The following is a 57,671-nucleotide window of genomic DNA, read 5'->3' as shown; positions in this document are numbered from 1 at the left end:
AGAGGTCGGGTAACCCCTTAGGATAACTACCGGAAACATGTCGGGACGAGCCCTGGCCCGCGTCCTGCTAAGCATGCAGGGCAGAGCGCCTGTGACGGCTTCCCCCCCCCGCCGTCGAATAGGCGCTCTGTTTTTTTGTGCTCTGCTCACGGGGCGCGCCGAGGGGCTCCGCCCAGCGTCGATGCGAGCAGGCGGATCGCGCCGGGCAGCTCTTCGAAAAGCTTCCCGTGTCTACATCGGCGGACCGCGCGGCGGGGCCCAAGCGGCCAGGGCGCACGAGGCGGGAGACGGCCGGGGCCGCCCGGAGCGGCGATGTCCCAGGCGGCAGGAGCGCGCCGTGCCTCGCCGCCTTCCGCCGCGTGGCTGGAGCTGCTAACTCCCCGGGCGCCAGGGGGGCGGCTCTTCCATCTCCCGGCGGCGCATCGACGACATCCGCGTGAGATCCTCCAGCGCACTCCTCGCCTTCGCGATCGCCGCCGCCGCCAGCGCCCACGCGGGCGAGGCGCACCCCCAGCCCGCCCCGGCGACGGTCGCCGCGCCGCTGGACAAGCCGCAGACGCCCGCCGCGCCGACCGAGGCGCCCGCCGCGCCGGCCTCCTCACCCGCGTCGGCCGACTCGCCCGCCGCGCCTGCCGGGATCGAGGTGACCGTCGAGGGCAACCGCGCCCCGCCGGGCTCCGTCTCGCTCTCCCGGCGCGACATCCGCGAGCTGCCCGGCGCGCTCGGAGATCCCTACCGCGCCATCGAGATCCAGCCCGGCGTGACCTCCATCGCGAGCGGCATGCCGTACTACTACATCCGCGGCGCGCCGCCGGGGAACATCGGCTACTTCTTCAACGGCATCCAGGTCCCGCTCCTCTTCCACGTGGGCGCCGGCCCCAGCGTCATCCCGGCCTCGATGGTCCAGCGCGTCGAGATGCACCTCGGCCCCTATCCCGCGGACATCGGGCGGCTCGCCGGCGCGGCGATCGAGGCCGAGAGCGCGCCGCCGTCCGACGTCTGGCGCGGGGAGGGGAGCCTCCGGTTCATCGACCTCGGCGGCGTCGTCGAGGGGCCGGTGGACCGGGACACGCACGTCCTCGTGGGAGGCCACTACGCCGCCGGCGCGGCGCTCACCTCGGCGCTCGTGCCGAGCGTCGACGTGGGCTACGCCGACTACCAGGGACGGGTGACCTACCGGCTCGGCCCGGAGGAGCGCTTCACCGTCTTCGCCTTCGGCGCGTACGACTACCTCGCCAGCATCGACGAGGGCGGCGGCGCCAAGGCGACCAACGTCCTGCTCGACAGCGACTTCCACCGCCTGGACCTGCGCTACGACCGCGAGGACGCCTCGGGCGCGCGCGTCCGGGCGGCGCTCACCCTCGGGCTCGACCAGTCGCGCGGCGTCGGCGTCGAGATCGCGCAGGCCTGGAAGCTCAACGCGCGGATGAGCCTGGCCCGGCCCATCCTCGGCGGGCGCGCGCTCCTGCGGGCCGGGGCCGACGCGGCGGTCGACCGCTACCAGGTGACCCCGCGCCCGAGCCCGCCGACGGCCGGCGAGCCCGCCGAGGGCGCGGACGACGAGCCCGCCGAGGGCACGGAGCAGCTCGACGAGAGCTTCCCCGAGCTCTTCCGCAGCCGGCTCGATCTCGCGCTGGGCGCGTGGGCCGACGCGCTGCTCGTGCTCGACGAGCGCTCGACCCTCACGCCCGGCGTGCGCGTGGATCACTACACGTCGCTCGGCCGCACCGCCGTCGCCGTGGACCCGAGGATCGTCGGCCGCTTCGGCGTCGGCGACCACGTGCGGCTCATCCCGGCCTTCGGCGTCGCCTCGCAGCTGCCCGGCCTCGCCCCGCTGCCGGCGCTCCAGATCGGCGGCATCCCGGGGGGCCTGCAGCGCAGCCTGCAGTCGAGCTTCGGCGTCGAGGCCAACGTGGGTCCGGTCAATTTCAGCGCGACGGCGTTCCGGCAGGTGACCTTCGGGCTGAGCGATCCGATCGGCACCGGGCGCGGCACGAACCTCAGCACGGAGCGCTTCCTCACGCGGAGCCTCGGCGACACCTACGGCCTGGAGCTCGGCGCGCGCGGGGCGCTGCGCCGCGACATGTTCTTCCTGGCGTCGTACACGCTGTCGCGCTCCACGCGCACGCGCGGCAAGGCGACGATCCCCTCGGCCTACGACCGGACGCACGTCGCGCACGTCGCGCTGCTCTACGACCTCGGCAAGGGGTGGCGCGCCGGGATCCGCCACGTCTTCTACACCGGCTTTCCCGCCGACGAGGCCACCCCGGGCCGCCCCCCGCGCGAGCACCCGGATCGGATCCAGCCGTTCTACCGGCTCGACATGCGCCTGTCGAAGCGCTGGGCGCTGGGCGCGCGGAGCTACCTCGGCCTCGTGCTCGACGTGCAGAACGCGACGCTCGCCAAGGAGGTGTTCGACGTGAGCTGCGACGACAGCGGGTGCACGCCGCAGACGATCGGGCCGGTCACGATGCCGGGGATCGCGATCGAGGGCGGGTTCTGAGGAGAAGGCGCCTCGGGGGAGCGCGAGGGGCGCGGCGGCGACCACGCCGGCTCCAGCCGGCGCCGGCGGTCGCCCGGGCCGCGAGCGCCCAGCCGCGGCTCACCGGTGGAGCAGGTCGAAGAGCTGCTCCAGCATGATGTAGGTCAGGCCCCAGACGACCCGCTCGTCCACGCGCAGGCACGGGAGCTGGAGGACGTTCCCCTCGTGCGTGTACGCGTAGCTCGAGGTGCGCTCGCCGCGCGCGAGCGGTCCGAGCGGCGTCCAGAGCGCCTCGGCCACCTCGTCGCTCAGGGTGAGATCCGGCGTGGAGCGCAGCGCGAAGACGAACGGGGCGATGATCATCCCGACGCGCCGCCCGCGGACGACCGCCGGGATGTCGGGCAGGCGCGCGAGCAGGGTGCCGTGCGCCGCGAGGTCGATCCCCACCTCCTCGTGCGTCTCGCGGATCGCGGTGGCGAGCAGGCTCCCGTCGCGCTCCTCGCGCCGGCCGCCCGGAAGGGCCATGTGCCCTGACCAGGGATCGCCCGGGTGCTCGGCGCGGCGGATCAGGAGGAGCTCGGCCTCGCCGGGCTCCGGGCTCCCGGCGGGCTCGAGCGCCGTGCCCAGAGGCCCCGCCGGCGCCCGCAGGATCGCGGCGACCGCGGCCTGACGCTCCTGCGTGAGCGCGTCGAGCGCGGCCTCGCGCCCTTCGAGGCGGGCCATGATGGCGGCGAGGTCGTAGGAGGGGAGCACGGCGGCGAGGATAGCATAGTGTCTACCGGTACTTAGAGATCGCGCGCGGCGGCAGGGGGCTCCGGGCGCGAGGCGGCGCGGCGGCGGACCTGGACGCGAGGCGCGCAGGCCGCACGCCGGGCCGCAACCACGGCGCCCGGGCCCCGCCGGCGTGCGATCGCCGTCAGGGAGCCGCCGCGGCGAAGCTGTCCCACATGTCGCAGAGCTCCTTCTTCAGCCCGGCCTCCTGGGAGCTGGTCATGTCGAGGACGATGTTCTCGTCCGTCTCCGGCTCGTACCTCGGCCATTCGACCGCATCCTCGCCGTTCGGGTCTCCGGTCTCCGCGTGGCGCGACCAGTACCCCATGATCGCCTGCGAGAGCTCGAGCTCGTCCTCGGTGAGCGGCTCCGACACGAGCAGCCCCGGGTTGCCGAACACGTACCGGATCTCGGCCGAATGGAAGGCGCCGAGCTCGCCGAGCAGCGAGCTCTCGGGCGCGTGGGTGAAATGATAAAGATACGTCGCCGCGCCGCCGCTCGCGATGGCGCGCGCCGCGCGCCGCGTCGGACACACGAACATCGAATCGCCCAGCGCCGCGGTCGCCGCCGCCTGCGCCGAGCCGTACGTGTCGCTCGGGTAATTCGCCACCACCTCTTCGCCGTGGCCGGGGGCGAGCCCGTCCGCGAACGTCACGAACTCGGCCTCGTCGGCGACCGTCGCGGCCTCGCCCCAGAGCGTGACGAAGAGCGAGCCCTCGTCGGCGTTGCTGCCGATGATCGTCGGCAGCTTCTCGAAGCTCCCGGCTTCGAGGAGCTTGCTCGGCACGTCGGGGAGGTTCCAGCCGTCGATGACCGGGAACCAGGTCGGGCCGGCGCCCACGAGGAAGGCTTCGCCCGGCGGGAGCGCGCTCATGACCTCCTCGGCCGGCTTGCCGCGCAGGCACTCGAGGACCGAGGGCGCGTCGGCGCAGCCCAGCGCCTCGACGAGCTCCTGCCCCTGCGCCGTGGCCGTGGCCTCGTCCGCGGCGGAGTCGCACGGCCCGCTCTCGATGATGGCGCGATGGAACAGGCCTTTGCTCGGCGGCGACACCAGGTGCATGCAGACGCTGATGCCGCCCGCCGACTCGCCGAACAGGGTGACCTTGCCCGGATCGCCGCCGAAGGCGCCGATGTTGGCCTTGACCCACTCGAGCGCGGCGCGCTGGTCCTCGAGGCCGTACGCGCCCGTCGCGGGGTGATCGGGATCCTCCGACTTGAGCTCCGGGAGGGCGAGGAACCCGAGCGGGCCGAGGCGGTAGTTGAGGGTGACCACCACCGAGCCGGTCGTCTCGGAGAGGAGCCGGCCGTCGTAATCGGCCTCCGCGCTGCTCCCCATCTCGAAGCCGCCGCCGTGAATCCAGACGAGGACGGGCAAGGACGAGGACGCCGGGCGCTCGGGCGTCCAGACGTTCAAGGTGAGGCAGTCCTCTCCCGAGCTCTCGTTGAAGCCGGGCGTGAGCAGGTTGAGCTGCGAGCAGGGGATGCCCACCTCCACCGCGCTGCGCGGCTCGGTCCACGGCTCGTGCGGCGCGGGCGGTCTCCAGCGCAGCTCGCCGACCGGCGGCGCGGCGTACGGGATGCCGAGGAAGGTGCGCGTCGCACCGACGACCGCGCCCTCCACCGGACCCGCCTCCGTCTCGATGAGCAGGGGCGCCGGCTCGCCGCCAGCACCGCCGGAGCCGCCAGCGCCGCCGGAGCCGCCAGCGCCGCCGGAGCCACCCGGGGCGGGCTCACTCGAGCTGCAGGCAGCAGCGAGCAGGCCTAGGAGAATGGTGTGCGACAGTGAAAGTCGAATGGGCATGGTCGTCTCCGTCGAGAGCAAGTCGAGAGTGCGGGACCGTGGGTAAAGAGGAGAGCACAGCGCCGAGGGAGAGCGGCGGACACGGCGACCGCGCTGGAGATGATGGAGTTCTTCGCCCGATTCCGCGAGCTCTACAAGTCGCCATCGTCGTCGAGCGAGGGCCGGGCGCGGGCCCGCCGTCAGCCGCCCTGCCGGCGGGCCGCGGCGACGCGCGCGACGAGCCGCTTCACCTCGGCCGCGTCCACCGGTTTGGTCAGGTGGTGGTCGAACCCCGCCTCGCGGGCCTGCCGCCGATCCTCCTCCGTGCCCCAGCCGGTGAGCGCCACGAGGAAGAGACCGGTCAGGTCGGGCTCGGCCCGGAGCCGCCGGGCCACGTCGTAGCCGTTCATGCCCGGCAAGCCGATGTCCAGGAACACGACGTCGGCGCCGAGCTCCCGGGTTGCGGTCAGCGCGTCGGGGCCGGTGTGGACCGCCCGGGTCTCGTGCCCCGATAGCCGGAGGAGCAGGGCCAGGCTCTCCGCCCCGTCGACGCTGTCGTCCACGACGAGGACGCGGAGGGCGGCCGGGGGGGCGCCGTGCGCAGGGCCGGCGGACGATGGCCTCGGCGCGGCCTCCTCGGCGGCGGCGAGGGGGAGGCGGATCGTGAACGTCGAGCCGCGGCCGGCGCCGTCGCTCTCGGCGTGGATCGAGCCGCCGTGCAGCTCGACCAGGCGCTTCACGAGGGTGAGCCCGATCCCGAGGCCGCCCTGGGCCCGGTCGATCGAGCGGCCAACCTGGGTGAACATGTCGAACACGTTCGACAGCATGTCGGCCGGGATCCCAACCCCGTTGTCCGCGACCCGGACGACCACCGCGGCCCCGTCGCGCTGGGCGGCGAGCCGGATGCTGCCGCCGGCCGGGGTGTACTTGGCCGCGTTGTTGAGGAGGTTCGCGAACACCTGGGCGAGCCGGGTCGGGTCGGCGTCCAGCAGGAGAGAGGCCGGCGGGAGCCGGACCGCGAGCTCGTGCGCCGCCGCCTCGATCAGCGGGCGGCTCGTCTCCAGGGCGCTGTTCAGGACGGCCCGGAGATCGATGCGCTCCTTCCGCAGCTCCACCTTGCCGCGGGTGATCCGGGAAACGTCGAGCAGGTCGTCGACCATGCGGACCATGTGCCCGATCTGCCGGTCCATCATGTCCAGGATTTTGCGGGCCTGGTCCGCGCTGCCGGCGACCTTGAGGATCTCGAGGCCCGTCCGGATGGGGGCGAGCGGATTCCGCAGCTCGTGGGCGAGCGTGGCGAGGAACTCGTCCTTCCGCCGGTCCTGGTCGCGGAGCTTGTCGTAGAGCCGGGCGTTTTCGATGGCGACGGACGCGATGTGCGCGAGCTGGACGAGGATCGCCTCGTCGCTCTCGGTGAAATCCCCGTCGTGCTTGTCGGAGAGGTGGATGAGGCCGAGGTTCTCCCCGCTCCGCCCGATGAACGGCGCGACAAGCCAGCCCCGCATCGGCGGGAGCTCAACCTGGGTGAGGGGCGGCGACGGGGGCTCAACCTGGGTGGGCGGGAGCTCAACCTGGGTGGGGGGCGGCGGGGGCTCAACCTGGGTCGGGGGCTCAACCTGGGTGGGCGGGAGCTCAACCTGGGTCGGGGGCAGCGGGGGCTCAACCTGGGTGGGCGGGAGCTCAACCTGGGTCGGGGGAGGCTGCCCCAGCTCAACCTGGGTGAGCCGCACGGGACGGTTCGTGCGGCAGACCACCGCGTAGACGCCGTCCTCCACGGACGGAACCGCCGGGCCACGCCAGCCGTCGTACTTCCCGGACGTGGCCACCGGGTTGACCGCCTGCGACTCGTCGACCCCAGCGTTCAGCCGGGTCACCGCCAGGCGCGCCCCGATGATCCGCCGGGCCTCCTCGGTGATCCCCTGGAGCACGCTGCCCAGGGACCCGGACGCGTGGATGGTCAGCGCAGCGTCCGCCACCTGCTTGAGGAGCCGGCCCTGCTCCCGCTCCAGCTCGAGCAGCCGCGCGACCCGCTCCTCGTCGAGCTTGCGGGCGGTGACGTCGACCGTCACCCCGTCGAACCGCCGGGGGGTGCCGTCCGGCGCATAGGCCGTCCCGCCCAGCGCCCGGACCCACTTGAACGCCCCCGTGGCCGGATCGACCGTCCGATAATCCATGTCGTAGGGGATCCGCTCGCGGATCGACGCCTCGATGGCCCGTCGGGTCGGCTTCCGGTCGTCCGGGTGCAGCCGCTCGTAGAACGTGCCGATGGTCACCCGCGCGTCCGGCGGCAGCCAGAAGTGCTCCTTCACCCGGTCGTCCCAGATCAGCTCGTCGAACGGCAGATCGCAGTACCAGAACCCGAGACCCGACAGCCGGACCGCATAGTCGAGCCGCTCGTCCCGCTCCCGCACGCCCCGGGCCGCCCGCGCCCGCTCGATGGCCTCCCAGCAGCGGCCGACCACCAGCCGCACCAGCCCGACCTCATCGGGCGTCCAGCGCCGCGGCACCTTCTGGTGGACCGCCATCGCCGCCGTGAACCGGCCGGACTTGTGCAACGGCACGCAGATGACCGCCTGGATCTCCGTCGCCCGGTACGCCGCGAGGTCGCCTCCGGCCCTCGGGTCCGCGTCGACGTCGTCGATGACGTACGGCTCGTTCGCGAGCATGAGCCGCACCACCTCGGGGCCGAAATCGGCGACCGGCCACCGGCCCACGATGCTCCGGACCCCCCGCGTGTGATCGCCCGTGATGACGAACACGCGCTCGTCCTCGACCTCCGCGTAAGCGCACCGGTCCACGCCGAGGTGCTCCGCGAGCAGGCGCGCCGTCACGGCCATGACCTCGCCGGGATCGACGAGCGGCTGGGTGGCCGCGGCCAGCTCGGCCAGGAACCGATGCCGGCCCTCGCTCTCCCGCAGCGCGTCGCTGGCCCGCCTCGCCTCCCGCGCCTGGGCCAGCGCATGCACGGCCGTGGCGGCGAACCGCGATAGGCTGGAGACGAGCCGCGCGTCCTCGGCGTCGAACTTCCGCTCGTCGGAGTGCGCCACGACCCAGACCGTGCCGATCGGCGCGCCGCCCGCGTGGAACGGGACGGTCAGCGCCTCGACGATCGCCGGATCCATGGCGGCGCCGGCCGCGAAGTGGCGGGCAGGGGGCGAGAACGAGAAGAGGAGCGCCGCGTTGCAATCGAGGACGGCGCCGCAAGGGCTCGGGCGCCGGGGCATCGTCCCACCGATGTGGTGCGCAAACGCCCCGGCGAGGGCGACCCACCGGAACACCTCGCGGCCGTCCTCCACCTCGAGCACGCTGACGCCCGCCGAGTCGGCCCGGCAGAGCTCGAGCAGCAGCGACACGAGCTTCGGGAGGACGTCCTCCAGCGACCCGGCCATCGCCTCGGCGAGGGCGATCAGGGCCCGGTTCTCGGCCGCATGATCGGGCAGCCGGGACGGGCGGAGGGAGAGCGCCTCGGCGGCCAGCATCTCGTCGATGCGGACCCCCGGAGGCGGGAGCACGGCGGTGCCGTCGCAGTGCGGAGCGCTCATCGGCAGGGACGCTCCACCCGAGCCGAGCCGTGCGGGGGCAGGGCGGGGACGCCGAGCGCCTCGGACGCCGGACCGACCGTCATGGCGTCCCGAAAATCGAGCAAGCTCGGCTTTGAATGCTGCATGCGTTCGGCGGAGCTTGCTAAGGCGACGGGCAGGCCACCGCAAGCCGTCGGCCGCGCGCCCGGCGCGCCGGGGCGTCCCCCGCGGCGCACGGGCGGGTCACCCGGGCTGGCGCGCCGCCCTCGGCGCCGGGAGCGCCCTCGGCCGGGGAGCGCGCGTCATCCTTGCTTGCTGCGGCTCGACACGCGCGGAGCGTAGTCCGATCGCCGGAGGGGCGTCCACGCCGAGGCGAGCGCACCGAGCGGCTCGCTCCTCTCGCCGGGGGCGGTAGGAGCGCATCTCGCACGGCTGTCTCCGCCGGTCCTGGGCATGCCCTCGGTCCCGCTGTCGAGGGGGTGCCACGCGCGCGCCAGCATGACTCTGGTCAGCATGACTCTGGAGGACGGCGCGCCGCGCCTGTTTCCAGGACGTATCCGGAGGTCCGTTTGCCGGAAGCGTCGAAGAAACCATCCGGACCCGACCGGATCACATCGGGACCAGCTCGGGACCGAGCGGCCCAGCGCGACGAACTCAGCAGCTCCCGGCGTTCGGCTCGCTCGGCCGGGCATTCTGATTCGGCGCTCACCCTGATAGGATGATCGCGGACCATGCTCGAGATCCTGCGCAATGCGCACTACACCGTGACGATCGATCCGGCGGCGCAGCTCGCGCGGGTGACGCGGAGCGCGGCGCCGTCCGAGTCTGCCGCCATGTTCGAGGAGCGGTGGATGGAGGTGAGCCGCGCGCTGGACCGCGCCGGCCGCAGCGGGCTGTGCCTGCTCGTCGACCTGCGCGCGGCGGCGGGGCGGAACGACCCGCAGTTCGAGGCGGCGATGCAGCGGCTGCGGCCAGCCGTGATGGGCGGCTTCCGCCGCGTCGCCGTCCTCGTGCGGACGACCGCGGGGGCGCTTCAGATTCAACGCCATGTCCGGGAAGACGGCATCGACCGGATGATCGGCAGCGACGAGGCCCAGCTGCTCGATTACCTCCGTGAGGGACGGCCGCGCTGCCGCTGACGCGGATCGCGCCCGACACCGCCCCATCGGCGTGCGCCGCGGCGCCGCTCGTGATCTTCATCGACGCGTCCTCCGTTCGGTCGTTTGCATCGCGTGTCCCCCCTCCGGTGAAGCGGCCACGATCCGAGGTCGCAGCCCGGCGCCGCCGCAGCGCGAACGGCGGTCACCCACGCTCCCTCGCAGCCCGGCCCCCCGACCGTGCCGCAGCACGCCCTCTGCAGTGCGCGCGCATTACGAGGGCGGCTCACCTTTTTTGACCGGCCGGAGACGATCTTCGTAACTGATTGAAAACGAACCGCTTTCCCGGGCCAGCCGCCGCGCCGCCCGGCGAGGCGCCGCGCTCCGGGGAGGTGGTCAGTCGAAGACTGGGACGGAACTCCTCTGTTCGGCGCCGAGGGCCATGTCCTTATCAGGGTTGTACAACCCTCGTACTTCGGTTTTCCCGTTTGTCGCGCGATTCGCTTGTCAGCTTGCGAATCCGCCGTATAGTCAATCCGAGTCGCGTCCCCGCCATCCGCCATGGAGTCACGCGGGGTGTTGCAGCGCTCGTGTCGATCCGCCGGATCGGGGCACTCACCATCTCAGCTCCGCTCCGGCGACGCCCTGGACGGCGTTTGCCGCGCAAGGGGGGCCGGTCGCGAGGGGATGGAAGGAAAGCCGGGTACGGCTGGCGCCGGACGGGCAGGCGAGTCGGCGGGACCGGCGGTCCACGCGTTTGGGGGGGAGAGGGGTATGGAGACACAGGTCGCTCACGATATCGAGGATCGCGCTCGCAGGGACTCGCGGGCTCTTCAGCGGCTCGCCATCGCGCACGTGGTGAGCAGCTTCCAGACCGGCGGCGCCGAGCAGGTGGTCGTCGATCTCGCGGCGTCCCAGCGCGCCGCGGGCCACGACGTGCTGGCGGTCGCGATCGCCGAGGATCCGGACGGGCCGCGCGCGGAGCAGCTCCGGCGGCGCGGGGTCGAGGTGCGCCTCGTGCCGAAGGGCCCGGGGTTCGACAGGACGCTGACCGCCCGCCTCGCCGCGCTGTTCGCGACGAAGGGCGTCTCGCTCGTCCACGCGCACAACCACCTGTCGCTCATCTACGCGGCGCCCGCCGGGTGGCTGCACCGGGTCCCGGTCATCCACACGAAGCACGGCGTGTCCCAGGACATGGAAGGACGAAGGTGGCTGCGCAGCGCCGCGTCCGCGTTCGTCGACGCCCACGTCGCGGTGTCGTACCCGACCGCCGCGGCCGTCCTCGGCCGGCGCGAGGTCGACCGGCCGAAGCTGCATGTCGTGGCGAACGGCATCGATCTATCGCGGTTCGCGCCGGATCCGGCGGCGAGGGCCCGGGTGAGGGCCGAGCTCGCGATCCCGCAGGACGCCCTGGTCGTCGGGAGCGTGGGGCGCCTCTCTCCCGTGAAGAACCACGCGCTCCTCGTGCGCGCCGCCGCGAGGGCGCTGCCCCGGAGCGGGCGGCTCCTCCTCGTCGGCGACGGCCCCGAGCGCGGGCGGCTCGTCGCCCTCGCGCGCGAGCTCGGCGTGTCCGATCGCGCGCTGTTCGCCGGGGAGCGCCACGACGTGCCGGCGCTCCTCGCCGCGCTCGACGTGTTCGCGCTGCCGTCCCTGTCCGAGGGCCTGCCGCTCGCGCTCCTCGAGGCCATGGCCGCGGGGCTGCCGACCGTCGCGACCGACGTGGGCGGCGTGCCCACCGCGCTCGTCGACGGTGAGACGGGCTTCCTCGTGCCCTCCGGCGAGGTCGCGCCCCTCGCCGCGAGGCTCGCGGAGCTCCTGGCCGATCCCGCGCTCGCCGCGCGGATGGGCCGGCGCGGCCGCGCGATCGCCCTCCGGCGCTACTCCGCCGCCCGGATGGCCGAGCGCTACATGGATCTCTACGCGCTGCTGCTCGCGCGGCACACGCCGCGCGCCGCCGCCGTCCGCCCGAGCTCCCTGCTCGCCTGGATCTGGGGCGCGAGCCAGCGGCCGCGCCAGATCACCGCCGCTCCGGGCCGCGGCGACGGCCGGGCTTCCGGCGATCACCCGCCGCCGGCCGCGCTGGCGAGCTGAGCGGACGACGGCGCGCCGCTGTCATCGATCGTTTTTTCGTAAGGCTCTCGAGGGGGGAGGACTCATGTCGAACGTGGTGAAATGGCTCTCGGATCTCCTGGCCGCGCCGTGGGCGACGCGGCCGTTCACGCGGGTGATGCGCGGGCGCGTGACCATCATCGTCATGCACCGGCTCGCGGACCCGGCTCGCGGCATCACGGGCGTCGATCCGCGCGATCTCCGGCGCGCGCTGGAGTTCCTGAGGAAGGAGCGGTATCCGATCGTGTCGCTCGAGCGGGTCTTCCGGAGCCTCTCGGGCGAGGCGGCGCCCATCGACCGGGCGGTCGCCTTCACGATGGATGACGGCACGAGCGACCAGGCGACGGTCGCCGCGCCGATCTTCGCGGAGTTCGATTGCCCGGCGACCATCTTCGTCGTGACCGGCTATCTGGACGGCGAGCTGTGGTGCTGGTGGCACCGCGTGGAGCACGTGTTCGAGTCGACGCGGCGCCGCGAGCTCAGCGTCATGGTCGCCGGCGTCCGCCACGTCATTCGCCTGGACGAGGGCGTCCCGCGGGCGCACCTCGCGCGGCGCTTCATGGAGCACTGCAAGCGCGTCCCCGAGATCGAGAAGCTCCGCGCCGTCGAGCGGCTCGCCGCCGCCGCCGAGGTCGAGCTCCCGGCGCGCCCGCCCGAGCGTTACGCGCCGATGTCGTGGGACGACGTCCGCGCGTGCGAGGCGCGCGGCATCACGTTCGGCCCGCACACGGTCACCCATCCGGTGCTCTCCAGGACGAGCGACGCGCAGTCGAAGCGCGAGATCGTCGTGTCCTGGGCGCGCCTGTGCGCCGAGGCCAGGCGCCCGGTCCCCATCTTCTGTTATCCGAACGGGCATGTGGGGACGGACTTCGGTCCTCGCGAGTTCGCCACGCTGCGCCGGTTCGGCTTCCTGGGTGCCGTGACCAACTGGCCTTGCGACCACGCGACCGTCGCGGGATTCCAGAGCTCGCCGGACGCGCCGTACTCGGTGCCCCGGGTCGATTTCGGCGCGGATCACCGGAGCTTCATCCGCTCGGTGTCGGGCGTCTTGCGGACGAAGCAGCTGCTGAAGCGGCACGTCGCCCAGCGGGGCGCGGCCGCGCCGGCCGATGCGGGCCTCTCGCCCGAAGGCCCCCAGGACGAAAACCGCGGCCCGTCGACCTCGCTGTTCGAGTGACCATGGATCGACAAGACATCGGCGCCATCCGCTTCTCCCCCGAGCGTCCCCCGGCGCTCGTGCTGGGGGACATCACCCTGGTCCGGCCGCTCGGGATGGCCGGAATCCCGGTCATCGCGGCGACGAAGGATCGGTCCGACGCGGTCCTCTGCTCGCGCCACGTGCGCGCCGCCTGCGTCGTGCCCGGCTTCGACGAGGCGAGCCGGGACGCGTCCGCGTCCGTCTTGCTGGGCCTCGGGGAGCGGCTCCACGCGGCGCTCGGGCGCAAGATCCCCCTGTTCTACGGCACGGACCCGCAGCTCGAGCTCGTCTACCGCCACCGGGCGGCGCTCGCGCGGCACTTCCTCTTTCTCCTCAACGAGGAGGACGTGCGCTGGTCGCTGCTCGACAAGGAGGGGTTTTACGGCCTCTGCGAGGCGAGGGGCGTCCTCGCGCCGCGCACGCTGCGGCCCGGCGGCGATCTCGCGCGCCTGCGCGAGCCGCTGCTCGTGAAGCCGCGCCGCAAGTCCGCCTGGGCCGAGATCCAGCGCGACCTCCTCGGCGGCGCGGGGAAGGCGCGCCGCTTCAACACGCGCGCCGAGCTGCTCGCGCACCCGCACTTCGAGCGCCTCAAGCGCGACCTCATCGTCCAGGAGCACATCCCGGGCGGCGTGGTCGATCTCGTGTCGTTCCACGGGTTCGCCGACGAGCGGCGGGAGCTGCTCGCGTGGTTCTGCGGGCGCAAGCTCCGCACCTACCCGGGCTTCGCCGGCGAGAGCGCGCTCATCGAGGTCACGGACGACGAGGCGGTCGCCGCGGCCGGGCGCGAGGTCGCGGGGAAGCTCGGGCTCAAGGGGCCGTTCAAGATCGACCTCGTGCGCGACGCGAGGAACGGCGCGCTCTACACGCTCGAGGTCAACGCCCGGTACACCCTCTGGAACCACGTGGGCGCCGCGGCGGGCGTCAACCTGCCGCGCGTCGCGTACGACTACCTGGTCGAGGGCCGCCGCCCGGCCGAGGCGCCGCGCGCCGCCGCGGGCTACCGCTGGCTCGACGTCTACCGCGTCTACCGCGCGTTCCGGGAGCAGCGCGGCGGCGCGTCCCTCGCGACCTGGCTCGGCTCGGTCGCGGGGGCGCCCACCGTCTACGACGCCTTCGCCTGGGACGACCCGAGGCCCTTCGCGCGATGGGCCAGCACATTCCTCACACGAAAGGTGGCTCGCCATGCTCTACGGGATCATCTCGGACGTTCACGGTAACCTCGAGGCCCTCTCGGCCGTGCAGGCGTTCCTCGCGGAGCGGGGCGTGGAGCACCTGCTCTGCCTGGGGGACATCGTCGGGTACAACGCCGACTCGGACGCGTGCGTGCGCCTGCTCGCGCGGCCGCCGGTCCTCGCGATCGCGGGCAACCACGATCTCGTCGCGATCGGGCGGATCGACGTCGAGCGCTGCGGCGCGAAGGCCGCCTTCGCGCTCCGGCGCACGCGCGCCGCGCTCTCGGCGGACAGCAAGCGGGCGCTCGCCCTCTTGCCCAGGCGGCGCCTCATCGAGGGGGAGATCGTCCTCATTCACGGCGGCGTCGTCGATACGTGCGAATACATGACGAGCCCCGCGCACATCGAGGAGAACGCGCAGATCCTCGGCGAGCGCGAGCCCAGCGGGCGCATCTGCCTGTTCGGGCACACCCACGTCCAGGCGCTCTACGAGGTCGAGGCGGGCGTCGCGACGCTGCGGTCGGCCTGCGAGCGCGTCTCGCTGGACCGCGCGCGGGGCAGGCGCTTCTTCATCAACCCCGGCTCGGTCGACGCGGCCCGGAGGAGCGCGAAGCTCGCCGAGTTCGCCATCTTCGACTCGTCGCGACAGGAGATCTGGTTTCACCGGGTCCCTTACGATCACGAGCGCGCCGAGCGGCGCGCCGCCGAGGAGGGGTATCGAATGACGTGGCTGGACAAGCACCTCGGCGCGGCGCGGGGGGCGATCGCCCAGCTGCGGCCGCGGTTTCGCTGAGGGGCGGCGATGCCGCCGCGCCGCGCGAGGGGGGCCGGGCGGCGCGGGGGGCAGGGGAGGAGGGGTGTTCGATGGGGAGGTATTCGATGGGGAGGGGAAGATGCTGCGGTTTCACCTGGTGACCGAGGTCGCCGAGCTCGCCGCGATGCGGGGGGCGTGGGAAGATCTGATGGGGCGGAGCGACATGGGCGAGCCGATGCTCGCGCCGGACTGGATGCTCGCCTGGTGGCGGGTGTTCGGGGCGCAGGGCCGCTCGCTGCGCGCCGCGCTGTTCTTCGACGGGCCCCGCCTGGTCGGCCTCGCGCCGCTGCTCGAGCGCCGCTGCCGGCACAGGAGCGGCATCCCGTTCCGCCGGCTGGAGCTCCTCGCCTCGGGCGAGGACCAGGCCGACGAGATCTGCTCCTGCAACCTCGGCGTCATCGCCGAGCGGGGCGCCGAGGCCGACGTCGCGCACGCGCTCGCCGACGCGCTCACGGGCGCGGCGCTGGGCGCCTGGGACGAGCTCGTCCTGCCGGCCATGCGCACCGACGGCGCGCTCCCCGTGGTCCTCTCGCGCGCGCTCCGGAAACACGGCATCGACGCGCGGATCGAGGTCACGGACGCCTCTCCCTACATCCCGCTGCCGTCCAGCTGGGAGGCGTACCTGCGCGCGCTCTCCGCGTCGCGCCGCTACCTCGTGCGCCGCTCGATGCGCGATCTCGAGGCGTGGGCGGGCGGCGCGCTGACGCTCGAGCGGGCGAGGACGTCGGCTGAGCTCGCCGGGGCGCGGGAGATCCTGCTCCGCCTGCACGCCGAGCGCTGGTCGGCCGACGGGCGCGCGGGCGTCTTCGCCTCGCCGCGCTTCCGCGCGTTCCACGACGAGGTGATGCCCGCGATGCTCGAGCGCGGCGCCCTCGACCTCGCGTGGCTCTCGGCGCGCGGCGAGCCCGTCGCGGCGCTCTACAACCTCGTCTGGAACAACAAGATCTACTTCTACCAGTGCGGGCGCAGGGTCGACCTGCCGAAGGGGCTCCGTCCCGGGATCGTGGTCCACGCCTACGCCATCCGCGCCGCGATCGAGGCGGGGCGGCGCGAGTACGATTTTCTGGACAGCCCCTGCCAGTACAAGCTGGCCCTGTCGCTTTCGGCGCGGCCGCTCGTCGAGCTCCGGGCCGCGCGGCCCTCGGTGAACGACAGCGCCCGCCGCGCCGCGGAGCTCGCCGCGCACGAGCTCCGCGTGATGAAGCGGCGCGTGCTCGCCACGTGGCGCGCCGCCGCCCGCTCGCTCGGCCGCGACCCGGCCGATCCGCCGGCGCCCCCGCGCGGCGAGCCGGCGAGCGCCGCGGCCGACGGCGCCGCCCCAGCCGACGGCGCGAGCCCGCGGCCCGCGGCGCGGGAGCGCGCCGCCTCGCCATGAGCCGTTCGCCGGGCGCGGGGATGCTCAGGCCTCCCCGCGGTGCTCCGCGGGGCGTGAGGCGCCTCTAGGCGCGGCTCAGAGGCCGACCGTGGCGCGGAAGAACTGGCCCTCTCCCTCGATGGCGTAGCCCCCCGAGGCGAACGGGACGAAGATCGAGCCGCCCTGGCGGAGGGGCTGGGCGGCGCCGCGCGCGTCGACCAGCGACGCCTGTCCCCGGGTGCACAGCACGATCTCGGGGCCGCGCCGGTCGTCGGTCCGCCACGACGACGCGGCGTCGAGCTCGATGCGCGAGAGCCGGAACTCCGGCGCGGGGGTGTCGTAGATGGACTCCGCGTCGGCCCGGCGCGGCGCGACGGGCGCGACGCGCCACGGGGAGAAGTCGAGGACGCGCAGGAGCTCGCCGACGTTCACGTGCTTCGGCGTGAGCCCGCCGCGCAGCACGTTGTCGGAGCTCGCCATGATCTCGATCCCGACCCCCTGCACGTAGGCGTGCAGCCGGCGCGGCGGCAGGTACAGCGCCTCGCCCGGCTCGAGGTGCACGTCGTTCAGCAGGAGCGCGATCACGACGCCGACGTCGCCCGGGTAGAGCTCGTGCAGGCGCAGCGCCCAGCCCGCGGCGCGCGCGAGCCGCCCGCCCGCCTCGGCGCGGGCGCGGCACGCCTCGACCACGGCGGACACGAGCTCCCGCCGCGCCGCCGGCCCGAGCGCGAGCAGGCCCTCGACGAGCCGCGCGACCGCGGCCGCGTCGACGGGCCCGTCGCCGCGCGGGACGAGCGCGTCGCCCGGGCCGCCGGCGAGGAGCGCGAACACCTCCGCCAGGGCCTCGGCCGGTCGGAAGCCGCAGAGCGCGTCGAACGGGGTGAGCGCGCAGATGAGCTCGGGCTTGTGGTGCGGGTCGCGGTAGGTGCGCTCGGGCGCGTCGACCGGGATGCCGGCCGCGTTCTCCGCGTCGAACCCGCGCCGCGCCTGCGCCTCGTCCGGGTGCGCCTGCAGCGACAGCGGCTGGTCGGCCGCGAGCACCTTGAGCAGATACGGGAGCCGCGCGCCGAAGCGATCGCGCGTCGGCCCGCCCAGGAACGCGTCCGCGTGCCTGGGGATGGCGTCGATGAGGCGCTCGCGGGCTCCGTCGAGCGCGATGGTCGAGGAGGCCGCCGGGTGGGCGCCCATCCAGAGCTCGGCCTGAGGCTTGTCGGAGGGGCCCTGTCCGAGCAGCGCCGCGATGGCCTCCCGCGAGCCCCAGGCATACTCCTGAACACGGTTCTCGAGCGCGAACATGGATAGCTCCTGCGGGCGGCACCCTACCGGATGGCCCCGGGGAAGTCAGCCCTTGAGCGCGTGGGCGATGCCGCTCTCCAGCGTCGACCGCGTGACAAGGCCGCTGAGATCGGCGCCGAGCTCGACCAGGGTCTCTGCGATCTTCGGCTGGATGCCTGTCACGATCACGGTCGCGCCGAGCATCCCGACCGCCTGGGCCGTCTTGACCAGCGCGTTCGCGACGTCGGCGTCGACGGCGGGCACGCCCGTGATGTCGAGGATCACCCGTCTGGCTTCGTGGGCGACGATGCCGCCGAGCAGCACCTCGAGGGCGCTCTGGGCGCGGCGCTGGTCGATGTCGCCGATGAGCGGCATGACGAGGACGCCCTTGGCGATCGGCAAGAGCGGCGTGGAGAGGGCGCGCAGGCTCCGCTCCTGAGCGCGGATGATCTCGGCCTGGAGCTCCTGGTTCTCGGCCTCTGCGCGCTTGTAGCTGGTGATATCGGTCGAGACGCCGCAGACGCCGCGGACCGCCCCGGCCGCGTCCCTGAGCGGGAACTTGAGCACGGCGAAGTGGTGGAGCTGCCCGTCGGGGCTCACGTCGCCCTCGTCCCACGAGAGCGTCTGGCCGGTGGTGAGGACCTCGAGATCGGCGGCGCGGAAGGTGTCGGCGCGTTCCTTTGGGAAGATCTCGTGATCGGTCTTCCCGGCCACATCGCCCCACCCGAGGCGAGCCCAGCTCAGGAAGTACCCGTTCGCCAGGATGTAGCGGCCGCCTGCGTCCTTGGCGAAGAGCAGCATGGGCGCGGCCTCGAGGACCGCGCGGAGCACGTCGACGTCCTCGGGCGGCGCGCCGTTGCGCGGCGTTCGCTCCACGGCGCCGGGGCCGAGGTCTGGTGGCGGTGCTCCAGGGGGCGACCCGTCTGCGGGCTCGGGTCGGGCGAGCGCCCGCCGCAGCTCGGCGAGCTCGCGGCGGAGCTCTTCGTTCTGCGCGCGCAGGGCCTCGTTGTCGCGCTGTAGATCGTCTCGGTGGGGTCGGTCCTCCGCCATGCTCCGCTCGCTTGCATCGTTTGCTCCGCTGGCCGCTTCGGCCCCCTTCCGGAACGGGCGGGCGAATCGTCGGCCACGTAAGCGCGCCAGGGTGACACTGTCAAGGTGGTCGCTTCGCGGCAGTCGGGGGCGTCACGCGCGGGAAGCAAAGGGTGCCCGGGGGCGTAAGGCGCGCTTCGGGCTCGCGCTGCTCGGCGGCTTTTCGGCTCAGCGGTTGGCGCGGCGCGCGGCTCCGGCTTTACGCGGTCCGGCGTGCGCCCTAGGCTCGGCGAATATGACCACGACCAAGGACGAAGCGCGGCTCTCACCAATCCTTGCGAGGCTGCGCGACGCCGCGCTGGCCTATCCCGAGGCGGTGGAGGAGTTCCCCTGGGGCGATCGCGTGGCCAAGGTGCGCAGGAAGATCTTCGTCTTCCTCAACATCCACGAAGGGAAGCTCGTCGTGACCGCGAAGCTGCCGCAGTCGAGCGAGGCAGCGCTGCTGCTGCCGTTCGCGGCGCCGACCGGGTACAACCTCGGCAAGAGCGGGTGGGTGACAGCGCGCTTCGGTCCGAAGGACCGCGTGCCCGAGGCGATGCTGCTCGAGTGGATCGAGGAGAGCTACCGCGCGGTGGCGCCGCAGCGGGCTTTGCGGGTGCGGGAGGAGGGGGCGGCGGGGAAGGGGGCGAGCGAGCGAGAGGGGGAGGGGAAGAAGGGGGCTGTGGCCGGGAAGAAGGTTGGGGCGAAGAAGGGGGCTGCGGCCGGGAAGAAGGTTGGGGCGAAGAAGGGGGCTGCGGCCGGGAAGAAGGTTGGGGCGAAGAAGGAGGCTGCGGCGAAGAAGGGGGCTGCAGCCGGGGAGAAGGTTGGGGCGAAGAAGGAGGCTGCGGCGAAGAAGGGGGTTGCGGCGAAGAAGGGGGCTGTGGCGAAGAAGGGGGCTGTGGCGAAGAAGGGGGCTGCGGCGGAGGGGGCGAGGGGGGAGCCCGCGCCGGGGAAGAAGACGCCTCCGGCGCAGCGCACCCGGAAGTAGCTCCGGGACATCCGTCCACGATCGATTTGTCGTATCCGCCGGCGCCAGCGCTCCGCGCTGAGACAGGTGCGCCGGCTTCGACGAGCGCCAGATCCATGAGCATGCGTGGCGTATCGCTCTTCCCAGAACATGAATTTTGTGTAAATGATGTGGGCGATGCCACTGTAGCGAGGGGACGGTGACGTCCAGGATCCGCTCGGGGAAGGTGCTGTGAATGCGCGCGCGCTTTCGAAATACGCTTCTAGTTTTCATGCCCTTCTTTGCTGCGAGCGCCTTGTTCCTCGTCGGAGAGCGGGAGGCTCGCGCCGACGAGGCCACCGGGGTTGTGCTCGAGATCCAGGGCAGTGACCTCCTCCTCGATCTGGGGCAGGCGGTAGGCGTCTCCGAAGGGGCCAGGGTGCAGCTCTGGCGTCCCGTCCGGCTCAAGCACCCCATCACCGGCAAGACCGTCACGGATCGGTTCCTCATAGGCACGCTTCAGATCGTGCAGCTTCGCCCGACCATTTCTCTCGCTCAGGCCGTCGGGACGCCCACCAGGACGCCGCAGGCAGGCGACGTCGTGATCGCCTCGGGGATCCCTCCGGCACCCGCGAAGAAGCCCGACAAACCGGCGAAGGACGCGAGCGACTCTACGTATGGCATCCCGGCGAGCAACGCACCGCGGGCGGGGGATCCCGACGCCGCCGCCCTTGCGGCGATGTTCGAGAGCCTGGGAGGGGCGGATCCGGCGGCGCGCATCGACGCTTACGAGAAATACGTGCGCGCGTCGCCGTCCAGCCGCTTCGCGCCGGTGCTCAACGAGGAGGCGCAGGCGCTGCGCCGCATGATGGTCGCCGAGAGCAAGGCGTCGGAGCAGACGGCCACGGATAAGGCCAGCGCCAAGGGGGATCTCCTGCTCGCCTTCATCACGCCGGCCGGGGCTGTCGCCGGCGTGCCCCTCGAGCTCGGTATGCAACTGCGCGACGGTGCCGTGGGCGCGGTCGTTCACCTGCGAGCGCCCAAGCAGCCCAACTACCAGCCGTTCCCGATGACGCCCATGGGCCGCGGGTACTTCTCGACGGTGATCCCTGGCAGCGCGCTCATCAACCAACACATGGAGTTCTTCGCGGAGGCCGCGACGAGCGCCGGCGAGATGGTCGCCGTCGTGGGCAGCAGCACGGCGCCAGCAGAGCTGCCGCTCGAGCCGCGGCTCCCCGATCACGAGCCGGCGCCGATCGAGACGACGGTGGCCGTCTCGACCGACTTCGCAGATTACAACCGGCTTAGAGACAACGATTACATGTTGCAGGTGGAGGGGATGGTGAGCCTCCGGTATGGCGACATCGGCATCCGGGCGCTCCGGACCGGGTTCGGCGTGTACAGCGGCTATGGCGGTAACGTGCGCGAGCTCGATGAGGACGACCTCGATCCACGGAAGGTGGGGCTCACGTACGGGTATCTCGAAACGGAGATCGGCTTCAGTTACGGAGCGTCGCTCATCGGTCGCGCCCTGGTCGGTCTCGGCGAGGGCGGCGTGTCCGGCGGCGGGCATGTCATGTTCCGCATCGGCAACGACAAGCACACGAACCTCGTCCTGGGCGGCGAGCTCCTGGGTGGGATCGGTGCACGTGGCATCACGCAGCTGGAGCTCGCCGCTTTCCGGAGGTTCCCGATGCTGTTCCGGGTCGAGGTGACGAACCAGCCCGCAGGAGCGACGGGTGAGCCGAGCGTCGAGCCCGCCGAGGAGAGCGAGGCGTCCCAGAAGGTGTCCCAGGGAAAGGGCAAGGTCGGAGCGCGCGCCGTGCTCCAGCTGGGGTGGAGGGTGCAGGACCCCCTGGTGTTCAGCGTGCGCGTTTCGTATCAGGGTCGGAGCATCGATCACTCGGGTCCAGGCGTGGGCGCGGCGGTGAGTTACCAGTGGTGATGCTCGATCAGGCACCGGACGTGATTCCGCCGGCGCGCTCGTTCGGGCGCGTGTTTGCCTTTCTCTGCGCGGTTGCCTTGGCGCTTGGGCGCCCGGCCACTGCGTCGGCCGAGGATGCTCCGGTGGGAGCGCCGGCGGCGGCCGGAGGACAGGCGGCGCCGCAGGCGACCTCGACCAGCCCGCGCGACGCGCCGGCCGTCGCCCCGGAGGTGCGCATGGTCCACGCGCCGGTCTCGGTGGGCAAGTCTGGAGAGGCGCTCTCGATCGAGGCGAGCTTCGATAATGCCCACCTGGTCCGACAGGCGTTCGTCGTCTATAGGCTGCCGGATGGAACCCTGCGGTCGGCGTCGTTTCAGCGGTCGGGCAGCGCCGCGCTCGCCTACGTCGCGGTGATCCCGCTGGAGGTGGTGGTGCCGCCGGGGCTGGACTATACGATCGAAATCGAGCGCGTCGACGGCGTCCGCGCGAGTGTATTCGCCTCGCGCGCGCGCATGCACCACGTGCAGGTGGCTGAGGCCCCCATGGATGCCGTGGAGCGCACGCTGCTGAAGCGGTTCGGCGGGCGGCGCAGCACGGCGTCGGCGAGGGTCGAGAGCGTCGACTTCGGAGCGCGCCCCCCGAACGAGCCAGAGTGTCAGGCGTCGAGCGCCGAGGAGTGCCCTGACGCCGAGACGAGCGATCGCGAGGTAGGCGAGCATTACTGGAAAGCAGAGCTCTCGTACACGTATCGACTGCTCCGGATGGTGACCGAGTTCTCCATGCGCGCCGGGGTCATCCTCGGAAAGTCGCCGGAGGCGCCTAAGGACAAGAACTACGAGATGGGCCTCTATTATGCAGCGCCGAGCGTTCGGCTTCGGCTCTCGGACTCGTGGCATGTGGAGGCGGAGCTGCTCGCCGGCATGACGAAGAAGAGCTTCACCATGGGCGTCGGTGGTGCATTTCTCATCGGCGATCCGTACGGCTCGAAGATCACGCTGGGGTTCGAGACGATCGGGCTGGGGAGCGATACGGGGTTCGGGACCACATTCTACAGCCGCGTGGACTTCCCCGCTGGAGACTCGCTGTCGCTAGCGCCAGTGATCGAGGTGACGGACATGCCGAGCGCGAGTAGCTTCGGGGTGCGGCTCGTCGGCGAGGCGACGTTGAAGCTCTCGGACCTGTTCTCCGCCGCGCTCCGCGGCGGCTATCAGTCGCGCAGGTCGGACAGCGGCGGCGTGGGCGTGGGCTTGCAGGCGTCCGTGGCGTTCTGAAGCTCGGACGCCGCCCGACGTCCCTCCGGGGCGGGACCGCGTCCGTTCGAGGGGAGCGAGATCGGGTTACGGGCGCGAGCGCTGGGTGCGGAGGGGTGAGCGCGGGCTTCCTTCAAGGACTGCCGCTCGGCGCCTCGCACGCGCCGTCTCCGCCGCACTCCCCGCCTTCGCACTCGTCGTCGGGATCCGTGTCCGCCGTCACGGGGGCGCAAGTCCCGTCGGGCTCGCCCGTCTTGCTCTCCTCGCAGGCCATGCACGTGCCGGTGCAGGTCGTGTCGCAGGCGTACCAGTCGTTGTTTAGGACGAGGCAGCTCGTCAACGCGGCGCAGGAGAGGGCCGCTGCTGCGCACCATCGCGATCGCCGTGGAAATCGCCTCATCTGCTCACCATCTCCTCACCATCTCCCCACGAGCGAGATGCCATCTGGGCCCAGGAGCACGTTGGCGGCGGCATCCGTTCCTCGCGGGTCCGCCTTTCGCGCGGGCGGCGCGAGCAGCACGAGGGCGGCGCCGGTGGCGAGCGCGACGCCGCCCGCGATGAAGCTCACCGTGGAGAGCGTGGCGGCCGTCTTGCTCTCATCGAGCAGCGCGCCGCCTTCGGGCGCGCACGCCTTCGAGGCGCCGCCGTTCGAAACGTCGCAATGCCCGGTGCCCTCGCGGTTCTTCGACAGCGCCGTCATGCCGAAGCCCGCGCCGACGGCGAGCCCGACCAGGCCGACCCCGCCGGTGACCAGGCCGGCGGTGCGCAGCGGTGAGCCCGGATCGCCCGCGGGTTTCCCGGGCGCCGTGGCCCTCGGTTCGGGCGAGGGCGGCGACGCCGTGCTCGGGAGCAGAACGGTGCCAGCGAGCGGCGAGGCGGCTGGGGGGTCCGAGGCGGCCTGCGTCGGTGTTCGAGCCGCGCGTTCGAGCGGCGGGATCGTGACGGTGACCGTCTGTCCTTCCCGCTCGATCGTCACCGTGGTCTCCCAGCGTTTCGCTCCGGTGGCGGTGGCGGAGACCTTGTGCGGCCCGGGGTCCACCGGGACCGCTATGCCCCACTGGGCCTCGACCAGCACGGCGTCGTCGCGCCTCACCTCGAGCCCCGGCGTGCCCCGAGCCTCGTCGGACACCACGACGGCGAGCCGCGAGAGCCGTGGATGCAGCGCGTCCACGCGTTCGCGCGCGTATTTCTCCCGTGCCTTCTGGCCGGCAGCCTTCGTCGCGTCGACGACCTCCAGGTAGTTGATCCAGGCGCTGGCCAGCTGGCCGACGTGCTCCAGACAGTCGGCGAGGTAGAACTGCGTGCCGATGCCCGCGTTGAGCTGCAGGCTCGCCGCCAGCTTCGGGCACGCCTCCGCGTACTTGCCCTCCGCCGTGAGCTTGCGAGCCTCCTCGAAGAGCGCGCGGGCATCCGCCTTCCTCTTCGCGTCGCCCGCGTCGGCGCGCGCGCCCGGCGCGCCGGTGATCGCCGTGAGGATGCACGCGGCTAGCCCCGCCGCGCGGGCGCGGGATCGGAAGAGAACACCGCTCTTCACTGGGGAAGTCCTTCGAACGGGTCATCGGCTGCGCGCGCCGGGGCGGGGCGTGCGGGAGGCGGCGCCGGCTTCGGCGTGGCCGGTGCGGCGCGAGGGCCCGATGCAGGCCGCGCGCTGTGGAGCGTGGGCGCGCTCGTGCCGCCGGAGGGGGTGGACGACGCCGGCGCTGCGGGGGTGGACGTCGCCGGCGCTGCGGGGGTGGACGACGCCGGCGCTGCGGGGGTGGACGTCGCCGGCGCTGCGTCGCCAGAGGGTCTATCGTTTTGCCGCGCGGTATCGGCCATGGGGGGCTGCGAGGGCGGCGGCCCCTGAGGGCTCGGTTGCTCCGAGACCGCCACCGGAGCTGGAGGAGAGGCCATGGAGGTCGTGGCCTGTTCGGGCGGGCCGCTGTCTCCGAGGGACTTGAAGGTCGCCACCGCAACCCCGAGCACAGTGGCGAGCGCCGCAAGCACCGCGAGCACCGCCGGAGCGCTGGATCTCTTCGGCGCGGCGCCTGCCTTCACGGGCAGAGTTGTGCTGACGCCGGCCCCGGTGGGTGGCCTTTCCGAGCTCGCTTCGGATGCTGCTGCTCCCGCCGGTGTTTGGGGTGCAGCAGGCGGCGCGGGCGCCGCGAGTGCCTCCAGGGGCGGCGCGGGCGCCGCGAGGGCCTCCGGGGGCGGCGCGGGCGCCGCGAGTGCCTCCAGGGGCGGTGTGCCCGCTGGCCCCGCCGCATGCGGCAATGGCTCATGCGATGGTGGTGTCGCGGCCACCGTGGGGCCCAACCACTCGTGCGACGGACGGGGCACGGGGGCGAGCAAGGAGGTCCCGGATGCCGCCAGCGCGGGGACGGGGGAGGGATGATCCGCACCGGAGCCGAGCGACCCCCTGGCGCCGGGACCGATGCGGGCGACGCGCGAGATGCGATCGGCCAGGCGCAGCGAGCCCTCGGGGCCGAACGGCGCCAGCGCGGCTGCCAGGTCGGCCACCGCCGGGAAGCGCCTCTCGCGATCCTTCTGCAGGCAGCGGTCGACGACGGCTTCGAGCCCGGCGGGCACTTCGGGCCGCAGATCGCGCAGCCGGCGCGGCTCGGTCTGCAGCACGAGCGCGCACACCTGCGGGATCGTCTCGGCCCGGAAGGGCGCCTCTCCTGCCAGGAGCTGGTAGAGGACGACGCCGAGCGACCAGATGTCCGTGCGCGCGTCCACGTCGCGTGTCGAGAGCATCTGTTCCGGCGACATGTACATGGGTGAGCCGAGCATCGACGCCGTCCGCGTCATGTCCTGGCCGCCCTCGCCGCTCACGAGCTTCGAGATGCCGAAGTCGAGGACCTTGACGCGCGTGCCGCCGTCCCGGGTCGACGCGAGGAACAGATTGGCAGGCTTCAGGTCGCGGTGGATGATCCCGAGCGCGTGCGCCTCGGCGAGGGCGTCGCACGCCTCGAGGACGAAGCCGGCGGTCTCCGCGATGCCTTGCTTGCCCTCGTCCCGGAGCTTGGACGCGAGGTCCTGCCCCGAGAGGTGCTCCATCACGATGTACGGCGCGCCCGACTCCAGCGTGTCGGCGTCGCTGATCCGCACGACGTGCTCGCTCTTGATCTTCGACGCCGCGCGCGCCTCGCGGAGGAAGCGCACGACGAGGCTGGCGTCCTGCGCCGTCTCGATCCGCATGAGCTTGATCGCGACCAGCTCGTCGAGGCGGAGGTGCCTCGCGGAGAGGACGACGCCCATGCCTCCCTCGCCGAGCACCTGCTCCACGCGGTACTTTCCTGCGAGGAGATCACCGGGTCGAGCGAGCGGAGTCATGGCGTGCGCCTCTTCCGTGGGTCCCAGGTGCTGCGTCACTCGATGCGGGTCGGCCGCCGTGCCTCTCCTCGACGAGGGCACCGCGCGAGCCGGCGAGCGCCATCGTAGAAGAATCCCTGGCGGCCAGGCAAGCACGAGAGCGCGACGCACAGCGACCGCGATACCGCAGGCCTCAGGGCTTTCGGCGCGGTCGTGGGGGTCTCCGCGGCGTCCGCGGTTCCGCCCCGGCGGCGCGCTCGATCGCGCGCGCGTCGCGCAGAGCCCTGCGGTCGCCGCACGGCCCGCTTGTTCGCGAGGAGGTCGTCGCGGCCGATGAAGTGCACCGGTACGCCTGCGACGTCGGCAGTGACACGCCGCTCCCAGACGCGTTCGAACTCGACCCCGGCGACGGCCTGCAAGAAATCGATGCGGGCGGGGACTCGCCCCATCCAGACGATCTCGTCTGGCCGAGCCGCCCGGAGGTTCGCCACGAGCTCGTCCGGCACGCCGAAGCGCAGCAGCGCCGCGCACGCGCGTCCGATGTTCTCAGGCGCGGCGTCGAGCCACAGATCCAGGTCCTTTGTCGTCCGGGGGCGTGCGTGCAGCGACACCGCGTGGCCGCCGATCACCAGGTACCGCACCCCGGCGTCTGCGAACGCCGAAAGCATCTCGACCAAATCGGGGGGCAGGTTCATCGGGATGTCGCAAGCTCCACGCGGTCAGCGAGAGCTCGATCGAGGCCTCGAAGCGCGCCGCCGGCCCTGCCTGATCCCAGAACGCCTGGTCGGCCGCGTCAAGCTCGGCGTGGCTCCCCACGCGGCCCCCCACCCAGTCGCGCTTGCTCGCCGTCATAAGATCCATTCTACCAGAACGGCGGGCTCGTCGCCCCCATCCTCTTGAAGGCCGCGCCGGAGGGAGCGTTGCTTCGACGAGCATGTCGACGAGGTCGCGAACGCCGGCGCATGGGAAGACGTGCGCGCCGATATGACGCTCGACCACGCGTGAGCCGCCTCGTCGTTGTTCCTCGTTCGGGGAAGTGCTTCCGCGACCGCAGGAACTCGCACCGGCGCTCTCGATGATAGTTATGAATCGATGCGAGGAATTATGCTGGACATGGTCGGGGTTTCCATTGACGAGTTTTACACAATCAGCAGTGCACGTTTAGGGTTGTACGTTCCTGAGATCGATCCCGCCATTGCGGGCCAGGCTCGTGAGACGCTTGACCTCATTCCTGCGTGTGTGGCTTCTGTTAATATGTGTTACTGACCAGTAGTAAATCGCATTTGGAGGGTTTAGAGGAGGCGCTCCGGACCCGCCGAGCCCCAAAGTTGCCTCCATGAGCATTCGTATACGGCGTGAATCGACATATGTGCCATTTGCGGTATGACCGACGATAATGTGGCGCTCATTGGCTGGTCGCGAGCAATTAAATGCATCGAACCAGCGTCGATAGAACCGGCGGTGCGCACATGCTGCATTCGCGAGCGACGGGCCACCCATGTTGCGCATCGACCCATAGATCTGAGGCACCCCGTAGTCCAAAAACTGTAAGAGCTCCACGGGTGGTTTCGATGCGAGACCGGTGACGCCAATGCCGCCGGCCGGCCGCTGCGTTGGGGGCCATGCGTCCCACAGATAGGTCTTTACGTCGCTGGCCGCCCGCTCGCGCATTGGCAGTGGGCGTGAGTGTCCGGCTCCGCCCACCCACCACTCCTCGCAGTCAAGCATTACTGATGAAATGGTTTGAGCGTTGGCGCATGCGTCGATGAGGCCTGCGGAGCACGTGGCGATGAAGCCTTGGTCAATGCCGCAAAATGCCATGATATGCACGCTTGGGCTCCGAGGGAATCCGTTTGGATAGCGATGTTGCGTGAACGCGTTCGTGAGGAAATTCAGGCGTCGCCAGCTATCGTCGGCCAGATATGGATTTGCCGCAAAGGAGTGTTCGTGGCCCTCGTTGATGGGAATGACGATGTCGGTGAGGCCGAGGTCCAAGACCGAATTGGCCCAGAGATCAAATTGTAGAGCATCGTAGTCGCGTCGTGCTTCGCTGCGTGGGGGGCGAGTTCGGTAAGTTGCCGCTTGGGCAAGACGGGCCGGTGCATCGGGAAGCTGCGCCAACTGTTCTCGCGCATCAATCTCGACGATGTTCGGCAATTGATCCAACCAGGCGCCGATTCGTTTTACGATGTTGTCGGAGCTCTGCGTCGGCGCCTGTAGCGCCATGTCGCACCGAACGGTTGCACGGGCATTGGGAGGAGCATTGATTGTTTGTTCACACACGACGATCTCCATTCGAAATAATGATGTCAAGATGTCGCAGTACGAACATCTGAGATTTTTGATGGCGCGATTTTTGGATCCGACGCCCCGGGTCCTGTAGATAAAATGCGATGTCGCGTGGGTGATGGGGACTTGGGCCGTATCGCCGGACCATGCGTCCGTGGACATCGCTCGTCAGGAGCCGTGCGCCTGCACCAAAGCATCGCGCGTGGCGTCATCCAGCGTGCCGGTGATTTCGAGCTGTCCATGCGCCGTCTGGAAAGCCGCAATCGCTTCGCTCAGTACGTCGGCAGAAACGTCGAATTCGCAGAGGCTGATGGAAGCCGGATAGCCGAGGTGCGTGAGGCGTTTGGCGGCACCACTCGGCTCGTCGACGGGGTCCATCTGCCCGATGCACACTTGGCAGTGAAGGCCCTCCTCCTCCAAAGCGAGGTTCACCTCGCGCACATGCACTGGCACGGGGAACAAAGCGAGCCCCGAGGCGTCGGTTATGCCATTGAACGGCTCCGTCCCCAGACCTTCCACACGAAAACGTTTGTTCGCGATAGGTGTCGTGTCGGCGCGTTCGAGCACGAGCTTGATCTCGACGCTCGGGATCCGGGCGGTGAAGCGATTCGCGCCGCCGGTTGTGAGCAGGAGTGGATTCCAACCATCGCGCGCGTCGGGCAGGTAGAGTATGTCGCCGGGCTGGAGGATATCAGGGCTCGCGCGCTTCTGCCGAAGCGCATCGTTCAACGGATGGTTCCACACCTCCGCGGCGGAGAAGCTGTACCTGTGCGCGAGCTGGGCTAGGTAGTCGCCCTGGCGAATGACGTACGGTCGCATTCCTACGCCTCCTCCACGTCCGCGAGTTCCGGAAACACGATCGAGGCGGAGCCCTCGATGTCAATCTCGGCCCTCCCTTCGCGATCGAGCATTCCTCCCCGTTCTGAGCCATCCTCGAGCAAGATCAGGAAGCGCTGGTAAGCGAGCGGCTGCCCGGTCGGGTCCTTCAGCTCAATCTTCGTCTTCTGCACCACCGCTTGCGAGGTCGAATCTGACTCGCTGTCCGGAGACTTCAGCCTCACCGCAGCCCCATCGATCTTCGCGTCCGCCGTGAGGCTCACCGTCGCCCCCGCCGACTTGAGCAGCACCTTGCTGTCCGAGAAGACCAGCGCCCGCGCCTTCGCGCGGAGCCGGACGTCATCCTTCTCCAGGACCGCGGCGGCGCCGTCCGCCTGCAAGAAGATGGCCGGCGACGACAGCTCGATATGATCCGGCGCCATGCGCAGCGTGCTCTTGCCGCAGCGGATCACGACCTCCTTCTCCGACGATATCTCCGTCGATCCGCTGCTCGACAGGTCCGTCGTCCCCTCGACCCGCAGCGTGTACGACCGCGCCGCGCCGTGCCTCCCGACCAGCGTCACCGCCGATCCCAGCACACGCGTCGTCACCTCATCGCCGAAGCGAGCCTCGCTTGCGCCGTCGACCTCACGCCGCTCCCGCCCTCTGACGCGGGTGCTCAGGTCCTCTGCCACCCTCCGGTCGACGTTCCCATTCACCACGCCGACGGCGTTCCCCTCGATCGTCGCCCTCTCATCGCCCCGCACCGTCGACGACCGATCCCCGTCGACCACCCACGTCTCATTCCCCGCCACCGTATGCGTCAGGTCGCCCCCCACGCTGCTCAAGCTGTTGCCGCCCACCAAGGTGAATCGGTTGCCCCCCATGTGCTCGGTCCGGTTCGCCCCGATCCGCGTCGTCACGTCGTTCTCGACCGCGATGTCGAGGTCCTTCTGCGCGTGGACGTGCACCCGCTCGTGCCCGCGCCGGTCCTCGAAGCTCAGCTCGTTGTGCCCGCCGCCCCCGCGGGTCGTCTGCGTCACGATCCCGCTCTTCGTCTTGCTCGCGGGCAGCGCGAACGGGTGAGGGTGCTGCGCGTTGTAGACGCACCCGGTGACCATGGGCCGGTCGACGTCGCCGCCGACGAACGTCACGAGCACCTCCATCCCGACACGCGGGATGAACTGGAACCCCCATCCTGCGCCGGCCCACGCCTGCGCGACGCGGATCCAGCACGAGCTGCTCGGGCTGTTCTCGCCCTCGCGATCCCAGTGGAAGTGCACCTTGATCCGACCGAGCTCGTCGGTGTGGATCTCCTGGCCCGGAGGGCCCACGACGGTCGCCGTCTCCACCACCTGCCGTGGCTCGCGCCGAGGCCGCCGCGGGCGAAAGGCCACCTCCAGCGGCACGCACCGGAACGTGTTCCGGTAGACCTCCGCCGCCGCGCCCTCACCGCTCCGCCGCTCCGGCACGCAGCCCTCATGGTCGACGCGGAAGACCGTGTATCGCCCGTCGTGCCCGTCCGCCGGCCCGCCGCGCAGCTCGAACCAGTGCCCCGGCAAGAGCCGGCGGCATCGGCTCTCGCCCTCGCCGATGGAGCCGCCGGTGCGGTGCTGCTCCAGGTGGAGCCGCGCGACCGCGGTGTCGAGCCGGGAGCGCTCGCGCTCGCCGCGGTGGTCGTACACCCGGACCCGCGCCGGATCGAACGCGTCTTCCCTCGCGGCGACGCGGGCCTCCGCGCGCAGGTCGAGCGCCGGCCGGACGAAGTCGAAGTCCTTGAGGAGCACCGCGCCCGGCCGCACCTCCTGCCGCAGGCGGAAGTGGCGCACGTCGTCCTCGCGCGTGGACATCCCGTCGCCCTCGCGGACCTCGATCGCCGGCTCGCCGTCGATCGGCCTGACGAGGTGGGCATCATCCGCGAAGACGATCACCTCGCCCTCGCCCTCACCCTCGCCGTCCGGGTGCTCGAAATGGAAGAAAATGCCCTCGTCCGCGAGGATGCGCAGCAGGAAGTCGAGATCGCTCTCCTGATACTGCACGCAGTACGCGCGCGGCGCGTGCTCCCGCGCGAGGTGCCATTGCCGGGGCAAGCCCCAGTCGTCGAGGATCCGGTCGGCGATCCCGCGCACCGTGAGGTCCTGGAAGATCCGGCTGTTCTTACCGCGCCCGGCGAGCCACAGGCGCGGCGCCAGCCACAGCCGGTAGCCGTGCCGGCCTCCCTGATCGCCGAGCGTCCCCTCAGCCTCGATGCGGCGCACGATCCCGTGCACCGTGCGTCCCTCGTCCGGCCCGGCGCGGAGCGCGAGGCGCGCCGGTTGCCCGAGGAGATCGCGCTCGAGCGCCGCAGGCGCGTGCTCGATGCGGCCCAGGAGGATCTCGAAGCGGTAGAGCCGCGAGATCTGCTCCGTGCCGCGGATGCTCACGATCGGTAGATCGGCCGGGGACCAGCGATCGGTCGTGAGCGTGAACGGCGCAATGCCCGCGGGAGCAGCTGTCGACGTGAACGCGGCGACCATCTCGAACGATGGTAGTCTAGCGGACACCACCATGGGTCCTCTTTCGATCGCCTCCGGCGACGTCTCCTGCGCGGTCGTACCGTTCCGGTACCAGAAGCGGCTCTGGATCACCGTCGTCGTCAAGGCGCGCTTCGCGTTCGTCCAGAGCGGTATCGCACGCCACGTGGGGGCGGCCGGTATCCGCTCGGAGGAGCGGCAGTTCGGCGGCCACCCCTCGCGCAGCATCGAAGAGGCGAGCGATTTCGCGCCATACCTCCCGCGCAGCGATGTGACGTTCGTCGGGCACGCGTACCCGCCCGGCGGCAGCCCTCTGCCCGCAATGTCGGCGCGGCTCGGCCTCGCCCGCGACGGGCGGCTGGTGCTCGACAAGGTGGTCCACGTCTTCGGCGACCGCGGCCCCGCCGGCCCGAGGCACTTCGATCGCATGCCGCTGGTCTACGAGCGCGCCTTCGGCGGCCCAGGCGAGCCGAACCCGGTCGGCAAGGCGACACCCAACCTCGTCGATCCGGCCGATCCCCGGAGGCCGACCAGCTTCGCGCCCATCTCGCGGCTGTGGCTCGCGCGCAGGCGGCTGCTCGGGAGCATCGATCATCGCGCTCTGGAGGCGCCGATCGTCGACATCCCCGACGCGATGCCGTGGGAGTACTTCCAGGCCGCTCCGCCGGACCAGCAGGTCGATCACCTGCGCGGTGACGAGTGGCTGCTCCTCGACGGCCTGCAGTCGAGCGCGCCGCGCGTGCAGACCCGGCTTCCCTCGGCCCGGGGCGTTGCCCGCGTGCTTCAGCGCTTGGCGGGTGCATCGACCGCGGAGCGGCCCGTCGAGATGGTCTGCGACACGCTGGCGATCGACGGGGATCGCGAGGGGTTTGCGCTCGTGTGGCGCGGCCGTGTCGACGTGCCCGGCGGGGAGGCGGCGCTGCCGTCGCTCGTGGTGTCGGCGGCGCTGGAGGTGCCGGGCCGCGACGTGGACTGGGCCCGGCTGTGGGCCCAGGCGCCGGCGCCGTCCGCGCCGTCGGCGGCGCCGGCCACGACGAGCGCCGAGGCAGGCCAGGAGACGGTGGCGCTGCGGCCCGAGCAGCAGGCGACCGCGGCGGCGAAGACGGCCGTGCCGTTCCCCGTGGCGGAGGCGGGCGACGCGACCGTTCCGTGGAGGGTCGACGCGACGCCGTGGGCCGGCGCGCCGCTCTCGCCTGCGCCCGCGCCGGCAGGCGAGGCGACGCTGGAAGCGGTGACCGCGAAGCGGGAGGAGGCGGGCGCGGGGACCATGGCGTTGCGGCCGGAGCAGCAGGCGGCGGCCGGGCGTCGAGAGGTGGCGCCGTTTCCGATCCAGCCGGCCGGAGCGCCCGGTCCTGTCGCCACGGTGCCCGGCGCGCCGTGGGGGGCGCTCACGCCGCCGTTGCGGGCTGAGGGCACGCTGTCGCTCGGCGAGAGCGCACCGCCGCCCGCGCCGCCGCCGATGGCGGCACCGCCGCCCGCGCCGCCGCCGATGGCGGCACCGCCGCCCGCGCCGCCGCCGATGGCGGCACCGCCGCCCGCGCCGCCGATGGCCACGCCGCCGCTCATCGTCGAGCCGCCGCCCGAAGCGCCCGCGTTGCCACCCATCGCCTCTCCGCTTGTTGCTTCTCGGGCCGTGGTCGCGCAGGTGCGTCCTCCTGGTCCGGTGGCACCGCCGCCAGCGCCCGTGCTCCCGTCCTCCGCGCCAGGCTCGCAGGAGGCGCTGCTGGCGAAGCTGCGTGCGGCCGGCGCGAGCGAGCGCGACGTCGAGGCGCTCCTGCGATCGCTGAAACCGCCGCCGGCGCCGCCGCCGGATGACGACTGACCGGGCAGCGATCGCAGCGCGCGAGCGGGCTGCGACGAGCTCGCGGCCTGCTCCGAGCGCTGAGCATCACGTCGCCTCCACCGAGGACGACCGCTTGAACCCTCCCGTCGCCGACACGGCCACGATCGCAAGGCGGCGCTCGTGGCGCATTTCCCGGCGGATCTTCAGTCCACGTCGACGTCGGTGCCTGCGTCGGTGATCCGGACGAGCCCCGTCCAGGCGCAGCGGCAGGTCGAGTCGCTGGTGAGCGCCTTGTGCTCGGCGATCGTCACGATCGAGGCGCCGGGCGACCACGGCGCGGCGATCGCCGGGACGCACGGCATCGGGGTGAGGACGCCCTTCGCCGCGGCGGTTGCGGACGCGACCTGGGGATTCGCCAGCGCCTTGCACATGCCGAACGGCGCGACGTTCGTCATCGGGTGGAAGTCCATGACCGTCGCCACGGGCGCCTCGTCAGCGTCGGTCCCGTTCGCGGGAAGCACGGTGAGAGCGGAGGGAGACAATCCCTCGCTGCACTCGAGCTTTGCTCCGTTGATCACCAGCTTCGGCACGGGGGCCTCGGATACGGACGCGCCGATGAAGCCGCCGTCCGGCTTGGGGATTCTAGGTGCGAAAACGACGCCGCGACAAGCCGCCGCGCGCGGAATCTAGCCCCGAGGCTGTCGGGAGCCTCCAGGTAGAAATTCAATTCAGCCCGGAGCCTGTCGGGAGCCTCCGGGTAGAAATTCAATTCAGCCCGGAGGCTGTCGGGAGCCTCCAGGTAGAAATTCAATTCAGCCCGGAGGCTGTCGGGAGCCTCCAGGTAGAAATTCAATTCAGTCCGGGCCTGTCGAAAACTGTTTGGTGTAAGAAAAATTACAACCTGTCGCCCCTACGTGCAGCGGACGCCCCCGGTGTGGGACGACGGATCCGTCTGGGCTATCTTGGCGCCATGGCCGCGACCGCTTCGACCCTCGCCGCTGCGCTCCTCGACGCCTCCGCCCGTTGACGGCAGGGTCCACCCACACCCACGGAACCACATCGATGCCCCAGCGCGAGCCATCCCCGGAATCCCCCTCCGCCCCGCCAGGCCCCGCCGCCCTGCGTCCGCCCCCGCCGCGCTGGCGCCGGCTCCGGGCCGTCGTGCTCGCCGCCGCCGTGCTCTACCTCCTCGGGGTCGTCGCGGTCTGGCTCGCCCTGCCCATCCTGGGCGACCGCTTTTGGCCCGCGACGCTCTTCCTCTTCGGCCCGCGCCAGGTCATCGCCCTCCCTCTGCTCGTCCTCGTGCCCGCCGCGCTCGTGCTCCAGCGCCGCGCCCTCATCCCCGCAGCGCTGGCGGCGGCGCTCGTGGTCGGGCCCATCCTCGGGTACTCCTTCTCGCTCCGGGCGCTCACCGGCGGATCGGGCCGCGGGGACTTGCGCGTCGCGTCCTTCAACACGGGGAGCCGCGCCATGAGCATGGAGCGACTCAAGGCCTTCGTGGCCGAGTCCCGGCCCGACGTGCTCGCCCTGCAGGAATGCTCGATCCCCGAGCCCGAGCTGACAGCCACCTTCCCGGGGTGGTCCGTCCACGTCGACCGCGGCATGTGCCTCGTGAGCCGGTATCCGGTCCTCAAGGCCGAGTCGAGAGATCGCAGCGACGTCTGGCGCGCCGGCGGCCACGGCGCCATCCTCCGATACGCGATCTCGCTTCCGGACCGCGCGGCCCCCGGCGCTCCGCCCAACTCGCTCGTTCCGGCCGCCGCTGCCGCGGGCGTGCCCGACGCGCCAGACGCGCCGCGGCCGGGCGCGCCGGCGGCGCCCGGGGCGCGCACCTTCAGCCTCCTCAACCTGCACCTGGAGACGCCGCGCGAGGCGATCGAGGCGCTGATCCACGGCCTCTGGAAGCAGGCCGCGGAGCACGACCGCGTCATCGCGCTGCGCGCGTGGGAGTCCGAGCTCGCGCGCCAATGGGTCGACGAGGCGCCCTATCCGGTCGTCATCGTCGGCGACCTCAACATGCCGGTCGACAGCGCCATCTACCGGCGCTTCTGGTCGGGCTTCGAGAACGCGTTCTCCCGCGCCGGGTTGGGGTTCGGCGCGACGAAGCGGACGCGCTGGTTCGGCATCCGCATCGACCACGTCCTCGCCGGGCCGGGCTGGACCACCGAGCGCGCCTGGATCGGCCCGGACCTCGGCTCGGACCACCTCCCCATCCTCGCCGATCTGCGCTGGACCGGCAGCCCGCACGAGGGGTCGCCCTGAAGCTCAGCAACTTCGGTCAGGCACGGCCGGCACCCCCTCGTTATCCTGTCGCTCGCCGAGGAGGACACCGCCCTTGACCGAAGCCACCGAGAACGCCTGCTTTGTCAGGTTCCGCAGGGTGCTCGAGCACATCGACGCGCACCTGGACGAGGACCTGACGCTCGATCGGCTGAGCGGCGTCGCCGCGTTCTCGAAATACCACTTCCACCGGCAGTTCTCCGAACTCTTCGGCATCGGCGTCCACGAGTACGTGAAGCTCCTCCGCCTGCGGCGCGCGTCGCAGCGGCTCGCCCTCCGGGATCGGGCCCGGGTCACCGACGTCGCGCTGGAGAGCGGGTACGAGAGCCTCGAAGCGTTCTGCCGCGCCTTCAAGAAGGCGTTCGGCCAGACCCCGTCCGAGTTCCGGGAGCGGCCCCGGTGGGACCCGTGGCACGCAGTGCACGAGCGCCTGAGCGAGGCGAGGACACTGCCCCTCCGCGCCCACGACCGCGCCGGAGACGTGAAGAACACGCGGTTCGAGGAGACCCGCGTCGCCGCCCTCGAGCACCGGGGCGACCCGAAGCGGATCCTGGAATCGGTGCGGCGCTTCATCGGGTGGCGCAAGGAGAACCGCCTGCCGCCGCGGAGCAGCGCGACCTTCAACGTCCTCTACGACGACCCGGCCGAGACCCCGCCGGAGGCCTTCCGCATCGACCTCTGCGCGGCGACCCACCGGCCCGTGCCAGACAACCCGCTCGGCGTCGTCGCGAAGACGATCCCCGGCGGCCGGTGCGCCGTCCTGCGGCACATCGGGGGCGATGACACGCTCTTCCACGCCGTGAGGCACCTTTACGCAACGTGGCTCCCCGCGAGCGGGGAGGAGCCGCGGGATTACCCGCTCTTCCTGCAGCGCGTGCGCTTCTTCCCGGAGGTGCCCGATCACGAGGGCGTCACCGACATCTTCCTCCCTCTCCAATAGACGAACCCCTCCAGACCCTCTCCCATCCTCCAGATGTCCGCAGGAGAACCCCGCATGAGTCGATTCGTGGGCAGCCGAAGCCTCGCCGTGCGCGACGAGGCGAAGGACCTCTCGTTCCCGGTCCTGCTGATGTACCCGACGCGCGTCCCCGCCGAGATCGTGGCGATGGGGCCTTATTCGCTCGAGGTCGCGCCGAACGCGCCCGTCGACGGCGGCCCGCTGCCGCTCGTGGTCCTCTCGCACGGCGGCGGCAGCTCGCCTTTCGTGTATCGCACGCTCGCGTCCCACCTCGCGCAGAGCGGATACGTCGTCGCGATGCCGGAGCACCCGGGGGACAATCGCAACGATCGAAGCAGGTCCGAGACGCTCGAGAACCTCCGCGATCGACCGCGGCACGTTCGCCTCGCGATCGACGCCGTCGCTGCCGATGCGGAGATCGGGCCGCGCCTGAGGGAAGACGGCGTCGCGGTCATCGGGCATTCCATGGGGGGTTATACCGCGCTCGCCGTCGCGGGCGGGCAGCCCTTCGCGGGATACGGGCAGAAGATCGAGGTCACCAAGGACCCGCGCGTGAGGGCGCTGGTCCTGATGGCCCCCGCGACCGGCTGGTTCGGCCTCAACGACGCCTTGAAGGACGTCACGGCGCCCATCCTCTTGCTCGTCGCGGAGCACGACCGCATGACGCCGAGGTGGCAAGGGCAGCTCGTGCTCGACCTCGTCCCCGACCGGGCTCAGGTCACCTTCGAGGTCGTCGAGAACGCAGGCCATCATTCCTTCTTGAGCCCGTTCCCTCCCCAGATGCGGACCCCGGGCTTCCTTCCCGCCAGCGATCCAGCCGGGTTCGATCGCGAGGCGTTTCACCGCAAGCTCCCGCAAGACGTGCGCGCGTTCCTCGACCGGATCTGGTCGCGAACAGGGTAGGTCGCCTCTTCGTCGGCTGCTTCGCGCAGCCGCGGGCCCCCGGAGGAGCCGAGCCGCTCGCCGGTCTCGTCGCGAAAGGCATCCAGGAGAGCAATCTCCCGACCTCGATCCGGCCCACGTGGGCTATCCTGCGCGCCCACGCGCGGCATCTTGTTCGGGAGTCTTCCATGAAGCGATCTCGTTCAGAGAATCTTTGCAAGATCGGCATATTCCTCGGCCTCGGCGTCTCGCTCGCCATCGCCGGCTGCGGCGACGAGGACAACGGCGGTTCCAGCAGCGCCAGCAGCAGCGCGAGCACCGCCACGAGCAGCAGCAGCAGCGCCAGCAGCGGCAGCGGCGGCGGCGCGGGCGGCAGCGGCGGCGGCACGGGCGGCAGCGGCGACGGCGGCGGCGCGGGCGAGGGCGGCGCGGGCGAAGGCGGCGGCACGGGCGGCAGCGGCGGCAGCGGCGGGCCGTCGCTCAGCTTCTTCGTGTCGAGCTCCGGGAGCGCGACCGCGAACCTGGGCGGGCTCGCCGGCGCAGACAAGCGGTGCCAGGACTTGGCCGCCGCGGTCGGCGCCGGCGCGAAGACCTGGCGCGCCTACCTCAGCGTCGAGAAGGGCCCGAACGATCAGCCGGTGCACGCGAAGGACCGGATCGGCACCGGCCCCTGGTACAATGCAAAGCTCGTGATGGTGGCCGCGAACGTCGAGGAGCTGCACGCGAGGTTCGGCGATCACACCGTGTTCCTCGACGAAAAGGGCGAGATGGTCCCGGGCCAGTGGGAGGGCTCCCCGACGCCGAACCAGCACGACATCCTCACCGGCACGAACCGCGACGGCACCCTGAAGGCCGGTCAGACCTGCGCGGATTGGACCTCCGAGGACGCGAACCAGACCGCAACGGTCGGGCACTCCGACGGGCTCGGCCCGAACGGAAGCAATGCTGACATGTACCGGCCGTGGAATTCGGTCCACGCGAGCGGCAGCTGCGCCGACACCGCTCCGGGCGGTGGGAACGGCCGCGTCTACTGCTTTGCCGTCGACTGAGCGGACGAGCGCAGGCGCCGGGCGCCGTCTCGACGGGCATGTGGAGAGCGGCGCAACGCGCAATTCACCGCTTATCCGGCGCTGGCTCCGTCCTCGTCGTCACCGAGCCCGGTGAGGTTGTCCACCACGCGCCGGAGCATCGCCAGGAAGGTCGCGCGCTCTCGGTCGGTGAAGCCCCGCAGCGCCCGTTCGGCCACCTCCCGCAGCGCTTCCTTGGCGAGCGGCAGGCGCGCCTCGGCCTTCGCCGACAGCGAGATGTGGACAGCGCGCTTGTCGCCCGGGTGCGGCGTGCGCTCGACCAGGCCGTCTCGCTCCATGCGGCCGAGGAGGGCGGCCATCGTCGGCTGTTCGACGTGAGCATGCTCGGCGAGCTCTCGCTGCAGGAGCGCGCCGTTCTCCTCGAGCGCCACGGCCACCGGCATGTACGCCATCCCGAAGTCGAGCGGGCGGAGCCGCCGCTCGAAGTGGCGCATCAGCAGGCGCGACGCGTGGTTGATCCAGAAAGTCGGTGAGGTCTGCGGCTCCCAGGGGGCCTTCGCCTTGACATTCATAGCATGCTATCTATGTTGGGTGGAGACCGAGCGCGATGCGCGCTCGAGGAGGTATCCGATGAGTGCACCGACGACCAGCGCAACTTTCGACCGTGCCTACCAGGCGCCTGTCACGTGGTGGGGCGACATCCGCATTCCGGGCGAGCTGGAGGCGTTCGTTCGCTCCGAGCGGCCGCAGACATCGCTCGAGCTCGGGTGCGGGGTGGGGCGGCTCACGCGGCACATGGCGCAGCGCGGGGTGAGGGCGACGGGCGTCGACTTCTCGCCGGTGGCCATCGCCAAGGCGAAGGACAGGGTGGCGAAGGACGAGGTACGTCCGGAGCTCCTGGTGGGCGACGTGACGCGTCTGGACGTGCTGACAGGACCGTTCGACGTGTCCTACGACGTGGGCTGCTTTCACTGCCTCGACGGCGCCGGACAGCGCGCCTACGTGGCGGAGGTGGCGCGGCTCCTCCGGCCGGGCGGCACGCACCTGATCTGGGCGCTGGACCGCTCGCCGAGCGGCCTCGCCCTGTCGCCCGCGGCGGTGGAGCGCGTGTTCGCGCCTCGGCTCCGGCTGAACGACGCGCGGACGAGCCGGCGGCGCCTGCTCTCCTCCCACTGGTACTGGCTCGTTCGCTCCGAAGTCTGAGCTCGCGCGCACCGGCGCGCTGAATTGGAGATGGCTGCCAAGGACCGGATCGGCACCGGCCCCTGGTACGGCGCGAAGCTCGCGGTGGCGGCCGCGAACGTCGAGGAGCGGCACGCGAGGTCCGGCGACCCCACGTGCGTTGGACTGAGCTGCAGAGCGCTGGCGCGGGGCGCCGTCAGGACGCCCGGCGCTGCGCGCGCGCGGCGCGACGGGCCGGCCGCGGGGCGAGGGCGTGGGCGATGCCGCTCTGCAGGGTGCTCTGGGTGGTGATGCCGCCGAGGTCGACGTCGAGATCCACGAGCGTCTGGGCCGTGTCCGGGCCGATGCCGGTGAGCACGAGCTTGGCGCCGAGCAGGCGCGCGGCGCGCGCGATGCGCAGCAGGGCGTCGGCGGACTCCGCGTCGACCTCCTTGACGCCGGTGACGTCGAGGATGGCGGTGTGGAACTGGTGCTGGACGATGCCGTCCAGGAGCTTCTCCATGGCCTGCTGGGCGCGGGTGGTGTCGAGCGTGCCGATGAGGGGCATGGCGACGACGCCCTCGGCCAGCGGGACGAGCGGCGTGGACAGCTCGCGCAGCGTGGCCTGCTGGGCCTGGATGACCTGCTCCTGGAGGGCAAGCCGCTCGAGCTCGGCCTCGCGCAGGGGGGTCAGGTCGCGCGCGATGGTGGCGAGCGCCGGGGGCCGCCCGGCCTCGCCGATGAGCGCGACCATGGAGACCTGGCACGGCAGGGTGCGGCCGTCGCGCTGGGCGAGGCCGAGGGTGCCTTGCCACGACCCGCGCTCGAAGCACCGCTGCACGATCCCGGAGAGCGGGTCTCGCTCCTCCACATACAGGTCGGAGAGGCGCGTGCCGAGCGTGGCGTCGCCGTGGCCCGTCATGGCGCGGAAGGCCTGGTTGGCATAGAAGATCGCGCCCTCCTCCGAGGCCATGCACACGCCGTCCGGCGCGCTGTCCACGAGCGCCTGGAAGTCGCGCAGCTCCGCCTGGGCCGACGCCAGGTGTCGCTGCGCCGTGACGTCGCGCCCGACCCAGAGGACGCTGTCATCGGTGAACGGCTTGCAGGCGGCCTGGATCCACAGCTGGCGATCCCGAAAGGTGACGGGGTACTCGATGCTCAGGACAGTTTGCTTCGCGAGCGACTCCCGGATGACCTCGGCGCAGCGCTCGATGTAGTCCTCTCGCACCACGCTGGTCAGGTGTCTGCCCCGCGCGTGCCTGGCCATCTCGGCAGGGATGACGAGCGTCGGAAACATCTCCAGAACCACGCCGTTCCGATCGAAGAAAGCGATGAACGCCGTGCTCACCGAGCAGAGCGCTTCCAGCTTCGCCTGAGCGCCCTCCAGCTCGGCCACACGCCGGCGCAGCGCCGCGTTCTCGCGTTCGATCTCCGTTAGGTTCTGTTTGTTGTCCATCATACAAAAGTCCCGCCCCCATCGTATTCGCGCAGCTCGGGATCGGCGAGCGAAATCCAGCGAGGGATCGTGCTCGTTCATGCATTGCGCGACCCGTGCGCCGGGCGATCTCGCGTCCAGGCGAGGACCGTCGCGGCGCTGCTCGCGCGCCGGGCAGCGCGTGCACGTCGCGGACTGCGGTGGGCCGAGATTTGTCCAATGTTGCGGCAGGAAGGAGACGGCGTAGCCCGGCGGACGGTCCGGTGTCGATTCGCGCGCGTCGGAGATCCCGTTGCGGCTTCCGTGATGAGAGGCAGGGTCGGGAGAAGCCTAGATGGCCTCTACAGCTCAGTGGCTCTCCCGCACCCTTGTTGAACGAGGGCTCAGCGCGGGCGGCGCTTCGCGCGACCGAGCAGCAATCCCAGCGCCGCGAGGAGGAGCCCCGCGTGGGTGCCAGCGTCTCGCGCGTCGCTGCCCAGGGTGCAGCTGCAGCCGGAGCTCGAGCCCTCACCGCCCGTCGAGCCGCCAGCTCCAGCGCTGGCGTCTTCTCCGCCCGCCCCCCCGGACCCGGTGACCATCGCGCCGCCGCTGCCTACGCCGCCGCCAGCGCCGCTTTCCATGTCCCCGCCCGCGCCTCCGGTGCCGGTCGCGCCTCCGGTGCCGGCCGCGCCTCCGGTGCCGGCCGCGCCGCCCGCGCCTCCTGTGCCGGCCGCGCCGCCCGCACCTCCGGTGTCGTCGCCACCGGGAACAGCACCGGGACAGGCTGCCGTCTCTGGATCCTGACCGCCGGCCCTGTCGAGGCCGAAATAGGCGGCGACGGCGGGGCCGTCGAACGGCACGGCGTGCCCGACGCCGGCCATAGAAAAGGCCTCGTAGACCGTGTAGCCGCACGCGCTCTTCCAGGACTGGCGCGTGGTTCCGCTCCGTGGAGTGTCGGTCCCATCCGGGGTTTCGTTCAAACCCAAGAGGTTCGTCCACTCCTTGACGTCTTCAGCCATGTTCTTGTAGCTGAGGATGGTGTCGTCGGTGCCATGCCAATGCTGCAGGCGCGGGCGATGGCCGGTGTAACCGGGATAGTACGAACGAACGAGGTCTCCCCACTCCTGCCCGGTCTTCGTGACGTTGCCGCCCCCGCAGGGCCCGCTCCACTGGGCAGAGTTCCCCGTTCCGGTGACGTCGTTGTAGCCCTCGGCCCAGCAGCCGCACGGGACCCCCATGAGCGACACGCCGGCCATGAACACGTCGGGGTACACACCGAGCAGCGCCTCGGTCATGATGCCGCCCGACGACCCGCCGACCGCGTACACGCGGCCCGGATCTCCGCTGTACTTCGCGAGCGTGTATTTCACCATCTGGACGATGGCGCCCGTGTCGCCGCCACCGCCGTGTTTGAGCGATCTCGTCGATCCCGCGTCCCAGCAGTTCTGCCCCGTGGCCTCCGGGAAGACCATGATGAAGCCACGGGTGTTCGCGATCGACACCAGGCTCGACATCTCGCTGAACGTCCCCGGGCCGTTCCCCTGGCAATGATGGGGAGCGACGACGATGGGAGGCTTCGTCGCCAGCTCGTCAGGCACGTAAATATACATGTTGACGTAGCTGGGAAGGCCGTCCACCCCCCATTCGCCCTGGTTGACCTTTTGTAGCGATGCCCCGCGCGCAGGCGGCGCGGCGAGCAGCGCCAACGAGAGCGATGCGAGCCCGAGGACATGAATTTGGAATCGGTCCATCAGGCGGAGATGCTACACAACACCAACCTGGTACGCAAGCCAATACCGCTTTGTCTCGGGCGCAGACTCTGGCCGTCCCAGGCTCGGCTGAAGACCACTGTAGGGCGGGTTTTGCCCGTCTCTGGTAGATGCGTTACAGAGCGGCGCTCACCCGCACAGGAGACGCGTCCAGCTCGGCGCTTTCGGCGCGGAAGCGCGCTCCGGTGCGCTGAGCACCGAAAACGTCGAGATGGGCCCGTAGCCGAAGCGGGTGACCGCCGCTCTAGCACCACTGTGTCACAGCCGGAGGGACTGGAGCCTGGGGACCTCGGCGTGTCGACGGTGGCAGCTGGGACACCGGGGCAGCCAGCGGGTCAGCACGCGGGCGATGGCAAGACGGCAGGTGGCGAAGGAGTCGCTAACATGGCGCTCAGGCCGCGAGTGGGAACGGCGTGGGGAAACGCGTTCGTTCGGCCGAGGGGGGAAAATGCCGCGCGCGTTCGGCGACAACGAACGCGTAGCAGCTGAGGGCGACGGTCACATGGTGGTGCCAGCCGGGAAAGCGCCGGCCTTCGAAGTGATCCAGGCCGAGCTCGCCCTTCAGCTCCTCGTAGACCTTCTCGGTACGGTAGCGCTCCTTGTAGAGGCGCACGATCTCCCTCCGGGACATCCGGGCCGGCAGTGTCGTGAGGGCAAACTTCGTCGGCTGACGTTCTCCGTCGAGCCATTCGATCAGCAGCCAGACCGGCTCGTGCTGCGCGACCGGAATGCCATCGCGGCTCGCTACGCGCACGCGCCGCAGCGCGAAGCGCGACGAGAGCGTGCGTCCGGTCCCTTCGCGCCAGGCAATCCGCCGAAAGCCCCGACGGCCGAGACGTCGCCCCAGCTCGCCCACGCTCATCGGGGTGCAGCGCTCGGAGTCGCTTCCGCTGAGCAGCAGGACTTTGGTGGGCGCTTCGATCCCCACGGCGTAGTCGAACCCCAGCAGGCGCACCGTCTCCCGGAACTCATGGGCGTTGCCGTAGAGGGCGTCGGCGAGCACGATGTCACCGGGGATCCCTTCGCGCACGGCGCGCTCGATCATGCCGAGCGCCAAGTCGACCTTGCTCTTGTACTGCACGGACGCAGGTATGCGGGCTTCGCGCCGTCGCGCCGGATCCTCGGCCCAGCTCCGAGGCAGGTACAGCTCGAAATCGATGGGCACGTGGTGGTAGCGCGTCGCCACGCTCAGGCTGAGGCCGATCTGGCAGTTGGTGATCTTGCCGGCGGAGCCGGTGTACTGCCGTTGAACCCCCACCGAGTGCTCGCCCTTCTTCAAAAAGCCCGTGTCGTCGATGAGCCACGCCGAGACCGGAGCGTGCTCAGCCATCGCCGCGATGGCGTAGCGGGCCGCGTACCGGCGCACGGCGTGATCGTCCCAGTGCGCGTTCGAGATGAAATGCTGCAGGCTCTGGTGCGCCGCCTGCACGCGCGCCGGGTCGGGGCAGGCTCGGGCAGCGAGCGGCTCAATGCTCTTGCGTTCCGCCTCGCCGAGCAGCCCCATCGCATAGATCGCGAACGACTCGCGCCGCAGCGGATGGGCAAGGATGTCCCCGATGTCCGAGAAGTAGGCGTCCAGCCGCCGCTGGGCGGCGGCGTTCATTGTGTACTCCACGACACATCAGGCTGTGTCGCCCCTGCAGGGCGGCAAGCTCCGGTCCGCAGAAAGGCTCCAGCCTTCCGGGAGATTCCTGCGGGGAGCGTCGGCTCACCCCGCCCGGTCGCGACACAGTGGTGCTAGAATTGACTCAGAAAAGCCCAGACTTCCTGGGGCATCCACGACATGTTCTGCCCGGCGTCGTTCGGCGACGGAGTATGACCGCCGTCGTAATCGCACCAGCGGGTGGGATGACCCGCGGAGCAGCCCTCGTAGTCAGAGCAGGCGTGGCCGCCTCTGGGCGCCTTGGCCAGGGTCTTCACCGTGCATCCATTTTGCATGGCGAAGAAATCGCTGTTGGAGGTTTGTCCGGCTCCGCCGCTCTCCTGCTGGCCGAGCGAAGACATGAAGGCGACCGGCTGACAGCTCGCGGGGCGGGCGAGGCCGCCGCCGGAGTGGACCACTGCGGCGCGGTAGACGCCCGGACGCGCGCAGGCCAGCGTCCACGCCATGGCGCCGCCCTGGCTGAAGCCTTCGAGCTCGATGCGCGAGGTATCGATGCAGAGATCGCCTGTGACCTGCTCGAGGATGTCGTCGACGAAGGTCACATCGTCGTCGGCTGACCAGATCCCGCCGACAGCGTCGGGCGCGATGAAGATGGTGCTCCCTTCGGAGAGCGACCAGAGCCCGAAGTACGAGGGCGCGACTTGGCCGCTGTTGCCCGTGGCCCCGTGGAAGGAGAGAATGAGCCGGTAGGGGTGGCCGTTGTCGTAATCGTCGGGAGCGTGCAGGGTGTACTTGCGCGTCTTCCCGCCGCTCTGCACGGTGCCAGCGCCGTTCTGGAGCGTGCGCGCCTTGCCGCACCCGGCGGACCTCATCACGTCGCCTCCGTCTCCACCTCCGCTGCCGCCGGCCCCGGCCGTGCCTGCCCCGCCCGCGCCGCCCGTCCCACCCGAGCCCGCTCCACCCGAGCCCGCTCCACCCGAGCCCGCGGTCGCCCCGCCGCTGCCAGCTGCATCGCCGCTGCTCGCGCCGACGGAAGCAGCGCCACCGCCGGAGCCGCTCGCGGAGGTTTCACCGGCGGCTGAGCCGCCGGCATGGCCGTTGTCGCTACAGCCGAGGCTGAGAGCGGCGCAGAGGCCCAGGCCGCCCCAGACCGGTGGCAGCCAGCGCGAGCGATGGTGAATGCAGTGGGAGCTCACGGAGCCAACGCTGGACGACATGGGCGCTCTCCTTGGTCGACATCCAAGCCACGGTCGACATCCAGGCCACGAGGGGTACGAACCAGGTGCGGCGCGGACGGGCGTTTCGTCACATGGCACCTCGGTGCGCATGACGGCCTATCCGGGACAGACAAAAGAAGTTCCGGAGCGCCAAATGTGAACGTTCACATGCTCGGCGTCAACCATGAAATGGCGCGCGGCGGTCGTCGGCGAGCGCGAGGACCATGACGCGGTGCGGGAGCTCCCGACCCGGCAGCGCGGCGCTGAGAGGTAGAAAGATTCGCTGTTGTTGCATATCGGCCCCTCCGGAAATTGATCTTTCAAGGTGTGACGGGAATGTGCTAATAGACTGCTCATGCTTTGTTTCCCGCGCCCGGAGGTCGTCTCCGGGGCAGCGGGCGTTGTCAACGTTACTTAGCCAGGGGCCGATCGCGCGTCGGCGTCTCACGCTCCGACCCCGCGACGCTCGTCACCTCTGCTCGCGCTGCGCCGGCCCGCGCCTGGATCCCAGGCTGTCGGCCCCCCTTGCGCCGCGGCGAGAGCGTGAGAGCGGCTCGCGAGGTGCTCTCTTGCTCCGGCGCGCCGCGTGCCCCTGGCTCTCCGGGAGGACGGGATGATGAAGAGCGCGCTTTGGGGGATGCTGACGGGCTCGGGCCTCCGGCTCGGGCTGTGCGTCGCGGCGGTGCAGGCGGCCGCGCTCGCGGGCTGCGTGGCGCCGTCGGACACGGGCGAGGGCGAGGCGAGCGAGGGCGAGCTCACGGACGAGCAGTCGTATGCGGCCTCCACGAGGCCGGTGGACGTGCACGGCAGGCTCCAGATCGTGGGCAAGGAGCTCCGGAACCAGAACAACGCCCCGGTCCAGCTGCGGGGCATGAGCCTGTTCTGGAGCCAGTGGGGCGGGTCGTTCTACAACGCGAACGTCGTCAACTCGATCGCCGACAGCTGGGGGGCGACCGTGGTCCGCGCCGCGATGGGCGTCGAGTCGGGCGGGTACCTCACCAACCCGACGGCCGAGAAGAACCGGGTGAAGACCGTCGTCGACGCCGCGATCGCCCGGGGCATCTACGTGATCATCGACTGGCACGATCACAGCGCCCAGGACCACAAGGAGCAGGCCAAGGCCTTCTTCCGGGAGATGGCGACCACCTACGGGAACCAGCCCAACGTCCTGTTCGAGATCTACAACGAGCCGGACAACGAGCCATGGAGCACGATCAAGCCCTACGCGATCGAGGTGATCAACACGATCCGCAGCGCGGGCTCGAACAACGTGATCATCGTCGGCACGCCGACCTGGTCGCAGGACGTGGACATCGCCGCGAACGACCCGATCACGGGGTTCTCCAACATCGCTTACACACTGCACTTCTACGCGAACACGCACAAGGAGAGCCTGCGCGCCAAGGCGAGGACCGCCATGGACAGGGGCCTGGCCCTGTTCGTGACCGAGTTCGGCACCTGCGACGCCTCCGGGAACACCGGGCTCAACCTCAACGAGTCCCAGACCTGGATCAACTTCCTGAACGCCAACAAGATCAGCTGGGCCAACTGGTCGCTGTTCGACAAGAACGAGACGGCCTCGGCGCTCACCCCCGGCGCCAGGACCACCGGCAACTGGCCGGACTCGGAGCTCACAGAGTCGGGCAAGTGGGTCAAGGCGAGGATGCTGGAAGGCACCGGCGGCTCGGGCGGCGGAAGCAGCAGCAGCAGCACGAGCAGCAGCAGCAGCGGGACCGGCGGCTCGGGCGGCAGCGGCGGCTCGGGCGGCGGGGGCGGCGCGGGCGGCGGCACCACGACCTCGGGGTTCCAGTTCACCGTGTCCCCGAACGTCAACCGGTGGTGGATCCAGGTGAAGGTCGTCGAGCCGGGGTACCGCATCACCGGCGTCACGGCGCGGGTGAACGGCACCACGCACAGGCTCGAGCCCCAGTCGTGGGGCGAGGGCGAGTACGCCATCAGCCGGGAGGTCCCCGCGGGCACGCGGGTCGTCTTCACGGCCACGGACAGCCGGGGCGTCTCCGCGAGCTTCACGTCGAACCCCTGGCCGTGACGCGCCGCGCAGCGGCGGTGCGCGCGGTCCCCTGAACAGCAAAGCCGGGGCCCCGGCGCTCGGCGCCGGGCCGCCGGCCCACGCAGCAGCGTGGCCGGGGCCCGGGGCTCAGCGCCGGGCCGCCGGCGCGCGCCCGTCCACCGGGCCGCCGACCGCGATGCGCAGCTCGGCGAGCGCGGTCCGGTACTCGCGCACGAGCTTCAGGAGCTTGACCTGCGCGGCGGCGCGCCGCTCCTCCAGGCTGAGCGCGCGCACCGCGTCGATCTGGCGGCTGTCGAGGGCGCGCGCGACCTCGACCCCGGCGCGCTCGACGGCCGGGAGCGCGCGCGCCCGGAACTCCTCGACCAGCACCCCCGCCGCGCGCGCCGCTCGGAGGCGATCGCGCACCTCGCGCGCGACCCGCTGGACCTCGGCGGCGAGCGCGCGCTGCGCCGCGATCGCGCCGGCGTCCGCGGCGGCGATCTCGCTCGCGCGCGTGTCGAAGAGCGGCAGCTCCAGCCCGGCCTCGAGGGTCCAGCCCAGCGGGTCGCGCGTGGCGGGCGAGAACTCGTAGCCGAGCTCGATGAACGAGAGCCACGGCCAGCGCGTCGCGCGCGCCAGCGCGCCCTCCGCGCCGGCGGCGTCGATCTCGGCGGCCGCGAGCGCGATCTCCGGGCGGTTCCTCAGCGCGGCCTCGATCAGCGCCTCCTCGGACGCGAGGGCGACGAGCGGCGCGGACGCGGCCGGCTCGCCCACGAGGCGCACCGGCGCGGCGGGGTCGAGCCCGACGCGCTCGAGCAGCGCCGCGCGCGCGACCTCGCGGCGCGCGCGCGGCGCCGCGCCGTCCTCCTCGGCCACCGCGGCCGACAGCGCCGCCATCGCCTCGTCGACGGCGGTCCCCTGCGCCGCGTTGACCCGGGCCCGCTCCTGGTCCGCGAGGCGGCGGCGCGTCGCGGCGACCGCCTCGAGCGCCTCGATCTCGGCGTCGAGCAGCAGCACGTCGTCGAACAGCCAGCGGACCTCGGCCTCGAGCTCGAGCTCGGAGACGCGGGTCTCCGCGCGCGCCACGTCCACGTCCGCGCGCGCGACGTCCGCGGCCGCCCCGGCCTCGCCGGGCCGGGGCGGGCGGATGCGGACCCCCGCCGCGAAGCGCGGCTCGTGATCGAGCACCTGATCGAGCCGCAGCTGCGAGAAGCGGACCTCCGGGTTCCGGTAGGTGCCCGCCGCGTCGGCGTCGACGCGCGCCCGGGCCTTGTCCTCGCGCGCGCGCATCATCGCGAGCGTCGCGCTCCGCTCCTTGGCCAGGGCCACCGCCTCGTCCGCGGTGAGCTCGCCCGGCGCGGCGCGGCGCCCCGCCCCGTGGCCCGCGCCCCCGCGCGCCTGCGCCTCTGCCTGCGCCTCCGCCGCGCGCGCCTCGCGGTAGAGCGCGATCGCGCGCTCCGACCCCTCGAGCTGCGCGGGCGCCGCGCAGGCCGCGAGCGAGAGGCACGCGACCGACGGCCAGACCGGCGCCCTCGCGCGCGGGGCCCTCGCGCGCGGGTAGGAAGAGGAGGAGGAGGACGCCGCGCAGCGGCGGCGACGAACGGAGAAAACCTCAGCGATCTTCATGCCTCACGGGTTCCGTGGAGAGCTCTCGGGGCGACGGCGGCGCGGGCTCAGCCCTGCCACGGCAGCTCGAGGAAGGAAGGCGCCTCGGCGCCGGCGTCGAACACGACGATCAGCTTGCCGGGGGACAGCGCGAGCGAGATGCCCTCCGGCTTCTGGCCGGGGAAGCGCCGCACGAGGCTCGGCGAGAGGACGCCGCCCTCGGGGCGCAGGACGTGGAAGAGCGACCCCGCGGCGCCGTCGGCGGTGGACGGGGTCGAGGCGATCGCCAGCGAGCCGTCCGGGAGGAAGCACAGATCCGAGATCCCCCCCGGCGTGGGCGCGCCGTTGAGCTCGACGTCGACGCGCGCGCGCGCCCACAGCGAGAGGCCGGCGCCCTCGAGCCGCCGCCCCTCGAGGAGCGCGCGCGGCGCGCCGAGCCTCCAGATGAGCGCGTTGCCCTCCGCGTCGAGCGGCGACTTCAGCCCGAAGTAGAGCGCGCCGTCCCGGTAGGCCATGCCCTCGATCTCGAGCGGGCGCGTGCCGCCCGGCAGCCCGAGCTCCGCGAGGGCCGCGGGGCCCGCGGCGTCGAGCAGCTCCGCGAGGTGGACCTCGGCGTCGACGCGGAAGCCGCGGCCATCCTGCTTGAGCCGGAGCAGCGCGGTGCGCGCCTTCTTGCGCTTGCCCTTCGCGCTGTAGCCCTGCGACGAGAGCAGGTACACGTCGCCCCCGTCGCCGGCGGTGATCGACTCGATGTCCACGAGCTCCTTGACGCCGAGCACCGGCACCGGCTCCGGATCGACGGCGCCGGCCGCCGACATCGCGAACAGCCACGGCACGCCCTCGTCCTCCGCATCCTTGTGGCCCGTGTCGTCGCTGACGAGGAGGTACCGCCCCTCCGCGGGCCGGGGCAGGACGCCGGACGGCTCGAAGCGCGACCGCTGCCGCAGCGCCGCCGGCACCGCCATGCGGATCGCGTCGGCGGCCCCGGCCGGCGGCGCCGCCGCGGGCGCGCCCCGCGCCGCGGGGGCGGCCGGAGCGCCGGGGGCCGGCGGCGCGGGGAGCGGGGCCGCCCCGCGCGTGAAGGCGACGTCGAACGCCTGGCCGCCGAGCAGCTCGACCGGGTGATCGAGCGCGATCGTTACCTCGCGGCCCCACACCGGCACGTTCAGATCCGTCCAGCAGCGGAGCGGCAGCTGGCCCACCACCGGCCCGACCGTGACGGCCCGGCCCGTGAGCGGCCGCCCGTTCGCGCCGCGCGCCCAGATCGTCGCGGCGTCGCCCGCCTCGACGTGGAGCGCCGCCCGCTCCGGGACGCAGGCGATGACCCGCCCGGGCGCGCTGGCGATCTCGACGATCGGGTCGCCCGCCACGGCGACGTCGCCCGGCCGCTTGCGCACCGCGGAGACGCGCCCGCCGTGCGCCGCGCGCAGCGTGTGCTGGACGCGCCGCGCCTCGAGCTGCTCGATTTCCCGCCGCGTCACCGCGAGGTCCGCCTCGATCTTCGCCGTCTCCGGGCTCGCCTGCTGGAGGAGCCTCTTCCGGCGCTCCTCGCCCGCCGCGATCCGCGCGCGCAGGAGCTGGATGGCGCGGGGCTTCTCGGTCGCGATCGCCTCGACGCCCGCGCGCTGCACGTCGAGCGACCCCAGGGCGTCGTGGCTCGCCTGCTTGTCCTCGATGAGCTGCTTCACCCGGGAGATCTCGCTGGCGAGCACCTCGCCCTCGGCGCGCGCGCGGCGCTGCTCCTCGAGCTCGCGCGCGAGCTCGAGCTTCAGCTCCTCGACGCTCGCCTCGAGCTCCTGATCGAGCCGCGCGTGCTCCGCGGGGACCATCGCCCGGAGGCGCGCCTCCTCGGCGCGCGCCACCGCGAGCTCCGCGTCGATCGCGCCGCTGTCGAGCGCGACGATGACCTGACCCGGCGCCACCACATCGCCGACGTCGACCTCGATCGAGGCCACCCGCCCGACCTCGACCGTGGCCACCATCTCGGTGTCGGCCTGGGCGAAGGCGAGGATGCCGTCGCTCGGGCTCGAGGAGCGGCTCAGCCACGCCGCGAGGCCGAGCGTGCCCAGCATCGTGAGCGCGGGGGTCGCGGAGGAGAGCGCGGATCGGATTCGCCAGAGATGCATGGCTAGAGGTCCAGCGTCGGCTCCTGGAGCATCAGACTCACGTCCTCCACTCCGGGGAGCGCTTGAAGGCTCGTCACGAGGCGCGCCCTGAGCTCCGGGTGGCGCACGCTGATCTGGTAAGCGTGCTCCATGACGGAGCCCTGCGCCGCCTCGCGCAGGGTGACGAGCGCGAAGGAGCCGCAGTGCTCGCGGAGGATGCCCGCGATCGCGCCGGCGAGCTCCGCGCCGGCCTGCCCGGCCGGCGCGACGAACCGGAGCAGCCCGTCGGGCTGCCGGCGCGACCCGTAGCCGGTGACGTGGAGCATGAGCGTCGCGCCCGCGAACATCGCCGCCCCCGCGATCGCCGCGCCGTAGGCCTGCGCGCCGCTCGCCATGCCGATGGCGAGCGAGGCGAAGACGAACACGACGTCGCGCGGATCGCGCATCGTGGTACGGAACCGGATCGCGGTGACGCCGCCCGCGATGCCGATGCCGGCGGCGATGTTGTTGCCGACGGCGAGCATCAGCGTGCACGTGATGATGCTGCCGAGCGCCATGCTCTGGACGACGGTCCGCGAGTACGAGAGGCCGCGGAACGTGAGCATGTAGACGCCGGCGATGCCCTGCGTGAGACCGAAGGCGACGAGGAGGGAAATGAGCGCCCTGCGCCACTCGACCGCCTCGCCGTGCGAGAGCATCGACAGCCACTCGATCATCGCAGCGGCCCTCCCTCGATCCGGGCCGAGCGCACGTCCGGCAGCATCAGCTGCGCGTTCACGCTGTAGCAGTACTTGGAGAACGAGCGCCGGACGAGCTCGAGGCGCCGCACGAGCGCCACCATCCACGCGGGCGGCCTGCGCTCGAACTTGAGCTCGAGGACGCAGACGGGCTCGTGCGTGTTCGTCTGGGCCGGGTGGTCGACGGGGCGCCACCCCCGCTCGGACGCCTCGAGATCCAGCGACTCCTTGCGCTGGCAGACGACCTTCCGGTCGAACGTGAGGCGCGCGTACTTGTCGAGCGTGCTCTCGTACGCCTCGCGCTCGTAGTCGACGAGCATCGTGGGCCGGAGATCGTGGCGGTGGATCGGGCTGATGAACTTCTCTGCGCCCTTGCGCACGCCCGGCGGGAGCCGCTCCAGCGCGGCGGGGCTGCCGCGCTCGACGAGCTCCCGCCACTCGTCCGCGGGCACGCACGCGCGCGACTTGATGATGACGTCTTGGACGCGCCGCTTCACCTCGAGGAAGACGGGGCTCTTCTTGCCGGGGTAGGTGCGCGCCCGCACCTTGAAGCGGTCCCGCTGCTCCCGGGCGTTGGCCCAGTAGAGATCGTGCCCGCGCGTGTCAAAGTAGAGCGAGCGGATGCGGTACGAGCCATCCTCGTTCCCGTACTTGTCCGCCCGGCAGACGGACCGCGCCGTGGCCCGGATCGCCGGGACGAGCCGCTCCGGCACCAGGTACTTGAACTCGTAGCGTTCGATGACGTCCAGGATGACGGCCTCCTCGATCGTCAGGGGTCAGGGGTCAGGGGTCAGGGGTAGGCCCGGGTCGGGTGCGTCGCGCCGCCTGCGGCGTCGCGGAGTTGTTGCTGTATCCACGCGATAATGACACAACCGCCGCCGAATGCCGCAAGCGGAATCCTGCGCAAGCTCGCGATATCTCCCCGGTATCCCCGCGCGTTGCATTCGAGTCGCAAAGCTACAGCGCAGTGGCTTGCCCGGCTCGGGCTCGGGGGGGGCGCTGCTCGCCGCGGGCTGCCAGGGCTCGGGGCCTCGAGGGGGCGACGGCGGTGCGGATCTCGGTCTGCCCCCGCTGCGGCGGGGCCGTGCGGCTCGACGCGCTGCCGCACGGCGAGCCGGACGAGTGCTCCGGTGTGGTCGCCGGTGCGGTGCACGCGGAGAGGCTAGACCTCCACAACGATTCCGGCGACGGCCCGCGCTTCTTTGCGATCGGGCTTGACGGCGCGCTGCGGTCGAGCTCGAGGTGGCGGGCGCGCGCACGGCGCCATCGAGGCGGCGGGCTTCGGGGGCGCCGTCGCGACCGCGGACGTGAACGGCGACGGCTTCGCCGACGCCGTGGTCGCGGGCACGACCTATGCGGACAACAAGGGGACGGTCCGCGTGATCTTCGGGAGCTCGTCCGAGCCGGCGACGTGGACCCTCCAACCGGACATCTCGGGGAGCTTGCCGGGCGATGAGCGCAGGTTCGGCCGCGCGCTCGCCTCCGGGGACATCAACGGAGACGGCTACGCAGCTCTCGTGATCGGCGCGCCGGGAGGCGGCCCCGATCTCATCGAGCCCGGCAGCGCGTATGTGTACCTGGGCGGCCCCGGGGGCTTCGACACGGTCGCTGACGCGATGTTCACGGGGGTGCAGAGCGCGAGCGAGTTCGGCGCCTCGGTCGCCTCGGCGGACTTCAATGGAGATGGCCTCTCGGACATCACGGTCGGGGCGCCTAGCGCTTCGGCGCGGCCGTGTCGCCGTAGCCCGGCGCGGACCGCCGACGCCCGCGGCCGCACGGCCGCTCGCCCCGGGGCCACGGGCGGAGCGCGGCCTTACACGTTCTCCTCATCCTCTTCACTGCGTCTGCGGCACCTGCGCGAACTGCCTGTCTCCGACGTGCGGCGACGCACGCGAACTCCTGTGTTTCTGCTGACACGCGCCCGGCGGGGCACGACGGTTTGCGGCGGACAATGCAGGGTGAGCAGGCTCTACCAAGATGTGTGTCGATGCAATCGAAGCGATGAGACCCGCAGCTCGCCGGGGGATCGCGCCTCCCCTCCATGTCGGAACGAGCTCGAACTGGTTGATGCGACGTCGGATTCAGGGGAGAACATCGGCGTCATCGTCATCGCGGGGTAGCGAGCTATCTTGAAACGGGAACGCCTTCACGCACCTTGTAGGCAAGCGCACCGCACCTCGAGACGGCCCTCGGAATGCCCGCATGCTCAAGGTGCCTGATCTCCTCGCCGTCCTGCAGCAGATCGTGCGTCGGGCCATGGCCATGCTCTCGCGCGCGCCGCGCGGCAGCCTGCTCCTCCGCGAGGGCGATCGCCTCGTGGCTCGAGCGCTGGTCGGGTTCGACGCTCCTCCTGGACACGGCGCGCACGCGCCCGCCGCCGCGGAGCTCGACGGCGAGGGGGCCGCGCTCGCCGGGGCGGCGCCCGAGGACACGCGCGCGAGCCATGTCGTCGATGCGCGCGCGTGGTACCGGGCGTACCTGCCCTTCGCGCTCGGGATCGGGGGCGCCATCCCGGAGGGCGCCGGGGTGCTCGTCGCGCCCATCCAGCTGCACGGCGAGGTGGTCGGCTACCTCGCCATCGAGCAGGAGACCCGGGAGCCCCCGGACGAGGCGCGCCGCGCCACCATCGAGGTGCTCGCGGGCGCGACCGGGGACGCGCTGGAGCGCCACCGGCTCTACGACGACAAGGCGAGCGCGGCGCAGGAGATCCGGCTCTTCGAGCGGCTGCTCGGCGCGGTGGGCACGACCGTCGAGCTGCACGACCTCGTCGAGACCGTCGCGCACGGCATCAAGAGCGTGCAGCTCGACGCGGACTGGAACGCCGTCGAGCTGTGGCTGCTCGAGGAGGATGGCCTCGCGGACGGCTCAGAGGACGGCCCCGCGCCTGCCCGGGGCGAGCTCCGCGCCCGCGTGTACCGGGCTCCGGCGTCGGAGCCGACGACCTACTGGCAGAACATCCGCGCCGGCGCCGACAGCGCCGCGCGGCCCCTGGGCGTCACCGTGGACTTCCGGACCGGCCACAGCGGCGAGGGCGAGGGCTCGCAGCGCGCCTTGCTCGACGAGGCGATCCGCCGGCGGGTGTCCGGCATCATCGTCGCGCCCGGCAACCCCGAGAGCGCGGAGGAGGCGTTCCGGCAGGCGGCGGACGCGGCCATCCCGGTCGTCGTCATCGACGCGCCGCCGATCCCGGGCAGCCGCGCGCCGCTCTACATCGGGACGGACAACGTGGCGTCGGGCAGGCTGGCGGCCGAGATGATGCGCCGGCTGCTGCCGGGCGGCGGCGTCGTCGCGGCGCTCGGCGCCGTGGACCTCGCGCCGAACGTCCGCGAGCGCGTCGAGGGCTTCTGCGCGGCGGCGCGCGGGTCGAGCCTCACCGTGCTGCCGACCATCGCGTGCGACTGGGATCTCGCGGCCGGGACGAGGCTCGCCACGGCGGCGCTGACGGCGCGGCCCGACGTCGCCGGCGCCTTCGGGGCCGCCGCGGACAACGGGCCATCCTGGGGGCTCTCGGCGCGGGCGCTCGGCAGGGCCGGAGAGCTCAAGGTCGTCGGGTTCGATCTCATCGCCAGCACGGTCGCCCTGCTCCGGCAGGGCGCGATCCACGCGACGATCGTCCAGCGCGAGTACGACATGGGCTTCCGCGCGGTGGAGGTGATCCACCGGATGATCGCGCAGGGCGTCGGGCCGACGCTGGCCGCGCTGCCGCCGTCCCGCGTCCTCCACACCGGCGTCGATTGCGTCACCCTCGAGCGGACGCCGTGGTCCACGTCGCTGAGCGACTACCTCACGCTCGACGCGGCCCGCCGCGTCGCCGTCGGGCAGGGCGGCCGCGGCGCGTCCGTCGCGCCGGCGATCGAGGTCATGTTGATCGGGTTCCCGCCCCCCTCGCGCTCCGTCATCGAGGGCCAGGTCACGATCTCGGCCGCCTCGCTCGTGGGCCGCGCGATCGCGGCGGGCAGCCCGCTCGCGATCGACCCCGAAGGGGACGCGGCGCCGCGCGACGCCGCCCTGCCCGCCGCCCACGCCGGCGCGCGCACGGCGGTCGCCTTGCCCTTGCAGGCGCGGGGCGCGGTCCTCGGCGCCCTCGTCCTGAGCAGCCGTCGCGGCGGGGCGTGCGCGCACCGGCAGAGCGACCTGTCGTTCCTGGTCCGCGTCGCCGGCACGGTGGCGGTCGGCGTCGAGAACGCGCGGCTGTTCCGCCGCATCTCCGAGCGGAAGGCGGCGCTCGAGCGCGCCAACGAGCAGCAGGCGGCGATGCTCCAGACGATCCGCGAGCTCTCGAGCCCCGTCGTGCCGATCGCGGACGGCATCCTGGTGATGCCCGTGATCGGCGTCATGGACGCCGAGCGCTCCGGCCGCTTCATCGAGTCGATGCTCCGCGCGATCGACGCCCAGCGCGCGCGCGTCGTGCTGATCGACGTGACCGGGATGGCGGTGGTGGACGCGTCGGCGGCGTCGCAGCTGGTCCAGGCGGCGCGGGCGGCCGCGCTGCTCGGCGCCGAGGCGGTGCTCGTCGGCGTGCGGCCCGAGGCCGCGCAGCTGATGGTCGCGCAGGGCCTCGACGTCGGCGCGATGGCGACGCAGGCGAACCTGGCGAGCGGCTTCCGCTACGCGCTCGAGAGGACGCGCCGCCGCGCGGCGAGGCGCGGCTGACGCGGCTACCCGGCGCCGGCGGTGGGGGGCGCCTCGAACGGGCGCGGCGGCGCGGCGCTCTCGTCAGCGGTGCGCCGCGCGCGCCGCTGCTCCTGGACGAGGTGCACCGCCTGGTCGAAGACGACCGCGACGAGGATGACGGCGCCGATGATGATGAAGGTCCAGTTCGGATCGAGGCGCCAGATGCGCCGCACGCCGTCGTCGCTGTAGCGGATCTGGAACATGTTGATGCCGTTGTCGATGACCCGCATGATGGCCGAGCCGATGAGGATCCCGAGCGCGCTGCCCTCGCCGCCGCGCAGCGAGCAGCCGCCGAGCACGACCGCGGCGATCGCGTAGAGCTCGTAGCCCATGCCGACCTGCTGGGACATCTGGCCGATGTAGGACGCGTAGCAGACGCCGGCGATGCCGCCCGTCGCCGACGAGATCACGTACGTGAGGACCTCGACCCGGCTCACGTCGATGCCGGAGTACTCGGCGGCCTCGCGGTTGCCGCCGATCGCGATCATGTAGCGCCCGAGCACGGTGAAGTGCAGGACGTAGGCGCCGGCCGCGAGGACGCCGAGGAAGATGACGAGCGGGTAGGGGATCAGCGCGTCGCCGCGGACGTGCAGGAGCCCGCCGTTCGCGAGGCGGAGGAACGGCGAGTCGCCGAAGCTCAGCGTGCCGCCCTCGGCCACCGACTGCGACACGCCGCGGACGAGCAGCATGCCGCCGAGCGTGACGACGAACGGCTGCAGCTTCAGCCGCGTGATGAGGAGCCCCTGCGCGAGCCCCACCAGCACGGCGGCG

The 57,671-nt window shown here is 71.8% G+C and carries 42 protein-coding genes (1 of these 42 only partly in view); 19 read left to right on the top strand and 23 right to left on the bottom strand.

Translation table 11 applies throughout. The features are described 5' to 3' along the window. Positions 1-436 precede the first annotated feature (436 nt). Complete coding sequence (locus WMF20_RS27480; RefSeq protein WP_437604904.1) at positions 437-2,503, top strand: TonB-dependent receptor plug domain-containing protein; 2,067 nt, start codon at positions 437-439, stop codon at positions 2,501-2,503. A gap of 99 nt (positions 2,504-2,602) precedes the next feature. Here the strand turns inward: WMF20_RS27480 and WMF20_RS27475 are convergent, their stop codons facing one another. From WMF20_RS27475 to WMF20_RS27465, 3 genes are all read right to left on the bottom strand, one after another. Next, a complete protein-coding gene (locus WMF20_RS27475) occupies positions 2,603-3,235 on the bottom strand; it encodes an NUDIX hydrolase (RefSeq protein WP_437604903.1) in 633 nt (210 codons plus the stop codon). A gap of 163 nt (positions 3,236-3,398) precedes the next feature. Further along, the gene (locus WMF20_RS27470) at positions 3,399-5,054 is read right to left on the bottom strand and encodes a carboxylesterase/lipase family protein (RefSeq protein ID WP_437604902.1); all 1,656 of its coding nucleotides are present in this window, start codon (positions 5,052-5,054) and stop codon (positions 3,399-3,401) included. 179 nt (positions 5,055-5,233) lie between these two features. Further along, positions 5,234-8,575, bottom strand: a complete 3,342-nt coding sequence (locus WMF20_RS27465; RefSeq protein ID WP_437604901.1) for a GAF domain-containing protein — start codon at positions 8,573-8,575, stop codon at positions 5,234-5,236. Positions 8,576-9,285: 710 nt separating this feature from the next. On the opposite strand from WMF20_RS27465, the gene WMF20_RS27460 reads away from it, so the two are divergent. The 6 genes from WMF20_RS27460 to WMF20_RS27435 all read left to right on the top strand — a co-directional run bounded on the left by WMF20_RS27460 (position 9,286) and on the right by WMF20_RS27435 (position 16,319). Further along, positions 9,286-9,693 (top strand): hypothetical protein, encoded by a 408-nt coding sequence (locus WMF20_RS27460; RefSeq protein ID WP_437604900.1) that lies wholly within the window; start codon positions 9,286-9,288, stop codon positions 9,691-9,693. A gap of 732 nt (positions 9,694-10,425) precedes the next feature. Further along, positions 10,426-11,742, top strand: a complete 1,317-nt coding sequence (locus WMF20_RS27455; RefSeq protein ID WP_437604899.1) for a glycosyltransferase — start codon at positions 10,426-10,428, stop codon at positions 11,740-11,742. 64 nt (positions 11,743-11,806) lie between these two features. Then, positions 11,807-12,937: a polysaccharide deacetylase family protein gene (locus tag WMF20_RS27450; protein ID WP_437604898.1), complete on the top strand. Its 1,131-nt coding sequence runs from the start codon at positions 11,807-11,809 to the stop codon at positions 12,935-12,937. A gap of 2 nt (positions 12,938-12,939) precedes the next feature. Then, a complete protein-coding gene (locus WMF20_RS27445) occupies positions 12,940-14,175 on the top strand; it encodes a carboxylate--amine ligase (RefSeq protein WP_437604897.1) in 1,236 nt (411 codons plus the stop codon). After that, positions 14,141-14,923, top strand: a complete 783-nt coding sequence (locus WMF20_RS27440; protein WP_129577185.1) for a metallophosphoesterase family protein — start codon at positions 14,141-14,143, stop codon at positions 14,921-14,923. The genes WMF20_RS27445 and WMF20_RS27440 overlap by 35 nt, the downstream gene beginning before the upstream one ends. Positions 14,924-15,023: 100 nt before the next feature. Next, the gene (locus WMF20_RS27435; RefSeq protein WP_437604896.1) at positions 15,024-16,319 is read left to right on the top strand and encodes a GNAT family N-acetyltransferase; all 1,296 of its coding nucleotides are present in this window, start codon (positions 15,024-15,026) and stop codon (positions 16,317-16,319) included. Between the two features lie 75 nt (positions 16,320-16,394). On the opposite strand, the gene manA is transcribed toward WMF20_RS27435, so the two are convergent. Next, on the bottom strand, positions 16,395-17,594 hold the full coding sequence (gene manA, locus WMF20_RS27430) for a mannose-6-phosphate isomerase, class I (RefSeq protein ID WP_437604895.1): 1,200 nt from the start codon (positions 17,592-17,594) through the stop codon (positions 16,395-16,397). A 45-nt stretch (positions 17,595-17,639) separates the two neighbouring features. Next, positions 17,640-18,623, bottom strand: coding sequence for a PAS domain-containing protein (locus WMF20_RS27425; RefSeq protein ID WP_437604894.1), 984 nt, complete (start codon positions 18,621-18,623; stop codon positions 17,640-17,642). 274 nt (positions 18,624-18,897) lie between these two features. Between WMF20_RS27425 and WMF20_RS27420 the strand changes: the two genes are divergently transcribed. The 3 genes from WMF20_RS27420 to WMF20_RS27410 all read left to right on the top strand — a co-directional run bounded on the left by WMF20_RS27420 (position 18,898) and on the right by WMF20_RS27410 (position 22,782). Next, positions 18,898-19,629, top strand: coding sequence for an MmcQ/YjbR family DNA-binding protein (locus WMF20_RS27420; protein ID WP_437604893.1), 732 nt, complete (start codon positions 18,898-18,900; stop codon positions 19,627-19,629). Between the two features lie 214 nt (positions 19,630-19,843). After that, positions 19,844-21,532 (top strand): hypothetical protein, encoded by a 1,689-nt coding sequence (locus WMF20_RS27415; protein ID WP_437604892.1) that lies wholly within the window; start codon positions 19,844-19,846, stop codon positions 21,530-21,532. A gap of 122 nt (positions 21,533-21,654) precedes the next feature. Beyond that, entirely contained in the window at positions 21,655-22,782 is a 1,128-nt protein-coding gene (locus WMF20_RS27410; protein ID WP_437604891.1) for a hypothetical protein, read from the top strand. 112 nt (positions 22,783-22,894) lie between these two features. Here WMF20_RS27410 and WMF20_RS27405 read toward each other — a convergent pair whose 3' ends face one another. The 7 genes from WMF20_RS27405 to WMF20_RS27375 all read right to left on the bottom strand — a co-directional run bounded on the left by WMF20_RS27405 (position 22,895) and on the right by WMF20_RS27375 (position 31,709). Next, on the bottom strand, positions 22,895-23,101 hold the full coding sequence (locus tag WMF20_RS27405) for a hypothetical protein (protein ID WP_437604890.1): 207 nt from the start codon (positions 23,099-23,101) through the stop codon (positions 22,895-22,897). Between the two features lie 75 nt (positions 23,102-23,176). Further along, positions 23,177-24,295: a hypothetical protein gene (locus WMF20_RS27400; RefSeq protein WP_437604889.1), complete on the bottom strand. Its 1,119-nt coding sequence runs from the start codon at positions 24,293-24,295 to the stop codon at positions 23,177-23,179. Continuing rightward, positions 24,292-26,076 (bottom strand): serine/threonine-protein kinase, encoded by a 1,785-nt coding sequence (locus tag WMF20_RS27395; protein ID WP_437604888.1) that lies wholly within the window; start codon positions 26,074-26,076, stop codon positions 24,292-24,294. Before WMF20_RS27395 ends, WMF20_RS27400 begins: the two co-directional genes overlap by 4 nt. A gap of 35 nt (positions 26,077-26,111) precedes the next feature. Further along, positions 26,112-26,750 carry a hypothetical protein gene (locus tag WMF20_RS27390; RefSeq protein ID WP_437604887.1) on the bottom strand — a complete coding sequence of 213 codons (639 nt, stop codon included), beginning with the start codon at positions 26,748-26,750 and terminating at the stop codon, positions 26,112-26,114. Positions 26,751-27,216: 466 nt separating this feature from the next. Beyond that, the gene (locus WMF20_RS27385; protein WP_437604886.1) at positions 27,217-28,350 is read right to left on the bottom strand and encodes a hypothetical protein; all 1,134 of its coding nucleotides are present in this window, start codon (positions 28,348-28,350) and stop codon (positions 27,217-27,219) included. A 162-nt stretch (positions 28,351-28,512) separates the two neighbouring features. Beyond that, positions 28,513-29,163: a peptidoglycan-binding domain-containing protein gene (locus WMF20_RS27380; RefSeq protein ID WP_437604885.1), complete on the bottom strand. Its 651-nt coding sequence runs from the start codon at positions 29,161-29,163 to the stop codon at positions 28,513-28,515. A 2-nt stretch (positions 29,164-29,165) separates the two neighbouring features. After that, positions 29,166-31,709 carry a type VI secretion system Vgr family protein gene (locus WMF20_RS27375; protein ID WP_437604884.1) on the bottom strand — a complete coding sequence of 848 codons (2,544 nt, stop codon included), beginning with the start codon at positions 31,707-31,709 and terminating at the stop codon, positions 29,166-29,168. Here WMF20_RS27375 and WMF20_RS27370 point away from each other — a divergent pair. Continuing rightward, complete coding sequence (locus WMF20_RS27370; protein WP_437604883.1) at positions 31,708-33,495, top strand: DUF2169 family type VI secretion system accessory protein; 1,788 nt, start codon at positions 31,708-31,710, stop codon at positions 33,493-33,495. The genes WMF20_RS27375 and WMF20_RS27370 overlap by 2 nt on opposite strands. Before the next feature lie 164 nt (positions 33,496-33,659). On the opposite strand, the gene WMF20_RS27365 is transcribed toward WMF20_RS27370, so the two are convergent. Continuing rightward, the gene (locus tag WMF20_RS27365; protein WP_437604882.1) at positions 33,660-34,046 is read right to left on the bottom strand and encodes a DUF4280 domain-containing protein; all 387 of its coding nucleotides are present in this window, start codon (positions 34,044-34,046) and stop codon (positions 33,660-33,662) included. Between the two features lie 472 nt (positions 34,047-34,518). Between WMF20_RS27365 and WMF20_RS27360 the strand changes: the two genes are divergently transcribed. The 4 genes from WMF20_RS27360 to WMF20_RS27345 all read left to right on the top strand — a co-directional run bounded on the left by WMF20_RS27360 (position 34,519) and on the right by WMF20_RS27345 (position 38,625). Next, positions 34,519-35,718, top strand: coding sequence for an endonuclease/exonuclease/phosphatase family protein (locus tag WMF20_RS27360; RefSeq protein ID WP_437604881.1), 1,200 nt, complete (start codon positions 34,519-34,521; stop codon positions 35,716-35,718). Positions 35,719-35,791: 73 nt separating this feature from the next. Next, a complete protein-coding gene (locus WMF20_RS27355) occupies positions 35,792-36,676 on the top strand; it encodes an AraC family transcriptional regulator (protein WP_437604880.1) in 885 nt (294 codons plus the stop codon). Positions 36,677-36,730: 54 nt separating this feature from the next. After that, positions 36,731-37,597 (top strand): alpha/beta hydrolase family protein, encoded by an 867-nt coding sequence (locus tag WMF20_RS27350; protein WP_437604879.1) that lies wholly within the window; start codon positions 36,731-36,733, stop codon positions 37,595-37,597. Between the two features lie 167 nt (positions 37,598-37,764). Then, positions 37,765-38,625 carry a DUF1554 domain-containing protein gene (locus WMF20_RS27345; RefSeq protein WP_437604878.1) on the top strand — a complete coding sequence of 287 codons (861 nt, stop codon included), beginning with the start codon at positions 37,765-37,767 and terminating at the stop codon, positions 38,623-38,625. 71 nt (positions 38,626-38,696) lie between these two features. Here the strand turns inward: WMF20_RS27345 and WMF20_RS27340 are convergent, their stop codons facing one another. Next, positions 38,697-39,176 (bottom strand): MarR family winged helix-turn-helix transcriptional regulator, encoded by a 480-nt coding sequence (locus tag WMF20_RS27340; RefSeq protein ID WP_437604877.1) that lies wholly within the window; start codon positions 39,174-39,176, stop codon positions 38,697-38,699. Between the two features lie 58 nt (positions 39,177-39,234). Here WMF20_RS27340 and WMF20_RS27335 point away from each other — a divergent pair, with 58 nt between their 5' ends. Continuing rightward, positions 39,235-39,807, top strand: a complete 573-nt coding sequence (locus tag WMF20_RS27335; RefSeq protein WP_437604876.1) for a class I SAM-dependent methyltransferase — start codon at positions 39,235-39,237, stop codon at positions 39,805-39,807. Positions 39,808-39,982: 175 nt separating this feature from the next. Here the strand turns inward: WMF20_RS27335 and WMF20_RS27330 are convergent, their stop codons facing one another. From WMF20_RS27330 to WMF20_RS27315, 4 genes are all read right to left on the bottom strand, one after another. Further along, the gene (locus tag WMF20_RS27330) at positions 39,983-41,224 is read right to left on the bottom strand and encodes a PAS domain-containing protein (RefSeq protein WP_437604875.1); all 1,242 of its coding nucleotides are present in this window, start codon (positions 41,222-41,224) and stop codon (positions 39,983-39,985) included. A gap of 359 nt (positions 41,225-41,583) precedes the next feature. Beyond that, entirely contained in the window at positions 41,584-42,930 is a 1,347-nt protein-coding gene (locus WMF20_RS27325; protein WP_437604874.1) for an extracellular catalytic domain type 1 short-chain-length polyhydroxyalkanoate depolymerase, read from the bottom strand. 409 nt (positions 42,931-43,339) lie between these two features. Continuing rightward, positions 43,340-44,551 carry an IS701 family transposase gene (locus WMF20_RS27320; protein WP_437604873.1) on the bottom strand — a complete coding sequence of 404 codons (1,212 nt, stop codon included), beginning with the start codon at positions 44,549-44,551 and terminating at the stop codon, positions 43,340-43,342. Positions 44,552-44,685: 134 nt separating this feature from the next. Further along, positions 44,686-45,423: an alpha/beta hydrolase family esterase gene (locus WMF20_RS27315; RefSeq protein WP_437604872.1), complete on the bottom strand. Its 738-nt coding sequence runs from the start codon at positions 45,421-45,423 to the stop codon at positions 44,686-44,688. A gap of 961 nt (positions 45,424-46,384) precedes the next feature. Between WMF20_RS27315 and WMF20_RS27310 the strand changes: the two genes are divergently transcribed. Next, positions 46,385-47,818, top strand: a complete 1,434-nt coding sequence (locus WMF20_RS27310; protein WP_437604871.1) for a glycoside hydrolase family 5 protein — start codon at positions 46,385-46,387, stop codon at positions 47,816-47,818. 108 nt (positions 47,819-47,926) lie between these two features. On the opposite strand, the gene WMF20_RS27305 is transcribed toward WMF20_RS27310, so the two are convergent. From WMF20_RS27305 to WMF20_RS27290, 4 genes are read right to left on the bottom strand one after another with little or no spacing between them, the layout of a single operon-like run. Beyond that, positions 47,927-49,405, bottom strand: a complete 1,479-nt coding sequence (locus WMF20_RS27305; protein WP_437604870.1) for a TolC family protein — start codon at positions 49,403-49,405, stop codon at positions 47,927-47,929. 47 nt (positions 49,406-49,452) lie between these two features. Continuing rightward, entirely contained in the window at positions 49,453-51,510 is a 2,058-nt protein-coding gene (locus WMF20_RS27300) for an esterase-like activity of phytase family protein (RefSeq protein ID WP_437604869.1), read from the bottom strand. Positions 51,511-51,512: 2 nt separating this feature from the next. Further along, on the bottom strand, positions 51,513-52,205 hold the full coding sequence (locus WMF20_RS27295) for a DUF4956 domain-containing protein (protein WP_437604868.1): 693 nt from the start codon (positions 52,203-52,205) through the stop codon (positions 51,513-51,515). Further along, positions 52,202-52,966 (bottom strand): polyphosphate polymerase domain-containing protein, encoded by a 765-nt coding sequence (locus tag WMF20_RS27290; protein WP_129577167.1) that lies wholly within the window; start codon positions 52,964-52,966, stop codon positions 52,202-52,204. Before WMF20_RS27290 ends, WMF20_RS27295 begins: the two co-directional genes overlap by 4 nt. 567 nt (positions 52,967-53,533) lie before the next feature. Here WMF20_RS27290 and WMF20_RS27285 point away from each other — a divergent pair. Together WMF20_RS27285 and WMF20_RS27280 are read left to right on the top strand one after the other, a co-directional pair. Continuing rightward, entirely contained in the window at positions 53,534-54,346 is an 813-nt protein-coding gene (locus tag WMF20_RS27285; protein WP_437604867.1) for an FG-GAP repeat protein, read from the top strand. A gap of 82 nt (positions 54,347-54,428) precedes the next feature. Then, on the top strand, positions 54,429-56,879 hold the full coding sequence (locus WMF20_RS27280; RefSeq protein WP_437604866.1) for a substrate-binding domain-containing protein: 2,451 nt from the start codon (positions 54,429-54,431) through the stop codon (positions 56,877-56,879). A gap of 5 nt (positions 56,880-56,884) precedes the next feature. On the opposite strand, the gene WMF20_RS27275 is transcribed toward WMF20_RS27280, so the two are convergent. Then, on the bottom strand, positions 56,885-57,671 hold the 3' portion of the coding sequence (locus tag WMF20_RS27275) for an ABC transporter permease (RefSeq protein WP_437604865.1). Its footprint extends 287 nt past the window's final position; only the last 787 of its 1,074 coding nucleotides appear in the window; its start codon lies off the right edge, out of view; it ends in the stop codon at positions 56,885-56,887.

It is taken from the genome of Sorangium sp. So ce834 (genome assembly GCF_051521425.1).
Lineage (GTDB): Bacteria > Myxococcota_A > Polyangia > Polyangiales > Polyangiaceae > Sorangium > Sorangium cellulosum_D.
The sequence above is the reverse complement of the archived record's forward strand: the minus strand, read 5'-3'. Positions and strand labels throughout refer to the sequence as shown.

Bases quoted from the DNA above. Each gene is read 5' to 3' on its own strand.
- WMF20_RS27470 (WP_437604902.1), bottom strand. From the start codon at position 5,054: ATGCCCATTCGACTTTCACTGTCGCACACCATTCTCCTAGGCCTGCTC.
- WMF20_RS27465 (WP_437604901.1), bottom strand. From the start codon at position 8,575: ATGAGCGCTCCGCACTGCGACGGCACCGCCGTGCTCCCGCCTCCGGGG.
- WMF20_RS27460 (WP_437604900.1), top strand. From the start codon at position 9,286: ATGCTCGAGATCCTGCGCAATGCGCACTACACCGTGACGATCGATCCG.
- WMF20_RS27455 (WP_437604899.1), top strand. From the start codon at position 10,426: ATGGAGACACAGGTCGCTCACGATATCGAGGATCGCGCTCGCAGGGAC.
- WMF20_RS27450 (WP_437604898.1), top strand. From the start codon at position 11,807: ATGTCGAACGTGGTGAAATGGCTCTCGGATCTCCTGGCCGCGCCGTGG.
- WMF20_RS27445 (WP_437604897.1), top strand. From the start codon at position 12,940: ATGGATCGACAAGACATCGGCGCCATCCGCTTCTCCCCCGAGCGTCCC.
- WMF20_RS27440 (WP_129577185.1), top strand. From the start codon at position 14,141: ATGCTCTACGGGATCATCTCGGACGTTCACGGTAACCTCGAGGCCCTC.
- WMF20_RS27435 (WP_437604896.1), top strand. From the start codon at position 15,024: ATGCTGCGGTTTCACCTGGTGACCGAGGTCGCCGAGCTCGCCGCGATG.
- manA (WP_437604895.1), bottom strand. From the start codon at position 17,594: ATGTTCGCGCTCGAGAACCGTGTTCAGGAGTATGCCTGGGGCTCGCGG.
- WMF20_RS27425 (WP_437604894.1), bottom strand. From the start codon at position 18,623: ATGGCGGAGGACCGACCCCACCGAGACGATCTACAGCGCGACAACGAG.
- WMF20_RS27420 (WP_437604893.1), top strand. From the start codon at position 18,898: ATGACCACGACCAAGGACGAAGCGCGGCTCTCACCAATCCTTGCGAGG.
- WMF20_RS27415 (WP_437604892.1), top strand. From the start codon at position 19,844: ATGCGCGCGCGCTTTCGAAATACGCTTCTAGTTTTCATGCCCTTCTTT.
- WMF20_RS27395 (WP_437604888.1), bottom strand. From the start codon at position 26,076: ATGACTCCGCTCGCTCGACCCGGTGATCTCCTCGCAGGAAAGTACCGC.
- WMF20_RS27390 (WP_437604887.1), bottom strand. From the start codon at position 26,750: ATGAACCTGCCCCCCGATTTGGTCGAGATGCTTTCGGCGTTCGCAGAC.
- WMF20_RS27385 (WP_437604886.1), bottom strand. From the start codon at position 28,350: ATGGAGATCGTCGTGTGTGAACAAACAATCAATGCTCCTCCCAATGCC.
- WMF20_RS27380 (WP_437604885.1), bottom strand. From the start codon at position 29,163: ATGCGACCGTACGTCATTCGCCAGGGCGACTACCTAGCCCAGCTCGCG.
- WMF20_RS27370 (WP_437604883.1), top strand. From the start codon at position 31,708: ATGGGTCCTCTTTCGATCGCCTCCGGCGACGTCTCCTGCGCGGTCGTA.
- WMF20_RS27375 (WP_437604884.1), bottom strand. From the start codon at position 31,709: ATGGTGGTGTCCGCTAGACTACCATCGTTCGAGATGGTCGCCGCGTTC.
- WMF20_RS27360 (WP_437604881.1), top strand. From the start codon at position 34,519: ATGCCCCAGCGCGAGCCATCCCCGGAATCCCCCTCCGCCCCGCCAGGC.
- WMF20_RS27350 (WP_437604879.1), top strand. From the start codon at position 36,731: ATGAGTCGATTCGTGGGCAGCCGAAGCCTCGCCGTGCGCGACGAGGCG.
- WMF20_RS27345 (WP_437604878.1), top strand. From the start codon at position 37,765: ATGAAGCGATCTCGTTCAGAGAATCTTTGCAAGATCGGCATATTCCTC.
- WMF20_RS27340 (WP_437604877.1), bottom strand. From the start codon at position 39,176: ATGAATGTCAAGGCGAAGGCCCCCTGGGAGCCGCAGACCTCACCGACT.
- WMF20_RS27335 (WP_437604876.1), top strand. From the start codon at position 39,235: ATGAGTGCACCGACGACCAGCGCAACTTTCGACCGTGCCTACCAGGCG.
- WMF20_RS27330 (WP_437604875.1), bottom strand. From the start codon at position 41,224: ATGATGGACAACAAACAGAACCTAACGGAGATCGAACGCGAGAACGCG.
- WMF20_RS27325 (WP_437604874.1), bottom strand. From the start codon at position 42,930: ATGGACCGATTCCAAATTCATGTCCTCGGGCTCGCATCGCTCTCGTTG.
- WMF20_RS27320 (WP_437604873.1), bottom strand. From the start codon at position 44,551: ATGAACGCCGCCGCCCAGCGGCGGCTGGACGCCTACTTCTCGGACATC.
- WMF20_RS27315 (WP_437604872.1), bottom strand. From the start codon at position 45,423: ATGAGGTCCGCCGGGTGCGGCAAGGCGCGCACGCTCCAGAACGGCGCT.
- WMF20_RS27310 (WP_437604871.1), top strand. From the start codon at position 46,385: ATGAAGAGCGCGCTTTGGGGGATGCTGACGGGCTCGGGCCTCCGGCTC.
- WMF20_RS27305 (WP_437604870.1), bottom strand. From the start codon at position 49,405: ATGAAGATCGCTGAGGTTTTCTCCGTTCGTCGCCGCCGCTGCGCGGCG.
- WMF20_RS27300 (WP_437604869.1), bottom strand. From the start codon at position 51,510: ATGCATCTCTGGCGAATCCGATCCGCGCTCTCCTCCGCGACCCCCGCG.
- WMF20_RS27295 (WP_437604868.1), bottom strand. From the start codon at position 52,205: ATGATCGAGTGGCTGTCGATGCTCTCGCACGGCGAGGCGGTCGAGTGG.
- WMF20_RS27280 (WP_437604866.1), top strand. From the start codon at position 54,429: ATGCTCAAGGTGCCTGATCTCCTCGCCGTCCTGCAGCAGATCGTGCGT.